General features: G+C 32.8%; 54 protein-coding genes. 25 read left to right on the forward strand and 29 right to left on the reverse strand.

What is annotated here, in order from left to right; genetic code table 11:
* Positions 1–507 precede the first annotated feature (507 nt).
* From SD960_RS22335 to SD960_RS22365, 7 genes are all read left to right on the forward strand, one after another.
* Complete coding sequence (locus SD960_RS22335) at positions 508–741, forward strand: hypothetical protein (protein WP_318806066.1); 234 nt, start codon at positions 508–510, stop codon at positions 739–741.
* A gap of 475 nt (positions 742–1,216) precedes the next feature.
* On the forward strand, positions 1,217–3,061 hold the full coding sequence (locus tag SD960_RS22340; protein ID WP_318806067.1) for an ATP-binding protein: 1,845 nt from the start codon (positions 1,217–1,219) through the stop codon (positions 3,059–3,061).
* A 70-nt stretch (positions 3,062–3,131) separates the two neighbouring features.
* Entirely contained in the window at positions 3,132–3,350 is a 219-nt protein-coding gene (locus tag SD960_RS22345; RefSeq protein WP_318806068.1) for a hypothetical protein, read from the forward strand.
* Between the two features lie 169 nt (positions 3,351–3,519).
* The gene (locus SD960_RS22350) at positions 3,520–4,203 is read left to right on the forward strand and encodes a hypothetical protein (protein WP_318806069.1); all 684 of its coding nucleotides are present in this window, start codon (positions 3,520–3,522) and stop codon (positions 4,201–4,203) included.
* A gap of 56 nt (positions 4,204–4,259) precedes the next feature.
* A complete protein-coding gene (locus tag SD960_RS22355) occupies positions 4,260–5,477 on the forward strand; it encodes a Shedu immune nuclease family protein (protein ID WP_318806070.1) in 1,218 nt (405 codons plus the stop codon).
* Between the two features lie 255 nt (positions 5,478–5,732).
* On the forward strand, positions 5,733–6,296 hold the full coding sequence (locus SD960_RS22360; protein WP_318806071.1) for a Crp/Fnr family transcriptional regulator: 564 nt from the start codon (positions 5,733–5,735) through the stop codon (positions 6,294–6,296).
* Between the two features lie 385 nt (positions 6,297–6,681).
* Positions 6,682–7,071 (forward strand): RidA family protein, encoded by a 390-nt coding sequence (locus tag SD960_RS22365; RefSeq protein WP_318806073.1) that lies wholly within the window; start codon positions 6,682–6,684, stop codon positions 7,069–7,071.
* 320 nt (positions 7,072–7,391) lie between these two features.
* Here SD960_RS22365 and SD960_RS22370 read toward each other — a convergent pair whose 3' ends face one another.
* The 9 genes from SD960_RS22370 to SD960_RS22410 all read right to left on the reverse strand — a co-directional run bounded on the left by SD960_RS22370 (position 7,392) and on the right by SD960_RS22410 (position 19,132).
* Positions 7,392–9,176: an IucA/IucC family siderophore biosynthesis protein gene (locus SD960_RS22370; RefSeq protein WP_318806074.1), complete on the reverse strand. Its 1,785-nt coding sequence runs from the start codon at positions 9,174–9,176 to the stop codon at positions 7,392–7,394.
* 10 nt (positions 9,177–9,186) lie between these two features.
* Complete coding sequence (locus SD960_RS22375) at positions 9,187–9,783, reverse strand: GNAT family N-acetyltransferase (RefSeq protein WP_318806075.1); 597 nt, start codon at positions 9,781–9,783, stop codon at positions 9,187–9,189.
* Positions 9,784–9,793: 10 nt separating this feature from the next.
* Complete coding sequence (locus tag SD960_RS22380) at positions 9,794–12,193, reverse strand: GNAT family N-acetyltransferase (protein WP_318806076.1); 2,400 nt, start codon at positions 12,191–12,193, stop codon at positions 9,794–9,796.
* A gap of 292 nt (positions 12,194–12,485) precedes the next feature.
* Positions 12,486–13,595: a heparan-alpha-glucosaminide N-acetyltransferase domain-containing protein gene (locus SD960_RS22385; protein ID WP_318806077.1), complete on the reverse strand. Its 1,110-nt coding sequence runs from the start codon at positions 13,593–13,595 to the stop codon at positions 12,486–12,488.
* A gap of 2 nt (positions 13,596–13,597) precedes the next feature.
* Positions 13,598–14,929, reverse strand: coding sequence for a lysine N(6)-hydroxylase/L-ornithine N(5)-oxygenase family protein (locus tag SD960_RS22390; RefSeq protein ID WP_318806078.1), 1,332 nt, complete (start codon positions 14,927–14,929; stop codon positions 13,598–13,600).
* A gap of 7 nt (positions 14,930–14,936) precedes the next feature.
* Positions 14,937–16,472 carry an aspartate aminotransferase family protein gene (locus SD960_RS22395; RefSeq protein WP_318806079.1) on the reverse strand — a complete coding sequence of 512 codons (1,536 nt, stop codon included), beginning with the start codon at positions 16,470–16,472 and terminating at the stop codon, positions 14,937–14,939.
* 172 nt (positions 16,473–16,644) lie between these two features.
* The gene (locus SD960_RS22400; protein WP_318806080.1) at positions 16,645–17,268 is read right to left on the reverse strand and encodes a response regulator transcription factor; all 624 of its coding nucleotides are present in this window, start codon (positions 17,266–17,268) and stop codon (positions 16,645–16,647) included.
* A 770-nt stretch (positions 17,269–18,038) separates the two neighbouring features.
* Positions 18,039–18,647 (reverse strand): thioredoxin family protein, encoded by a 609-nt coding sequence (locus SD960_RS22405; RefSeq protein ID WP_318806082.1) that lies wholly within the window; start codon positions 18,645–18,647, stop codon positions 18,039–18,041.
* A gap of 2 nt (positions 18,648–18,649) precedes the next feature.
* On the reverse strand, positions 18,650–19,132 hold the full coding sequence (locus SD960_RS22410) for a TlpA disulfide reductase family protein (protein WP_318806083.1): 483 nt from the start codon (positions 19,130–19,132) through the stop codon (positions 18,650–18,652).
* A gap of 426 nt (positions 19,133–19,558) precedes the next feature.
* Between SD960_RS22410 and SD960_RS22415 the strand changes: the two genes are divergently transcribed.
* Positions 19,559–19,945 carry a DoxX family protein gene (locus tag SD960_RS22415; protein WP_318806084.1) on the forward strand — a complete coding sequence of 129 codons (387 nt, stop codon included), beginning with the start codon at positions 19,559–19,561 and terminating at the stop codon, positions 19,943–19,945.
* A 252-nt stretch (positions 19,946–20,197) separates the two neighbouring features.
* Complete coding sequence (locus SD960_RS22420) at positions 20,198–20,320, forward strand: hypothetical protein (RefSeq protein ID WP_318806085.1); 123 nt, start codon at positions 20,198–20,200, stop codon at positions 20,318–20,320.
* Here SD960_RS22420 and SD960_RS22425 read toward each other — a convergent pair whose 3' ends face one another.
* From SD960_RS22425 to SD960_RS22480, 12 genes are all read right to left on the reverse strand, one after another.
* Positions 20,321–21,088 carry a LytTR family DNA-binding domain-containing protein gene (locus SD960_RS22425; protein WP_318806087.1) on the reverse strand — a complete coding sequence of 256 codons (768 nt, stop codon included), beginning with the start codon at positions 21,086–21,088 and terminating at the stop codon, positions 20,321–20,323.
* Positions 21,069–22,085, reverse strand: coding sequence for a sensor histidine kinase (locus SD960_RS22430; protein WP_318806088.1), 1,017 nt, complete (start codon positions 22,083–22,085; stop codon positions 21,069–21,071). Before SD960_RS22430 ends, SD960_RS22425 begins: the two co-directional genes overlap by 20 nt.
* 224 nt (positions 22,086–22,309) lie before the next feature.
* Positions 22,310–23,065, reverse strand: coding sequence for a DUF1223 domain-containing protein (locus SD960_RS22435; RefSeq protein ID WP_318806089.1), 756 nt, complete (start codon positions 23,063–23,065; stop codon positions 22,310–22,312).
* 104 nt (positions 23,066–23,169) lie between these two features.
* Positions 23,170–23,577 (reverse strand): organic hydroperoxide resistance protein, encoded by a 408-nt coding sequence (locus tag SD960_RS22440; protein ID WP_318806090.1) that lies wholly within the window; start codon positions 23,575–23,577, stop codon positions 23,170–23,172.
* A gap of 142 nt (positions 23,578–23,719) precedes the next feature.
* Positions 23,720–24,709: an alpha/beta hydrolase gene (locus tag SD960_RS22445; protein WP_318806091.1), complete on the reverse strand. Its 990-nt coding sequence runs from the start codon at positions 24,707–24,709 to the stop codon at positions 23,720–23,722.
* 759 nt (positions 24,710–25,468) lie between these two features.
* Positions 25,469–26,554, reverse strand: coding sequence for a nitronate monooxygenase (locus SD960_RS22450; RefSeq protein WP_318806092.1), 1,086 nt, complete (start codon positions 26,552–26,554; stop codon positions 25,469–25,471).
* A 17-nt stretch (positions 26,555–26,571) separates the two neighbouring features.
* Entirely contained in the window at positions 26,572–27,021 is a 450-nt protein-coding gene (locus SD960_RS22455) for a nuclear transport factor 2 family protein (RefSeq protein WP_318806093.1), read from the reverse strand.
* Position 27,022: 1 nt separating this feature from the next.
* Positions 27,023–27,757 (reverse strand): SDR family oxidoreductase, encoded by a 735-nt coding sequence (locus SD960_RS22460; protein ID WP_318806094.1) that lies wholly within the window; start codon positions 27,755–27,757, stop codon positions 27,023–27,025.
* 5 nt (positions 27,758–27,762) lie between these two features.
* The gene (locus tag SD960_RS22465; protein WP_042564553.1) at positions 27,763–27,981 is read right to left on the reverse strand and encodes a tautomerase family protein; all 219 of its coding nucleotides are present in this window, start codon (positions 27,979–27,981) and stop codon (positions 27,763–27,765) included.
* A gap of 4 nt (positions 27,982–27,985) precedes the next feature.
* Positions 27,986–28,540 carry a YceI family protein gene (locus SD960_RS22470; protein WP_318806096.1) on the reverse strand — a complete coding sequence of 185 codons (555 nt, stop codon included), beginning with the start codon at positions 28,538–28,540 and terminating at the stop codon, positions 27,986–27,988.
* Positions 28,541–28,928: 388 nt separating this feature from the next.
* Positions 28,929–29,495 (reverse strand): Crp/Fnr family transcriptional regulator, encoded by a 567-nt coding sequence (locus SD960_RS22475; protein ID WP_318806097.1) that lies wholly within the window; start codon positions 29,493–29,495, stop codon positions 28,929–28,931.
* A 285-nt stretch (positions 29,496–29,780) separates the two neighbouring features.
* On the reverse strand, positions 29,781–30,524 hold the full coding sequence (locus SD960_RS22480; RefSeq protein WP_318806098.1) for an SDR family oxidoreductase: 744 nt from the start codon (positions 30,522–30,524) through the stop codon (positions 29,781–29,783).
* 389 nt (positions 30,525–30,913) lie between these two features.
* On the opposite strand from SD960_RS22480, the gene SD960_RS22485 reads away from it, so the two are divergent.
* From SD960_RS22485 to SD960_RS22510, 6 genes are all read left to right on the forward strand, one after another.
* Complete coding sequence (locus SD960_RS22485) at positions 30,914–31,258, forward strand: helix-turn-helix domain-containing protein (protein WP_318806099.1); 345 nt, start codon at positions 30,914–30,916, stop codon at positions 31,256–31,258.
* A gap of 74 nt (positions 31,259–31,332) precedes the next feature.
* Positions 31,333–31,923, forward strand: coding sequence for a TetR/AcrR family transcriptional regulator (locus tag SD960_RS22490; RefSeq protein ID WP_318806100.1), 591 nt, complete (start codon positions 31,333–31,335; stop codon positions 31,921–31,923).
* Positions 31,924–32,001: 78 nt separating this feature from the next.
* Positions 32,002–32,451 carry a PaaI family thioesterase gene (locus tag SD960_RS22495; protein WP_318806101.1) on the forward strand — a complete coding sequence of 150 codons (450 nt, stop codon included), beginning with the start codon at positions 32,002–32,004 and terminating at the stop codon, positions 32,449–32,451.
* A gap of 378 nt (positions 32,452–32,829) precedes the next feature.
* Positions 32,830–33,417: a TetR/AcrR family transcriptional regulator gene (locus SD960_RS22500; RefSeq protein ID WP_318806103.1), complete on the forward strand. Its 588-nt coding sequence runs from the start codon at positions 32,830–32,832 to the stop codon at positions 33,415–33,417.
* Positions 33,418–33,623: 206 nt separating this feature from the next.
* The gene (locus tag SD960_RS22505; protein ID WP_318806104.1) at positions 33,624–34,436 is read left to right on the forward strand and encodes an SDR family NAD(P)-dependent oxidoreductase; all 813 of its coding nucleotides are present in this window, start codon (positions 33,624–33,626) and stop codon (positions 34,434–34,436) included.
* Positions 34,437–34,702: 266 nt separating this feature from the next.
* Positions 34,703–34,927 carry a hypothetical protein gene (locus tag SD960_RS22510; RefSeq protein WP_318806105.1) on the forward strand — a complete coding sequence of 75 codons (225 nt, stop codon included), beginning with the start codon at positions 34,703–34,705 and terminating at the stop codon, positions 34,925–34,927.
* Positions 34,928–35,080: 153 nt separating this feature from the next.
* Here SD960_RS22510 and SD960_RS22515 read toward each other — a convergent pair whose 3' ends face one another.
* Together SD960_RS22515 and SD960_RS22520 are read right to left on the reverse strand one after the other, a co-directional pair.
* Positions 35,081–35,248, reverse strand: a complete 168-nt coding sequence (locus SD960_RS22515; protein ID WP_158549424.1) for a hypothetical protein — start codon at positions 35,246–35,248, stop codon at positions 35,081–35,083.
* 55 nt (positions 35,249–35,303) lie between these two features.
* Entirely contained in the window at positions 35,304–35,840 is a 537-nt protein-coding gene (locus SD960_RS22520; RefSeq protein ID WP_318806107.1) for a DUF6934 family protein, read from the reverse strand.
* Positions 35,841–36,118: 278 nt separating this feature from the next.
* On the opposite strand from SD960_RS22520, the gene hsdR reads away from it, so the two are divergent.
* The 8 genes from hsdR to SD960_RS22560 all read left to right on the forward strand — a co-directional run bounded on the left by hsdR (position 36,119) and on the right by SD960_RS22560 (position 48,584).
* Positions 36,119–39,337, forward strand: a complete 3,219-nt coding sequence (hsdR, locus tag SD960_RS22525; RefSeq protein ID WP_318806108.1) for a type I restriction-modification system endonuclease — start codon at positions 36,119–36,121, stop codon at positions 39,335–39,337.
* Positions 39,338–39,419: 82 nt separating this feature from the next.
* The gene (locus SD960_RS22530) at positions 39,420–40,880 is read left to right on the forward strand and encodes an N-6 DNA methylase (protein WP_318806109.1); all 1,461 of its coding nucleotides are present in this window, start codon (positions 39,420–39,422) and stop codon (positions 40,878–40,880) included.
* Positions 40,880–42,208, forward strand: a complete 1,329-nt coding sequence (locus SD960_RS22535; protein WP_318806111.1) for a restriction endonuclease subunit S — start codon at positions 40,880–40,882, stop codon at positions 42,206–42,208. The genes SD960_RS22530 and SD960_RS22535 overlap by 1 nt, the downstream gene beginning before the upstream one ends.
* Positions 42,205–43,767 carry an AAA family ATPase gene (locus SD960_RS22540; RefSeq protein ID WP_318806112.1) on the forward strand — a complete coding sequence of 521 codons (1,563 nt, stop codon included), beginning with the start codon at positions 42,205–42,207 and terminating at the stop codon, positions 43,765–43,767. Before SD960_RS22535 ends, SD960_RS22540 begins: the two co-directional genes overlap by 4 nt.
* Entirely contained in the window at positions 43,748–44,551 is an 804-nt protein-coding gene (locus SD960_RS22545; protein ID WP_318806113.1) for a hypothetical protein, read from the forward strand. The genes SD960_RS22540 and SD960_RS22545 overlap by 20 nt, the downstream gene beginning before the upstream one ends.
* 12 nt (positions 44,552–44,563) lie before the next feature.
* Complete coding sequence (locus SD960_RS22550) at positions 44,564–47,020, forward strand: McrB family protein (RefSeq protein ID WP_318806114.1); 2,457 nt, start codon at positions 44,564–44,566, stop codon at positions 47,018–47,020.
* 2 nt (positions 47,021–47,022) lie between these two features.
* Positions 47,023–48,273 (forward strand): 5-methylcytosine restriction system specificity protein McrC, encoded by a 1,251-nt coding sequence (locus SD960_RS22555; RefSeq protein ID WP_318806115.1) that lies wholly within the window; start codon positions 47,023–47,025, stop codon positions 48,271–48,273.
* Positions 48,274–48,320: 47 nt separating this feature from the next.
* A complete protein-coding gene (locus tag SD960_RS22560) occupies positions 48,321–48,584 on the forward strand; it encodes a hypothetical protein (RefSeq protein WP_318806116.1) in 264 nt (87 codons plus the stop codon).
* Positions 48,585–48,642: 58 nt separating this feature from the next.
* On the opposite strand, the gene SD960_RS22565 is transcribed toward SD960_RS22560, so the two are convergent.
* A complete protein-coding gene (locus tag SD960_RS22565; RefSeq protein ID WP_318806117.1) occupies positions 48,643–48,783 on the reverse strand; it encodes a hypothetical protein in 141 nt (46 codons plus the stop codon).
* Positions 48,784–49,064: 281 nt separating this feature from the next.
* Between SD960_RS22565 and SD960_RS22570 the strand changes: the two genes are divergently transcribed.
* Both SD960_RS22570 and SD960_RS22575 read left to right on the forward strand, forming a co-directional pair.
* Positions 49,065–49,481 carry an OsmC family protein gene (locus tag SD960_RS22570; RefSeq protein ID WP_042564539.1) on the forward strand — a complete coding sequence of 139 codons (417 nt, stop codon included), beginning with the start codon at positions 49,065–49,067 and terminating at the stop codon, positions 49,479–49,481.
* Positions 49,482–49,578: 97 nt separating this feature from the next.
* Positions 49,579–50,373, forward strand: coding sequence for an alpha/beta hydrolase (locus SD960_RS22575; RefSeq protein WP_318806118.1), 795 nt, complete (start codon positions 49,579–49,581; stop codon positions 50,371–50,373).
* 384 nt (positions 50,374–50,757) lie between these two features.
* Here the strand turns inward: SD960_RS22575 and SD960_RS22580 are convergent, their stop codons facing one another.
* The 5 genes from SD960_RS22580 to SD960_RS22600 form a co-directional block, all read right to left on the reverse strand.
* Positions 50,758–51,729, reverse strand: a complete 972-nt coding sequence (locus SD960_RS22580; RefSeq protein WP_318806120.1) for a hydrogen peroxide-inducible genes activator — start codon at positions 51,727–51,729, stop codon at positions 50,758–50,760.
* A gap of 198 nt (positions 51,730–51,927) precedes the next feature.
* A complete protein-coding gene (locus tag SD960_RS22585) occupies positions 51,928–52,254 on the reverse strand; it encodes a metalloregulator ArsR/SmtB family transcription factor (RefSeq protein ID WP_318806122.1) in 327 nt (108 codons plus the stop codon).
* Between the two features lies 1 nt (position 52,255).
* Entirely contained in the window at positions 52,256–52,684 is a 429-nt protein-coding gene (locus SD960_RS22590; RefSeq protein WP_318806123.1) for an SRPBCC domain-containing protein, read from the reverse strand.
* Between the two features lie 122 nt (positions 52,685–52,806).
* Positions 52,807–53,532, reverse strand: a complete 726-nt coding sequence (locus SD960_RS22595) for a siderophore-interacting protein (RefSeq protein WP_318806125.1) — start codon at positions 53,530–53,532, stop codon at positions 52,807–52,809.
* A gap of 81 nt (positions 53,533–53,613) precedes the next feature.
* The gene (locus tag SD960_RS22600) at positions 53,614–54,462 is read right to left on the reverse strand and encodes a helix-turn-helix transcriptional regulator (RefSeq protein ID WP_318806127.1); all 849 of its coding nucleotides are present in this window, start codon (positions 54,460–54,462) and stop codon (positions 53,614–53,616) included.
* Positions 54,463–54,756 lie beyond the last annotated feature (294 nt).

Raw genomic sequence — 54,756 nt, forward strand, 5'->3', positions numbered from 1 at the left:
GTGAATGATCACAGTAAGTTTCCTCTCTGTTAAAACAAAGATAAAAAATATTAAAATTAATTAGGTAATTAAGATAGTACCTAGGGCAATCGGTTTCATAAGACGTCTCGGTTTTAAATTTAAAAAAATGCCATTCTGAGACTTCAAAATCAACGTTTTTAACCCCATCTTGTCATTTCGACAGAGGAGAAATCTTCGCAAGTAACTCCGCAACGAGAATCCAATCTTTGTCGAGCTTCTTACGAAGATTTCTCCTTGCGTCGAAATGACAAAAAATAAGAACTTCGGAACTTTGCGAGATTATTTCTTCAACACAAAAAAGAAAGTAAAGTCTTAGTGGTTATAAGCGTATTTCCTATATTTGCGGTTCTTAAACTACGACCTTAAGAACAAAATAGACTTTGCCCTTGTATTATGTGTGCGGTATCGGAAACGACCGCAAACGCTGTCGTAGGCGTAAGAATCACTAACGTACAAGGGTTTTATATTTCTTATAACTACGACATTATGAGTACAAACAACCTCTCCAAAGAAACAGAAACAAGGCTGCTGAATTTCTTCAACAACACAATAGAGCCGGAAACGCTCGCCAAAACAATAAGGCAATTAAATCACATTGTCGCTTTAGGAGTTTTAAGAAAACACGAAACCCTTCAAAACGAAATTATCAATGTAGAAAATGGCTTTTTTTGGCTGAATGAACTAGCCGAAATTTTAAATCCATATCTGGATTTGGAATAGGATTTTATTTTTTATGTGATAGATTAAAACCTCGATTTTTTAGAAGTCGAGGTTTTTTATTGTTTATAATCTTCCGTTTAGGTTATATCATGAAGTTTTTACATTCTTTCGAGAAGTTTTTAGCCGAACAACCTAAAACTTTACGAACACAGACTAAAATTTTAGCTTACCTACCTAATCTTTAAGGTTCACAACCTAAAGTTTTACCCAAAACACCCTAAACGTTTAGCCTTATAACCAAACACTTCATGTTAAAGCCTAAACGTTTATAAAAAACCCGTATAAATACTTGTTGTGTTGGTTTTATTTATAACTACACTTGTTGAGACAAATTTTATTGTGATTATGGTTTTCCGTAAAGTGGGTCATTATTAAATAGTGAACTTTGATTCAATTTAATAATTAACTATAATATATTATTTTTTGAATTTCAATTTTATTAATCTTCGCAATTAACAATTAAACAATTTTATTTATGAAAATCGTAAGCTTCACATTAGAAAATTTCAGAGGATATAAAGAGTCAACAACAATAACTTTTAATGACTTAACTGTTTTAATAGGTAAAAATGATATTGGAAAATCAACTATTTTAGAAGGTTTGGATATTTTTTTTGAAAATAGAAAACTAGATTCTGATGATGTTAATATAGAAGCTAAAAAAAATAAAGAAACTGTGAAACTTACAGCAATTTTTTCAAACCTCCCAGATGAAATTAATCTTGATGCAGGCGCTAAAACAAATTTAAAGGATGAATTTTTATTAAATTCCGAATTTTTACTAGAAATAAAAAAAGACTTTTCAGCTCTCACAAAGCCTAAAACTTTTATTGTATGTAATCATCCAACTAATGAAGATGCAAATGATCTTCATAGCTTAAAAATAAAAGATTTACAAACAAGAATAAAAAAATTAAATATTGATGGAGATTTCAAAGCTAGTATAAAAAATGAAATACGAAAAGCTATCTGGGATAGTTTAGGAGAAACATTATATTTAGATAAAACTGATTTAGAAATTAGTGAAGAAGGTGTTAAGGATATTTGGGATAAAATATCTCCAGAACTTCCTTTATTTGCCCTTTTTCAATCCGATAGAAAAAATGATGATAAAGATAAAGAAATTCAAGATCCATTAAAAATTGCAGCTGAACAGGCTTTTAAAAAACACTTACCAATATTAAATGAGATTAAAAAAGAAGTTGAAAGAGAAGTAGGTGAAATTGCCAATTTAACAATTGAAAAATTGAAAGAAATGAATGAAGAGGTTGCTGATAAACTTTCTTTACAATATCCTTCAGAATTAAAATGGCATAATCTTTTTTCACCAACATTAACAAGTGATGACGTTCCTATGAATAAAAGAGGAAGCGGCGTTAGAAGGCTTTTGTTAATTAATTTTTTTAGAGCGGAAGCAGAAAGAAGAAGGAAAGAGAAAAATACACCAAATGTAATTTATGCAATTGAAGAGCCTGAAACTTCACAACATCCCGATTGGCAACTTAAACTTATTGATGCCTTAAAAGAATTAGCTGAAAATGGCTCTTCACAAATAATAACAACTACTCATAGTCCATCTTTAGGTAGTATTATTCCAGTTGAAAATCTGAGATTTATTCATAAAATTAATGGTAAAAACAAGATTGAAACCGGAAATGAAGATAATCTTGAAACAATTGCAAAAACATTAGGAGTTTTGCCTTCATTAGAAAAAGAACCTGAACATGTGAAAGTCTTTTTATGTTTAGAAGGTCCGACAGATATAGAATTTTTTAACAAAATTGCTCCATTATTTGGTATTGATTTAATTAATGATAATAGAATCGTTGCAATTAGTTTAGGAGGTGGGACATTGGGACACTGGGTCACAAATAATTACTTAAAAAAGCTAAACAAACAAGAAGTACATATTTATGATAGAGATGAGGATTTAAAATATCAAAATTTTGTAGACGAAGTGAATAATAGAGGTTTGGGGCATTATGCAGTTCTTACCCAAAAAAGAGAGATTGAAAACTATTTTCATGAAAGTATTATAATTCCTAGTTTTCAAGCAAATGATGGTTTTCCAATTATCCTTACTATTGATGATCATTCAGATATAACAACAATTATTGCTAAATTGAGACATGGTCAAAGAAGTCCAGGTAAGGTTTGGGAAAATCAAGGCAAAAATTATAGAGATAGATGTACAAGCCATGTAAAAAAACACTTGAATACAATTACTTCTTCACAGATAACAATCGATTTACTTAAACAAAGAAATGCTCATGAAGAAGTTAGTCAATGGTTTGAAGAAATAAAAAAACGATTAAATTAAATTAAATTATAATAACACTATTAATCAGTCTATTACTAAATTTTAAACTTATTAGCTAAAACAAGCATCAATGACTCCAAAACAAGCAACTGAAATTAGAGAGCATTTAATTAACGAACTTAATGTAAATGGTTTTAATCAAATAGTAACAGAAATTAATACTAGACTTGAAGAAAATTATGATGAAAAAGATTTTGAAAAAAACCCAAATTACCTTTGTTTTTTTTCCTTACAGAAAGTATTGAGATTCTTGATTCATTATCCAATAAAAATTTTAACGAAATATTAGAGACTTTTAATAAATATAATAGAGGAGAAAATAGTCTTGAATCAATTGCTGTAGAACTTTTAAACCAAGGTGAATCTATAAAATTTGATTTAAAAGATTTACCTGACTACAGTCAAATAACTGAAACTTTTAGAACTATTCTTGACGAAATTCGTAACGAAAATTAATTATGCTAACACAAGCTGATATAATAAGAATCAAAAATCAAATTGCAGATATTTTATATGCCAACGCAAATATTGCACCTGCAAGAACAAATACCCTTTTACCAATCCATAGTCTACAAGGCAAACTTTATGAAGCACACGTACTTGCTACAGTTTGCAAAAAATTAGCGACAGAAGAAAATTTTAGTATCAAACTTGTTGGAGGATCAAACTTAATTTTAAAACAGAAAGGTGGTGCAATAAATAGACAAGATCCTTACTTTGAAATTTGGGATGGAACAACACTTTTTGGTGAACTGTTTACTGATATTTATTTTAACACTCTAAGTTACGAAATGAAAGGATCACCAATTAGACAAACATATGGAGATTATCATGAACTTGACATTGTATTATTGGAACCTAACAAAAATGGATATCCAAAACATTCAGACATTATTATTGCCATAGAATGTAAAAACACATCAATAAAGAAGAGTATTATCAGGGAATTATTAGGTTTCAGAAGAGAGCTTTCTTTTTATACACAAATGTCCTTTCCGACATTTTTCTCTATATGGCCTGCAAGACAAATAAATTCACAACCAAATTCTATTCATATGTTATATTGCTCAGATATTCGTATAAATAGGTTTACAACTAATTGCTTACAATTTGGAATCATCTTACAACACCATAAGATGTAATAATAAAATTTTGCATACTTATTATTAATAATTTTTGGATAAGAAAATACACATATATGGTAACATTTGAAGTTGTTGAAGATAAAATAATTTTTACATATGATTATAGTGATTATTCTAATTCTGACTGGATTCGCAAAAGTATAAAAGAGACTGGATATATAAATTATAAATCAACATTTCACTTTATTGAAGAGGATTTATATAATGAAGATTTATCAGATGATTTAGAATTAGATCCGATGTCTATTTTTAATATTGAATTTAAACCTGTTTCCTTCATTTTTGCATACATTGATGGAGACTATTTTAAAGTTAAAAAAGGTATATTAAGTGATATTAGAAATATCTATTTTCACAAGGACATAAACCTTAACTTAGATTATTTCGTTGCTGAGACTAAAATATCTTTGTTTAAACAAATAATTTCTTTAATAAAGGAAGATATTTATATTGGAGGTGAGAATATAAATTCAATTCCTTTTAAGACATTTGAAGATCTAATTAAAGAGTTTCCTAATACATATGAAAAAAATCTATATGCAGACGCAAGGATAACATCTACAATAAAGAATTATTTTGAAACTACTATTGATTCTGAAAAAAAATTTCAAAATTATATTAATAAAAAGAAATCAAAAAAAGGAAAAGAATTAAATAGAATATTTCAAGATTATGAATTACTAAAATATAATACAATTCTTGAAAAATTAGAAGAAATGCTTAATAGTGAAAATTCATATAATGAAAACCAATGGCAAATAGAGATTCTTGAAATAATTTTATTACTTTATCCTAAATACATCCTTTCATTTACGGGAGTTTATATAACTATTGATTCAAAAAAAAAGAAATTTCTAGATTTTATGCTTGTAGACAGTAATGGAAATATAGATGTTATTGAAATTAAAAAACCCTTTGAAAATTCAATAATGTCAAATAATTATTATAGAAATAATTATATTCCACATAAAGATTTGACAGGAACAGTCATGCAATTAGAAAAATATATATATCATCTAAATAGATCTGGAGCTGCAGGAGAAAAGAGATTAAATGACAAATATTCTGACAGACTTCCTAAGGAATTAAGCATCAAAATCACTAATCCTAAAGGTTTTATAATTTCGGGAAGAGAAAACAATTTATCCCCTGAACAAAAGTCTGATTTTGAGGTAGTCAAAAGAAAATATAAAAATGTTATCGATATTATTACATATGACGATTTATTACAACGATTAAGATTTACAATTGAACAGATTAAAAAAATTTAAATATTTAGCTATCACAACCTCCAAAAAAACTAAATTAGTTTCCACAATTGAAACATTCAAAACCCGATCTCACGGATATGCCCTTAGATATACACAACGATAGAGCGGATTTGCAATCCATGCCCGCAAAGTAAATCACATTTTCAAAATGCTAAGTTTTCTTATCGCTGCGGGCACGGATTACAAATCCGCGCTATGAAACATAATTTCAAATCTTCCATTTCCCAAAAATTTCAATAACTTTGCCCACAACTTATGCAGGCAATCCTTAGAGAACATATCGAAAAAATAATTCCGCTTACCGATGATGAGTTTGCGTTTGTGGCTTCTCACTTTACTACTAAAAAATTTAAGAAACACCAATTTTTGATTCAGGAAGGCGATCCCGTTAAGTATTCTTATTTTGTAATTTCGGGACTTTTAAAGTTGGTTTATACCGATAATTCGGCCAAACAGCACATTGTTTCATTTGCTATGGAAGATTGGTGGGAAAGCGATTATTATGCCTATTTTACACAAACCGAAGCCACCTTGTCGCTCGAATGTTTAGAAGATACCGAAGTGCTTTGCTGTACACTTGAAGATTATAAAAAGCTTTGCGACGGTTTACAAAAAATGGAACGCTTTTTTCTGGAAAAAGCCACTTCTGGTTTTCTGGGATCACAGCGCCGTATTATTTCCTGGCAGACTTCGAATTCTAAAGAACGCTACGAACAGCTTCTGAAACAATATCCTTTACTTTTTCAACGTGTTCCAAAAAGCCTGATTGCTTCTTACTTGGGCGTTTCCCGTGAGACATTGAGTCGTTTATCTTCCTGATTTTCAGTTTTCAGTTTTCAGTCTCAGTTTCAGTCCCAGTTTCAGTCTCAGTTATAATTGGACTGAAAAATTGGTTTCACGCAGATTTCGCAGATTCCGCAGATTTCATCGATACTTTTCTCTTTTTCTATTTTCTTTTTTCTATACTCTATATTCTAAATTCTATATTCTATATTCTATATTCTATATTCTAAATTCTATACTCTGACTCTCTAAATGTGACAAATCTCACTTCATAATCGTGAGAAATGTCAAGACCTCTTTCCACATGTTATACACAACTTTGCAGTATTAATTTTAAACTGTAATCGTGAAAAAAACATCAAAAATTTTAGCATTACTATTATTAACCGCGACCTCAATATTCGCACAAAAAGCTAAACAAATGGAAAAAAGAATCATCAACCCTTGGCAATGGCAAAAAGAACGCAGTTATAACCAGGCCGTAGAAGTTAAAAATCCGCAAGGAACATTATACGTTTCCGGACAAGCCGCCGTAAATGCCGACGGAACTTCGAGCAATGAAAACATGGAATCGCAAATAAAATTGGCCCTGAATAATCTTGAAACTGTAATCGCCAAAGCCGGATATGAACCAAAAGGAATTGTTCGCCTAACTATTTATACAACTGCTACAGATGAGCTTTGGCCACATTTCAATATCATTCAGGATTGGATTGCAAAACACGGCGTTCAGCAAGCGACGAGTCTAATGGAAGTAAAAAGTCTGTTCGAAACACTTAAAGTAGAATTTGAAGCTACCGTTGTGAAATAATTAAGTGCTGATTTAGAAAGCTTTGTCAAAGTTTTAAACTTTGACAAAGCTGTTTTTAAATTTGTTAAAATTAAGTACAGAAAACGTCTGTTTTTATAAACTGGATGTTATACGTTAAAGTTTTGAAAATTTTCAGTAACTGTAAAACCAACTTAACAATTTGATCGTAAGTAAGGGTAAGACGACGTTTCTGAATGAGATAAATTCAATAACGAGATAAAAGTTCAACATTGTCACGTTTTTTGGAAAGACATTGAAGTTTATCTTATGCCTGGGATTGTCGTCTTAATTTTTATTCGCAAAAAAAATCGACAAATGTTTCAGATAACCGGAACAAACGCCGCCACGGGATTTTTTAATTTCCCAACAAATTGAAGACTGTCAATAGGATCTGCTAAATCAAGCATTTGTTTGTTGTTTCGCAATTGTAGACGGTTTAAACAGCAAGCGTCAAATTCCGGAACAAACAAATTGTATTTTTTGAATTGCTCTTTCAAATATGGCTGATCTTCCTGATATTGCGTGATACAATCTGCTACACAAGACCAAAAATCTTCTTCAGAAAGTGTGTTCGATTCTGCTAAAATGGCAGAAAGAAAACGGAAATAAAACTGAAAAACATCATTAAAAATACATAAGATTTTCAACGGTTCTTTCATATTGATGTGAATGCGCTTTACCTTTTCCGGTAACGGAATTTCTGCATTAAAAACCATTACTTCTTCGGTAATATCTTTCATAATGGCTTTTACAGGAACGTGATTTTCTAAAACCAAAATTAGGTTTTCGCCATGTGGCATAAAAACCATTTCGTGCTGATAAAAACAATGCAGTAATGGCGAAAGATAAGCGTCGAGATAACTTTTAACCCACAATTTGGCGCTAATTCCCGATTCTTTTATCAACTCACTAACAAAAGAATTCCCTGACTGATCTACATGCAAAAGAGCAGCCATTGTCATAATCTTTTGATTTTTAGACAATTTCGGGATCGGACTTTCGCGCCATAATGTGGCCAGCATTTTGTTATGCGGAATACTTCGGCCCAAAGGCTCGTATAAAAAATTGCGATAGCCAAGCGTTGCAACTTCGCCTAATAATGTAAATCCTTTTTGTTGTAGATACGCATCGTTTTCGACCAGATTCCCAACCCATTCGGTTATAGCAGGTGTACTCTCCATATAATACGGCGAAAGTCCGCGCATGAAACCCATATTAATAACAGAAAGCGCTGTTTTTGCATAAAATTTCTCTGGCGAAGAAATATTAAAAAACGTTCTAATCGATTGCTGTGCAGAATATTCGTCTTCTCCATAACTCAGACAAACCAAATGATTTTCGGCAATATCCGACGCAAAAATCAGCGCCAGTTTGTTAAACCATTGCCACGGATGCACTGGAAAGAAATAATAGTCGTCAAGATTCAAATTTTGAGATTTTAGAACATTTTCAAAACGTAAAATAGTTTCAGCATCTAATTCCTGCATTAAAACTTTTTGATAATCTAATTCGTGAATAGCTGTAAAAGTTGCCTTGCTCCTATGCCCTGCCAGCCATAACAATTGTATAGGCGCATTGGCTTCGGGCGAAAAAACTGCAAAATCATCAATATTAAAACCATTTTTACCGCTGTTGGCTACAAAACACGGATGCCCTTCTGTCATGGCATGTTCAATTATTTGGTAATCCAATTCTAATAAATCTTTTGAATTGTATTTTTCGTTCGCAATTTTATAAGCGGTGCTGTACAACGTGCTTGTAATTTCTTCTAAGTACGTTGGTAAAAGGCTTTCGCCGATGCCTAAATGATCTTTAAATTCAATTATAAATTCTAATAAACGCAATGGCGATTCAATTCCGTTTTTTGTCTTTATGATTGATTCAATGGCAATTGACCAATGATTTAAGGCTAAAATTGAAGCTTTAAAAGTATATTCAACTGTTTTATCAGGCGAAGAAATACTATATAATTTTTTTCCTTTAGAAATCGGAACAATCAATAATTCGTGTGCAAATTCACTTAACGTTTTTTTGAGCAAAAGCGCATTGGCTTTGTCCCAATTTTGTTTCGTTAAGTGCTTTATATTCTGGGTTGGTATTTCCATTTTTATATTTTTAAACCAATTGTAATGCCTTGTAATAATCTTCACGGGTGCAAAACTCTAAGTGCGCTTTTTTGTGTGGCAATTCTAAAACTTGTTGAAATACAAATCCTGCTCTTTTGTTCAGTAAATGAATTTTATGATTTCGTGCATCAGGTTCCACCACAATACGCTGGCTTTTTGAATCTGAAAAAATGAAATCAAGAATTACGGTAAAAATATTCCAGGTAAAATTGCGAATAGGTTTTTCTGAAGGCGCAACCAGTATATGCATGCCTTTATCGCCTTTTTGCGATGCATAATATTTGCCTACAACATCATTTTGAGGATCGTAACATTCTAATAAAAAGGCCTCTTTTCCATTAAAAACGCCGATGTAAACCTGCGTTCTTTCCAGAATATTGTAATATGTATTTTTTACTTCTTCGACAGAAAAACCATTCATTTCCCAATACACGGCATAATCGCGATTGACCCAGTTATGAATCAACGGAATATCTTTTTCCATATTAATTGGTCGCAGCTCAAAAACACCTAAACCGGGAATCGTTTTTACAAAAACAACAGCTGTCGCGACATCATTTTCCGGATGCGTTATTATACTATTCATCTTTAAGGTTTTAAGCGATTATTTTTTTATACGGAGCAATCGGGTTTTGCAATTTTCCCTGAAATTGTAACAACGCCACAGGATCGTCAAGATCAATCATGGTTTTGTTGTTATTCAATTGCAAACGGTTCAGGCAAGACAATTGAAATTCATTGGCAAACAAATCGTATTTCTCGAATTTAGCTTCTAAATGTGGGTTTGCTTCCTGATAATCAGAGATGCATTCAGCCACCAATTCCCAATAACGATCTTGTGAATAATGATCACTCGTAACCAAAATCGCAGACATGAAACGGAAGAATCCATCAAAAACATCAATAAAAATCGACAATAGTTTTACGTCTTCGGGAACTTCAGCATAAATTCTGTCTATGTTTTTCGGGATTTCTACGTCTGGATTTAAAATCACGGCTTCTTCGGTAATATCTTTCATGAAAGATCGCACCGGAACGTGATTTTCTAATCCTAAAATCAGGTTTTCGCCGTGTGGCATAAAAACCAAATCGTATTGGTAAAAACAATGTAATAACGGACTCAAATAAACTTTGAAATATTCTGCAAGCCATGAATCTATTGATAATGATGATGCTTTTATAATTTCAGACAATAACGAATTTCCATCTTTATCTAAATGTAAAAATGCTGCCATTGTCATTAATTGCTCGTCGTTTTTCAATTTTGCAACCGGACTTTCTCTCCATAATGAAGCGATCATTTTGTTGTATGGATTGTGTTTTCCGAAACTTTCAAAATACGGGTTGATGTAACTTACAGAAGCCACTTCGCCCAACATTCCAAAACCTACTTTTTGCAGATATTCGTCGCCGCTTAAAAGTTGGTCCAGCCATTCTGCCATTTCCGGAGCAGTTCCCAAATAAAATACCGGTAAACCACGCATAAAACCCATATTCAAGATTGAAAGTGATGTTTTGGTATAGAATTTCTTCGGATTACTTAAATTGAATAATGTCCTAATAGATTGCTGTGCCTGATATAAATCGGGTCCGTAACCCACACAAATCAATTTTCCTTTGGCAATTTCGGGAGAAAATAAATTGGCCAGTTTATTGAACCATTGCCACGGATGCACAGGAATAAAGAAATAATCATTCGGATTTTGTCCTTTTTCCTTAATTGTAGTATTGAATTTTGAAATCGTTTCGGCACCTAATTCCTGCTGAATCAAAGTATCATAGTCCAGTTTTTTTGTTCCTGCATAAACGGTTCTGTCGCGATGTCCGGCCAACCATAAAATTTTGAATGGGTTTCCGGCTTCGGGAGCATAGGCTTTATAATCCATGCTGTTGTAGCCAATTCTTCCATTATTGGCCACAAATCCCGGATGCCCTTCCATCATGGCTTGCTCAATGGTTTGAAAATCAGAATTGGCCAATGATTTTGAAGTTGAATTTTCTTTTAATAATTTATAACAGCTTCCGTAAAGTGTACTGATAATTTCTTCTATATACGACGGCAATAACTGCTCTGAAATTCCTAAACTGTTTCTGAATTCCTGAATAAAATCAACGGCATCTAAAGCTTCCTTTTTTTCATTTTTGTATTTTAAAATAGAATTCACTTCTATATTTAAATGATTCATGGCAAGCTCTTGCGCCTTAAACGTATATTTCACCGAATTATCATCAGAAACCAATGAATATTTGTTTGTATTTTCTACACCAAATTCTAAAACGGGTTCGATTAAAAGCTCGTGCGAAAATTCACAAATGGCTTTTTTAATCAATAAACGATTGGCTTTTTCCCAAACTTCGGGCTGTATGTGTGTAATGGCTTTTTCGGGAAATTCTAATTGATTTTCGGTATTCATTTCGGTATAATTAAGGTTAAATGAATCTATTTTTTTGATGAATTGTTCTCGTGTACAAAAAGAAAGCAAAGCGGTTTTATGTGGTAAATTGACAACATGCGCATCTTCAAAACCTACGCGGTGACAGATGTCGAACATTTTTTTGTTTCTGATATCCGGTTCAACCACAATACGTTGAATCGTCAAATCCCTGAAAACAAATTTCATAATGCTCGAAAAAATATGCCAGGTAAATTGATGTACCGGTTTTGTTGACGGTGCCACAATTACGTGCATACCGCAATCATATTCCTGAACGGCATAATAATTTCTGATTATATCTTGTTTTGGATTGTAACGTTCCAGTAAAAAAGAAACTTCGCCATTTACCAATCCGATAAAAACATCAGATTCTTTGGTGATTTTTTCATATTCTAATTGAACTTCTTCTAAATTTTTCCCCTGCATACCCCAATATTGGGCATAATCACGATTGACCCAATCATGAATTATTCTGGCATCAGTTTCTAATTGCAACGGACGAAAATCGATCGTGCCGAAATCAGGAATTGTGGTGGTATAAATAGGATTATATGTACTCATTTTTTATACTATTTTAATTAAATATTTTATTTCATTTGTAGATAAAATAATGTTGCTGTGTTGAAAATATAGCCACAGATTAAAGGATTTAAAAAAAAATCTGCTGCATCTGCAAAATCTGCGTGAAAAAAAATTTAAACATTCTTGGCAGAAATACTTTGCGTAGACGCACTGCTGTGTGCCTCTACGATAAAACCTTGTGGATATATTAAAAATTTATGTAAAAAAATCTTCATTTATAAACCAACTTTGAATTGATTTTTAATTTTTAATTCTCAATTTTTAATTCTTTTCAACTGTTTACAAGAACTTCGTTATGCTTCTTTATTTTTGCGCGTAATTGTGCTTTAATTTCGTTATAAGCAAGCTGAACGCTGAGACTTGTGCCAATCACAACAGGAAATAATCCTAAAACAATCCATTGATCGTGTTGCCAGAAACCGAAAACATACATGCCCCAATTGATCAAAACCCATTGAAATACATACAAACTCGTAACATGTTTACTGCAGAAAGTCAACAAATTAAACACGGGATTATTTTCTTTAAACAGACTTACAATTACATTGATCAGCCAATACAAAACAAGGTTTAATCCTAGTATTAAAATGCTTCCGCCAGGTCCTAAATGATAATAATCTCCAAAATGATATTCAGGATTTGAGAAGTTTAAAAGTCCTCCAACAGCCATAAAACCAAGTCCAACTAAGAGCATTCTCTTGAAAAATAGCTCTTGATTTTCGTTTAATTCTTTGTACCATCTTCCCATAAACATTCCCACTAAAATAAATGCACTCCATGGAAAAACAGGGAAATAAACATTAAACTGATTGCTAAAAAACAAATCGCAGATATAATCTAAACCTGTAATACCGATTCTAAATCCGCTTAATTCTTTTGAAACAGAAATGATTAATAAGGCGACTGCAAGTGGCACGTATTTACTTTTACTAAAATGATTGATCAATCCCATGATAAACAAAGTGATTCCGGCCAATTGCAAGATATCGCCCAAAAGCAAAAAGAAAATTCCCGTTTCTAAAGTCCCTGATTTTAAGCCGTAAGCCGAAACAAAAGCTTCTGGAAGTCCGCCAAAAATGAATTCGGGAACCAGAAATTTCAAAAAATTCATTCCGTAACCAACTGCCAGAATGTATAAGGCTCTTTTGCAAACGGCCAGAAAACTTTGTCGTCTTGATAACACAAAAGAAATTCCCATGCTCACCAAAAACATTGTAGTTCCGCGGCCTAACCATAAAATAATTTCTCCTAAAACGGTATTTGTCTGGGTTGCAATTGTACCGTAAATTAGCATCGTATGCACCATCATCATTAAGATCACACTTGTTCCTCTGGCAAAATCAATTGCCAAAACTCTCTTTTTTTTCTGAATTGTTTCCATAACTAAGCGATTGTTTCAAATACCGGATTCTCAATAACTTCTGCCACCGGAACACCAAATTCCTGAAAAGCAATTTTAGTTTCGATTGCGTAATGCTCTATTCCTGTAATTTCTTTGATGATGTAGGAGTTTCTGTAACATGCCATTCCTAAATCGGGCGTAACAAAACCGTGCGTGTGCAATTCGGCATTCTGGACAAAAACCTCACTGGCGTTAGTGTCAATACTGTAGTTTCTGTTGGCGGCAAAACGTCCTTTTTCGTCCCATCGAATTCTATTGGCAATTCCCTCTAAAAACTGAGGCAATTTATAACCGTAGCCTGTTGCCAAAACCAGTGCAGCTGTTTTATGGCGGTATCTTTTATCTTGCTCGACCTGATGTAGTTCCAATTCAAAAAACTGCTTATTTTCATCAAAAGAAGCTTTTGTACAAGCGGCATTTGTTCTAAGGTTTACATCAATTTCTGTAATTACTTTTTTGTTGTAAATGGTATCAAAAATTGTTGCAATCAGGTCTTTATTGATTCCTTTGTATAATAATTTTTGATTTTTTAGCAAATGATCTCTTTTGTCTGAAGGAAGATTGTAGAAATAATCTACATATTCCGGAGACGTCATTTCGAGCGTTAACTTGCTGTAATCCATAGGGAAAAATCGCGATGATCTCGTAATCCAGTTCAACTGATATCCGTAAACATCAATTTCCTGCAAAAGATCATTAAAAACTTCAGCAGCACTTTGTCCGCTTCCTAAAACCGTAATTGATTTTTGTTTTTGAAGCTCGGCTTTATTCTGAATATAAGTTGAGGAATGAATTGCTTTTCCTTTTAAATTTTGGCAGGATTTCGGAATATGTGGTGCAGTTCCGGTGCCTAAAACAATTTTTTTTGTTTTGTAAATTGTCTCAATATTTGTTTTAACAGAAAGCGTTTTTACGATATAAAGCTCCTGATTTTCATCGTATTCGATTGCGGTAACTTCGGTATTAAAAAATACGTTTGGCAATTTTCTAATCGCCCACTGGCAATATTGATTGTATTCGTTTCTTAGCAATAAAAAGTTTTCACGAATGTAAAACGAATACATTTTTCCTTGTTCTTTGATGTAATTTAAAAAACTAAACGGACTCGTTGGATCTGCCAAAGTCACTAAATCGGCCATAAACGGAATTTGCAATGTCGTGTCCTGCAACAACATTCCGGGATGCCAGTTGAACGATTCGTTTTTATCAAAAAATAAACCGTCGAGATTTTCGATTGGTGCTGTCAAACAGGCCAAACCAAGATTAAAAGGCCCTACTCCAACAGCTATGAAATCGTATGTTTTATTTGTCATTATTATTTTAGTTTTTTAATGAATATTGGTTTCCGTGGTGTACAATCAAATCGATCACTTCCTCAATATCCTGAGGCGTTGTTAACGGATTTAAAAGAGTGAATTTCAGAAAAACTTCATTGTAGACTTTTGTACTTGTAATGATGGCTTTTCCTTCGTTGAAAATAGCTTTACGGATGTAACTGTTTACCCCGCAATAAGATGTTTCTGTTCCGTTTTCAAATGGCGTGTAGCGAAATACAACAGCACTTATTTCGGGTTTGTGAATGATTTCAAAATCATCTCTGTGTCTTAGTAAATTGGCTGTAAACTGTGCGTTTTCAATCGCTTTATCCATATAAGAACTCAAACCTTTTGTGCCGATCATACGTAAAGTAAACCACAATTTTAAGGCATCAAAACGGCGTGTTGTCTGGATTGATTTTTTTACCATATTTGGAATTCCTTCGTCTTCCTGTTCTTTAGAATTCAGATAATCAGCATGGTATTTTATATAATCCACAAATGATTTGTCTCTCATAAAAAATCCGCTTGAACTCACGGGTTGATAAAAAGTTTTGTGGTAATCTATTGTTGCTGAATCTGATAATTCGATTCCGTCCAATTTATATTTATGAATATCGCTGATTAATAATCCACCGCCATAAGCTGCATCAACGTGAAACCAAATGTCGTTTTCATTGGCTACTGCAGCAATTTCTGCTAACGGATCTATCGAACCAAAATCAGTTGTTCCGGCCGTTCCTACAATAGCGATCGGAATATTCCCTAAATCTTTTTGCTGCTGAATTACTTTCCTTAAAGCATTGGTATTCATCCTGAAATCAGGATCTACTGCAACCGGAATTACAGCATTTTGTCCTAAACCAAGCAAACTCAGGTTCTTTTTCAAACTAAAATGACTCACTTCTGAACATAAAACCCTGAATTTTGAAGCTTCAGGTGGCAATCCATCCATTTTTGGATCAATTCCGTAATGTTTTTTGATGTAATGATCCCTGGCCAAAAGTAAACCCATCATGTTCGACTGCGTTCCTCCGCTTGTAAAAATTCCGTCGGCATTTTTTGGATAACCTAACTTTTCAAGTGTCCATTCAACCAGTTTCAATTCGATAAAAGTTGCGCCTGTACTTTGATCCCAGGTATCCATTGAAGAATTTAACGAAGATATAAAAGCCTCTGCCACAAGTGTTGGAGTAAGAATTGGGCAATTAAGGTGCGCAATGTACTTGGGATTATGAAAATGAATACAATCGTCGAGATAAATATCTTTTAATTCGTCTAAAACATAATCCAGACTTTTGCCTTTTTTGTTTTCTTCAAGATAAATATTGTCAATTTTTCTTTTGATGATAGAAATACTTGTGCCGGTAAATGGAGTATTTCTCTCTTTTAAGTGATTTCCAATTGTTTTAATGGCCTTTTTCATGCTTTTTCTATAAATCCCGATCGATTTATTATTGTTCGAAAAAACATGTTTTACATGCACATTATCAATTACAATTTCTTGTGGTAATGTTATTACTTTTTCTTGCGCTTCCATTTGCGATATTTATTTAGATTGATTCTAAAGAATAATTTTAGCAAATGTATATTTGTGAGAAAATTAAATCAATACCACAAAAAAGCGAAAATTGTTTCTACATGTGAGGTAGACAAAATACCTCACATATAGTAGGAAATAAAATATAAAATAGTTTTAAATTATACGAAAATTAGGCTATTTTTTTCTCTAAAGCATAAAGAATCAGTTCAGAAGTTGTATGACGGCCTGTCTTTTTCATAATGTTTTTACGATGCGTACGAAAGGTATGAATGCTGATAAAAAGATCCGAAGCGATATTTTTACCGTTATTTCCCTGCGCAATCTGTTTCAGTATTTCGAACTCTCTTATCGTCAGTTTCTCATCATCTGCAGATGGCAAAACCAAAACATCCATAAGCGCATTTAAGGTTTTGGGACATAAATAACGCTCCCCGTTTTGAATTTTATATAAGGCATCAAAAATGGTTTGTTCCTCACAATCTTTTGATATAAAGCCATTTATATTATCTTTTAAAAAACTGTCTATGGTTTGTTTGTTTTTAAAGTAAGACAGAATAATTATTTTACATTTCGGAAAATTGGTTTTGATAATCTTCAAATCATCATCGTAAAACAAAAAGATATTATTGGGGTCGATAATCAGGCAATCGATATCATTTTTTTCCAAACTCTTAAACAATTCTTCTCTTGAATTGACCACTTTTAAGTTGGGTGTTTTTACCCTCTTTTTTAGTGTGTGCCTCAATCCAATGATGTGTAGGTTTTCAGAATCGGCGATCAGGAAATTTTTCATTATTATTTAGATTAATTCTAAACAAAATTAATAATTAAATTGATTTATAGAATAACTTATAATGAAAAAATAGTTATTTTCTTATAATCAAAGTGACCAATAGTGAAATGATGTCAATGAAATGGGGAATGTAAATGTGGGTTGTCTTAAAATTAAACAATATTTTTGCTAGCTAAATCTTACAAATAAATTATACTCAAAAAGTTTGTCATTTCGAGGAACGAGAAATCTTCGCGAGAAGCTCGACAAAGATTGGTGACTTTGATTGGCGACTTTGATTGTGGAGTTACTCGCGGAGATTTCTCCTGCGTCGAAATGACAAGATTGCGGTAAAGCCGGGTTTGATTATGCATGCCAACCTTTGTCAAAGTTTTAAACTTTGACAAAGGTTCACCCCAAAATTATCAGCCATTTTTGTCATTTTGACGCAGGAGAAATCTTTGCGAGAAGCTCGACAAAGATTGGCGATTTTGATTGCGGAGTTTCGTGTGTGATTTCTCCTCTGTCGAAATGACAAACTGCACGAAAATATCCTTATGAAAATGATTTCCCTAGCCCCGATAGAAGTGGAAATCCTTTTATTTTTTTTCTTTAAAAAAATAAAAGATTGGAACGGATAGCGGGATTAGCTCCTGAAAAAAAATAGTTTTACCATAATGGATTCTCATTGAGGAGTTATTTGCAGAGATTTTTCCTGAGTCGAAATGACAAAAAACGAGAAAGCCCTTTTATAAAAAAGGGCTTTCTCATTTTCAAAACAATAAAAAAAATTATGCTTTCGCTTTTCTTTTCACCGTACAGCCAATTTCTTTAGTTTCGGTTATAGTAGGTTTTTGATTGTTTTTTAATGATGCAATTACATCTTCAACATATTTTGTTTTTTCGTCTTTGGTTCCTTCAGGATCGTTATCAATAGCGCCTGTATATTCTACAACTGTTCCTTTTGCGGTTTTTGAAACTACAAAAAGATGCGGCGTATGTTTTGCACCATATTGATCTGTAACGATTTGTCCTTTATCAAATAAATAAGGGAAAGAATATTTTTTTTCTTTTGCCAAATCCTGCATTTTATCAAAAGTATCTGCTTTTGAAGCTTCCGGATCATTGGGGTTTATGGCGATTACAGGATATCCTTGTGACTTGAATTTTGTATCTAAATCAATGATTCTTTGCTCGTAGGCTTTCGCATACGGACATGTATTGCAGGTAAATACGACAATAAATCCTTTTGCATTTGGGTAACTTTCAAAAGAAACTTCTTTATTGTCTACATTTTTCAGTTTAAAATCCGGTGCTGGCTGTCCGGCTTTAAGAGTGGGAGCTTGTGCCTGAGCAATAAAGGCACTAAAAATTAAAGTAAGTGTGATAAACTTTTTCATAATTATAGTTTTTTATATTCGGTTAGTAATTGTTCGTAGGTAAATTCGTTTTCTGCAAATTTTCTTTTATCGCCTTTTATGAATAATGTTGCGGGAATACTGCCTGACCACGAAGGATCAACATGATCGATATATTCCTGCGGATTGCTTTCGTTTAATAAAAATACCTGATTTTTTAGATTTTTTCTTTTTACAAAAGGTACAACTGCCGAGGTGAGTTTCGATTTAAAATCAACACTTATTAATAATACAGCCAATTTTTCTGTTTTATGTTCTGCACTAAGTTTTTCAAAATGAGGTAATTCTTTAATGCATGGCGCGCACCAGGTTGCCCAAAAATTAACAACATAAGTCGTGTCTTTTCCGACTTTGATTCTTTCCTGAAGCTGGTCTATTGTAATCAATTTTACTTGCTGACTGTATGATTTTAAGGAGAATGTCAGCAACAGAATAACAATAATTGTAAAAGCTTTGATTTCTTTCATACAAATGGTATTTGGCTTTTATTGGTTCAATGTTCATTACAAATATAAAACTAATCAATTTTTAAAAAATGTTAATTCTTGTTAATAAAGCCCGTTGAATGTAATTATTATTTTTAACACATAGAAACATAGCATCATCCAATTTAAAAAAGTTTTACTTGCATTAACAAACATAGCTATGTTTGAGAAACAAGTTTCTTTTTGATTTCCTTTTTCAAAATCATAAAATCTATGTTTCTATGTGTTTAATTAATTTTTTATGCATTACTCCCATCAGGATAAAAAAGATCTTCTTTATAAATTTCTAATCAGATTTCGTATTGCCTATTTCACCTTTTAATTTGTCCAGTTCAGCAAAATAGCACTATTTATTTTCCTGCTTTCCGCGCAATTTTGTCTCATCAAATAATTAAAAATATAAAAATCATGAACACAAAAACAACAAAAATTATTTATTGGACAGGCGTAGTATTAACTTCTTTATGGTTTGGCGCAAGCGGATTTTTCGAACTTACAACCAACAAAATTGTTTGGGAAATTACACAGCAATTGGGTTATCCGGCACATTTTATTTACATTCTGGGTGTTTTCAAAATCTCCGGAGTTATTACTTTATTGATTCCGAATAAATTACTTCGATTGAAAGAATGGGTATTTGCGGGAATCTTTTTTGACATCATTTTTGCTTTCTTTTCGAAATTGGCGGTATTTGGTTTTGGTGCCACAACTGATGCAATTATTGCTTTTGTAATGGTAAGTGTAACTTATGCGATGTTTAGAAAATTGTATGTTGCGAATTATGATGCTGTATAAGTAAACTCATTGCGTAATTATTTAAACACATAGAAACATAGATTTCGTTTGCTTTAAAAAGGCGTTTCACTTAGTCTAAATGCACATAGCTCTTAGTCATACTTAGTTTTCACGCAGATTCTGCAGATTTGAGCAGATTTAAATAATAATTATCTGCTAAAATCAGCTTAAATCTTTTTAAAATCTGCGTGAAATAAAATTTTGCTACTTAATCACTTATTAGAATTTTAATAAATCTTAAATCAAAAAATCATGAAAAAATCAATCTTAATTGCCTTTGCCATTGTTCTTTCTGTCTTGTTCGTTCTGAGCTGTTTTATGTTTCAGGAAAATGATGAAATCGCAGTAAAAAACGCCATTGAAAAACTAAAATAATTATCTGTTTTCAAGCCAGCTCAAAAAGGCTGTTGCTTTTTCTTTTCCTACCAATAATTTTTCTTCGGTAGGAATTGTTAATTTGATAATCAACTTACGCGAAAAATAATGCTCTGCTTCTCTGATAGCCGAAAAATTAATCAAATATTGTCTGTTGATTCTAAAAAACTGAGTTGCCGACAATAGTTTATGAACCTCATCTAAGGATTGTGTAATTTGATATTCTGTTTTATCAAATGTCAATATAGTTGGGGTTTCATTTTTGATATAAAACAACGCAATATTCTCTGTAAGAACAGTTTGGTATTTATTATTTTTAAAAACCAAAAAACTGCTTTTGCCTTTATTTTCGCCAGTTCTGGTCAATAAATAATCAAAATCGGGCATGGCTTTTTTATTTCTTTGGAAAAAATTCTTCAACTCTCCCGCTTTTTTAATGGCCTGCGCAATGCTTTCTCTCGAAAAAGGTTTTAGTACATAATCAATTCCGTTTGACTTAAAAGCTTCAATTGCGTAATCATCAAAAGCGGTACAAAAAATTACGGGCGACAGCACCTCAACATTTTTAAATATTTCAAAACACAAACCATCTGCGAGCTGAATATCCATAAAAATAAGATCGGGCTGGTCGTTTTCCTGAAGATAACTCACCGCTCCGTCAATACTTTGTATGTATGATAAAATCTGGGCATCTGGCCTGATGCTCAATATAAGCTGACCCAATGCTTTGGCTGTTTTTACTTCATCTTCAATTATTACGATAGTCATAAATCATGGGTATTTTTACTTTAAAAGTAGTTTCGGTTTTGTCAATTTCTATTTCTTTGTGAATCAAATGCATAAAACGCTGGTTGATATTATCCAAACCGACGCCGGTGGATAATGCACCTCTTTTGAGCTGAATCTGATTTTCGATGACCAGAAAATCACCTTCTGTATATAATTTAATTTTCAAAGGTTTATCTAATGAAACAACATTATGTTTAATGCAGTTTTCTATTAATAATTGCAGGGTAAAGGGTGGAATTGCAGAGTCGTATTGTTTTGGATCGATTTCGTTTAGCATTACAAATCCGTCTTCAAAACGGGCTTTTAGCAGATAAACATAGGAGTCTAAAATTTGAAGTTCTTCGCGAAGTGAGATTAAATCCATTTTTCTGCTTTCGAGCGTAAAACGATAAAAATCAGATAATTTGAGAATAAAATCAGAACTCTGTGGATCCTGAATATCTACCATCGATTTTAAGGTATTGAGGCTGTTAAACAAAAAATGCGGATTTACCTGTTGTTTTAGCAATTCGTATTGTGCGCCTAAATTGACGGCCTGAGTGCGCTCTAACTCTACTGCAATTTGTTGTGTCTGATAATTTTGAAACAGCAAATGCAGAAACATATAAACAATCAGGTTGATTAAAACGCCTCTTAATTCGAACATAATTGGCGCGTCCATTTTTGATACCTGAAACAATTCCTGATGTGCAATTACTAAAATAACCATAACCAGGATTCCCATTAAGACACTCAAAAGAAGTTTCCAGTTGAATAAACTTTTATGGGTACGCTGCGAAGTGAATTTTGGGAGGCTGTAGATATTGTAATACCAGATAAATATCGAAAACATCAAGGTTATTGATGAGTTTATTATGATGTCTGAAGGGGTTGAGAAAGCATCAAATAATTTGGGTATTGAAGCAAGAATTGCCAGTGCAACGGAGCTTCCCCATATAACACGGCGCGATACCTGAAAGCGTTTTACTTTTTCCATTTGTTTGTTTTTTTATCTTGCTTTGTCAAAGATAGAATATTGAGTTTTAAACGCAAAGTTAGAAGGTTACACAAAGTGCTGTAAGCTGTTTATATTAATCGCGCAAAGGCGCAAAGGCGCAAAGAAAAAATCAAAAGAGACTTAAAAAACTTTGCGCCTTTGCGCCTTTGCGCGAAATAAACTAGCGCACCTTGCGTAACCTTCTAACTTTGCGGTTAAAAAAATCATATCGATTGAAAATCAGCTTTGTTTGCACCTAAAATACTTCCGGTTTTGAGATCCTGAACAAAACCAATTACTTCAAAATCTTTTGTGTTGAAATTTTTAGGCAAATGAATTACGGCAGTTCCTTTTTTGTCTTTGGCAATTTCTATTGGATTTAACTGATGCACAATTTGATAATGCGATAAAACGCGATGTGCATTCTCTCCTCTTTTCACATTGCTTTTGGCTGATTTTTGAACTATGGCAAGCAATAATTTACTGTTTTTGGTGTTTCCTTCAATACTATAATTTATTGCAAGATTATTATTGGTTTGATTTGCCTGTAAGGATAAAGCAACATTTGCAGGTTTTAAAAGTGCTGTTTTTACAGCGTTTCTAACAATCGTTTCCTGCGAACCTACATAATCTGTTTTTCCGTTGATGATTAATTGTGGTGTATAAATAGGCTCTTTTCCCAGAAATTGGGCATAATCATATTGTCGTTTAGTGTTATTAGCATTGCTAAAAATATCTTTCCAGCCTTGTTTGTCCCAATAATCTACGTGATAGGATAAAACATATACGTTTTTATCCTGATATTCGTTTTGAATTTTTCCCATCAATTCATCAGCGGGAGGACAACTCGAACATCCTTCAGAAGTAAATAATTCTAAAAGGGCAAAACCTTTCTTGTTTGTATTATTTTGTGCAAAAGAGGTTATTCCTGCCAAGAGAAATAATGCACTTAAAATGGGTATTAATTTTATTTTTTTCATGATGTGTGATTTAAATTTTAGATTGCAGACTTTAGATTTTAGATTTTAAAATCATCAAACCTACAAGGTTTTGGAAACCTTGCAGGATGATAGAAGAGCGTTAATTACAGAATATTAATTTCAACTTCAATATTCCCTCTTGTTGCTTTAGAATAAGGACAAGTTTGATGCGCCATTTCTGTGATTTTTTTGGCTGTTTCAGCTTCAATTCCCGGAAGACTTACATATAAGCGAGCCTGTAGTGAATACTCGCCGTCGGCATTACATAAATCTACTTCGGCATCTACAGCGGTTTCTGCAGGAAGTTTGATATTTAATTTTCCGGCTGCGATTCCCATTGCGCCAATAAAACAAGCAGACCAACCCGCAGCAAATAGCTGTTCGGGATTTGTTCCCGGACGTGAAGATCCCGGAGAACTTAATTTAATGTTTAATTGATCATCAGAACTTCGTGATGCTCCTTCTCTTCCTCCTGTTGTGTGTGTTTTTCCTGTGTATAAGACGTTTTTCATGACTTTTTAAATTTTAGATTGTTTGAATTTTAGACTTTAGATTTTAGATTATTTTTACTTTTAAAGACAATCCATAAAACCTTTGCGCTCTTTGCGGTAAAATTTTAAGATTGGAATTTGGGATTTAAAAAATTGGAATTTATTATTTAGCCACATCAATTATCGCCTGCGCAAATGACTTTGGATCTTCTTGTGGCACATTGTGTCCGATGCCTTTTAGGATTCTGTGTTCGTATTTACCGGTGAATTTATTGGCGTAGGCTTTTCCATCCGCGAAAGCGCCGTCAAAATCGCTTCCTATTGTAATTGTTGGAACTGTAATTGCCGGTCTTTCGGCCAAACGTTTTTCTAACGCATCGTATTTTGATTCTCCCGCTTCAAGCGATTGTCTCCATCTGTAATTGTGAATTACAATTGCCACATGATCCGGATTGTTAAACGATTCTGCTGTTTGATCGTAAGTGGCTTTATCGAAATTCCATAATGGCGATGCAATTTTCCAGATTAGTTTATTGAATTCATAAGTGTTTTGGCTGTAGCCGATTTTTCCTCTTTCGGTGGCAAAATAATATTGATACCACCATCCTAATTCTGCTTGTGGATTTAATGGTTTTAAGTTGGCTTCCAAATTTACAACCAGATAACCGCTTACAGAAACCAATCCGTTTAAACGTTCCGGCCAAAGTGCTGCCATGACAACCGCCGTTCTTGCTCCCCAGTCAAATCCGCCTATGGTGGCTTTTTTAATTTTTAAGGCATCCATTAAAGCAATAATGTCACTTGCCAAAGCGGCTTGCTGACCGTTTCTAAAAGTAGCATCCGAAAGAAAACGAGTTGTTCCAAAACCTCTTAAATAAGGTGTAATTACTCTATAACCTTTTGCGACTAAAACAGGAACTACTTCATTATAACTATGAATATCATAAGGCCAGCCGTGAAGCAGGATTACTACATTTCCGTTTGCAGGTCCGGCCTCTGTATAACCCACATTTAAAAGTCCGGCGTTGATTTGTTTTAATGTTCCCAAAGGATTTTCTGACTGAGCAGAGATTTGATTTGCTGTAAAGAAAAGTAAAGCAATTAAAATTATTTTAGAAAGTAGTAAAGCTGATTTTTGATATATTGTTTTCATACTATTTGATATTTAATATTTTCATTATTAGTTAATTTCTTCGTCAAAAGTATTGCGGTTACAAGCGATTTAAAATCAGTAAATAGCTTAAACGGACGAATTTGATGCTGAACCGGACATTGCGAAAGTTGAAGTTTTTGCGGTCATTGTAAACCCGACAGTTTTTAAAAACCTGTTGGGTTTGATGCGCTTGACAAACTTTTTGCATAATTACATGTAATCCCTACGGGACAATTTTGAGGACGGTTATTTTTTTTTCTACCAATATGTAACCTCTACGAGGTATTACAATAAGTGCTCTGTTAGTACTTAAATATTGGTTGAATTTTGCGCAATTACAATGTAGTCCCTATGGGACAATTTTGCGCCCGGTTATTCTTTTTTCTACCAATATTTAACCTCTACGAGGTATTACAATAAGTACTCTGTTAGTACTTAAATATTGGTTGAATTTTGCGCAATTACAATGTAGTCCCTACGGGACAATTTTGAGGGCGGTTATTTTTTTTCTACCAATATGTAACCTCTACGAGGTATTACAATAAGTGCTCTGTTAGTACTTAAATATTGGTAGAAATATGAATTTTTACAAATCTTTGGCGAGTTGCTTCTTGAGACTCTTCGTTAGAATGACAAAAATGTGGTTATTTCGTGTTCTAAACCCGACAGGTTTTTAAAACCTGTCGTTTTTTTGGTGCTAACTTGCAAGAATAAAAAAGACCACCTTCTGGCAGTCCCTTCTTAATCAGATTCCGTTAATTAAACTTTGAGCTCATTGAAATAACTTGTTGTTTCTTCGATCAGCGAATGCATTAAATCTTTTGCTTTTTTATGTTTTAAAATGGGAGCGATTTGTCCGCCCCAAAATAAAATCATATCCCATTTTTGCTGATCGAGCGCTGCTTTTCGCAATGGCGAAATTAAAGTGGTTTGTAGCGGAAATGGCAGAATATTTTCTTCGTTACCAATTAGGTCTTTTGCAATTTTGCTAGTTATGCCACGTCCGAGTCTGCCGGTATAGGCACGCGATAATGTGGTGTTTTTTGATGCTTCGGAAAATAGCATTTCTCTGTGAATCGGTAATGCATTCGATTCATCGGTAGCAAGAAATGCGGTTCCTATTTGGGCTGCGTCTGCACCTAATGCCAAAGCTGCTGCAACACCTTTTCCGTTTGCGATTCCGCCGGCGGCGATAATGGGTGTTTTTATTTTTTCTTTCATTAATTGCACTAAAACAAAAGTTCCGGTTAAGGATGATTCGGCAGAAGCCAAGAAAGAAGGTCTGTGCCCGCCAGCTTCAAAACCCGAAGCAATAATCATATCAACTCCTGCAGCTTCCAGAAATATAGCTTCATCCAGAGTTGTTGCGGCACCAACTGTAACAATTCCCTTTTTGCGGCATTCTTCTAAAACATCGGCCGAAGGAACACCAAACATAAAGCTGAATACTTTGGGGCGAATGTCTAAAATAACGTCTAATTGATTTTCGAATCTGGATTGAAACGGCGCCGGTTTTTCCGGTAACGGAATTCCAAGTTCATCAAAATAAGGTTGATATTGTTTGATGACTTTAGCAAATTTATCATCTGTTAAACCACCTTGCGGAATATCGTGATCTGAAACCCAAAGATTGATATTATACGGTTTATTGGTTGCCGCTTTTATTTGTTTATCAACTTCAAAAATCTCCTGTGGACTCATGGTATAAGCGCCATATCCGCCCAATCCGCCAGCGTTTGATACCGCTGCCGTCAATTCGACCGAAGATAAATTTCCACCAAACGGTCCCTGCATAATTGGATAATCAATACCCAATAATTCTGTTATTCTTGTATGATTCCACATTGCTTTTTCGTTTAAAATTATTGACTTAAGTCAGTCAGCATTTTATTGACAATAAGCCATTTTCCGTTAATCTTATGGAAAGATAAAAAATCCCGATAATTAAAATCGTACATTTTTAGATTAATTTCGGCTATTGCAATTGAATTTACAACCCGAATATCCAAGATTTCTCCTTTATAAGGCTTTCCGGAATCCTTCGGACTTTGTCTGTTTTTTACGCCGTCAAGATATAAATCTACGGTCTTGAAATAAGGCTGACCTTTTACATCTCCGTAAACCAATGTTCCGGGATAAAAAATACTTCCTAAAATCCTTATATCTCCTTCATAAATGCCTTTAAAATAATTATTTTCTATCGCATTTTTAATTGCTGCAACATCTTCCTGATTTTCCATTGTAATCTTATTTTGTGCTTTTATGCCCTGTAAATTCCAGAGCATAAAAGCGATTAATAAAAAAGTTTTCATTTTAGTTTAAATTGTGTCCGGCGCCTTTTCCACCATCAACATTAATGATCGATCCGGTAATAAAGCTGCTTTTGGCAACGGTGTATACCATTTCGGCAACGTCATCAATTTCCCCTACTCTGTTTAGCAAATGTAAACCTGCGTTCTGATCGGCTTTGTCGCCGTGCATTGGTGTTCGGATAACGCCAGGCGCCACTGTATTGACACGAATATTTTGTTTTCCGAATTCGGCTGCTAACTGAATTGTTAAAGCATGAATTGCACCTTTACTTGCTACGGGAGCGCTGGCCGGCCATCCGCCTAATCCGTGGTTTACCAACGGAGTTCCGATATTGATTACAACACCGTCTTTTTGTTTTAGCATTTGTGCAATGGCAGATTGTGTTGTAAAATAAGTTCCTTTTAAATTTGTGGTTAGAAATTTATCCAAATACGCTTCATCAACTTCAAGAAATGGTTTGCTGTCGAAGATTCCGGCATTGTTGACCAATACATCTACAGAACCAAATTTTTCAAGGGCAATTTTTACCAATTGTTCTCCAGTTTGTTTTTTGCTCACATCTCCGGCAAACATGGCCAGATTATCACCTCCACCAAATTCGTTGTAAGCGCTTTCTAATGCACTTGGCGTTACAGAATTGATGACAACATTATCGCCTCTGTCCAAAAAATATTTAGCGATTCCTTTTCCTATACCAGAAGCTGCTCCGGTAACGATTATAGTTTGTTTTTTCATGATCTTTATTTTTTATCGGCTGTAATGCCTTTTTCTCTTAATACTGATACTTGTTCGCCTGCGTAACCCCAATCGTCCAGTTCGATTTCCTGAATCACCACATGTGTTAAATGCGGATCTTTGTTCAATACATCGGTAATCAGATTGGTGATTCCGCTAATTAATTCCTGTTTTTGCTCGCGGGTTACACCTTCGCGGGTCAATTCTATTTTTACGTATGGCATGGCTTTAGTTGTTAGATTGTTCTGAAAGAGCGGCTTCGGCAGTAATATTAAAATCTAAGTCAAAGTCGTTGTAGATTAATGTGTCTCCCAAATCTGTAAAGAAATTTCCAGAACGGAATCTGATATCGTATTTGGTACGGTCAATTACCAGTTTCCCTGAAAGTTTAATTTGATTTTGGTTATTCTCTACAGATACCTCAAAACCAACAACATGAGAAATGTCTTTTATGATCAGATTTCCTTCGAGATAATAAGTGTTGTTTGAAATTTCTTTTACAGAAAGAATATCAAAAGATGCAGTTGGAAATTTTTCGATAGAGAAAAAATCATCCGAAGCCAGATGTCCTGCAAATTGAGCATTTGTGTCTGGATCTGTAACGTCCAGAATTTTTATTGTAGATGTATTGATGGTAATATTTCCACCATTAATTTTTCCGTTATTCACGATAAAATTACCTTCTTTGATACCAATTGTACCATTATGTGCGCCGGTTACTTTTCTTCCGGTCCAATCGATTTGGCTGTTTGCGCTTACGATTATAAAATTTGTTGTTTCCATTGTTATGTGTATTTAAAAGTACAGTACAAAGGAACGGCGGTTAATAAAATTGGTTACGTGATGTAGATCACATTCGGATTTTGGGGTGAAATATGTGGAGTTTGTTTCACGCAGATTTTGAAGATTTAGCGGATTTTTTATTTGCTGTTTTTGTTTTTAATCTCGCAAAGACGCTAAGGTGCAAAGTTTTTTGTTTCACGCAGATTTTGCCGATTAAGCGTTTTTTGTCATCCTGACGCAGGAACGATTACACTAGAAGCTCCATACGCTATATCGTCAATCTTTGTAGAGTTACGAGTGTGATCCTTCATCCGTCAGGATGACAAACTGGATGCAAATCTGCGTGAGAAAAAATCATTTTAATCTGTGAAATCTGTGGCTAAAAAAATCAGGAATTATTAAGCCGGCTTAAAGTTTCTCTCGAAACACCAAGGTAAGCAGCAATTAAATGTTTGGGAACTAAATTATAAAGCTGAGGATATAATGCCAAAAGTTCTTCGTAACGTGTTTTGACATTGTTATTCATAAAAGATAAAAGGCGTTTTTGAGAAGCAACATACCCTTTGTTGGTTCGCCAACGGAAAAAGTGTTCGATTTGATGAAATTCGGCACAAAGTTTTTCGCGGTCGGCATTGGAAAGACATAGCAATTCAACATCAGAAATGCAGTGAATATTTATGGTTGCTTTTGTTTGATTGTATAAAGCAGCGTAATCCGATGTCCACCAGGTTGGCATTGCAAACTGCAGTATATACATTTTGATTTCGTCATTAATAAAAAACGCCTTCAAGCAACCTGAAATTACAAAATACTCACAATCAACTTTATCTCCCGCACTAATAATAGTTTGTCCCTTTTTAAAAGACTGTGGTTTAAAATGCGAAAAGAAATAATCGAACTGTTCATCTGTTAATGAAACGGTTTTGGTGATGTGGTCTTTTAGGAGTTGTTTCATGGAAAAAGGTACAAAGGTTCAGAGGAACAAAGGTACAAAGGTTTTTTTGAGGAAGGTTCAAAGAGACAGAGGTTCATAGGAACAAAGGTTTGAATTTAATTATTTCTTATGAAAATAAGTGCCCTAGCCCTGATGGGAGGGAAAATCCTTTTGTGCCGGGGTTCGGCACAAAAGATTTGGAAGGACAGCAGGAATAGCTTCAAATGAAAATCAAATTCCAAATTTTTTAAATTCCAAAAAGCAAAACCTATGAACCTTTGTCGCTATGAACTTCTGAGCCTTAAATTAAGCTAATACCATCCCCCCATCCATAATAAAATCGGCGCCGGTGATGAATTTTGAGGCGTCGCTGCTTAGGTGCGAAACCATTTTGGCGACATCTTCTGAGGTTCCCATTTGTTTTAGGGGAATCGTGTCTACAATAGCACTCATTAAAGTAGTAACTGCTGCTTCGTCTAATCCCATTTTTTTCATTATTTCAGTTTCTGTCGGACCTGGACTAACGGAGTTTACTCTGATTTTTCTTGGAGCCAATTCTAAAGCTGCAATTTTCACTACAGAATTCAGAGCCGCTTTACTTGAAGAATAAACTGAAGTTCCCGCATAACTCATACTTGCTGTATTTGAAGAAAGAAATACAACCGATGCCCCATCCTTCATAATAGGAATAAATCTGCTCAGGGTAAAATACGCGCCTTTAAAATTAATGTCCATAACACTGTCAAATAATTCCTCTGTAGCTTCTTCAATAGTTCCTTTGGTCGTAATTCCGGCATTGATAAATAAAATATCAACCTGCCCAAAATCTTGTTTTACTTTTGCAACTAAATTTTCGGTATCTCCAACATTCGACTGATCGGCAACAATAGCTGTTACGCCTAATTCTAAAGCTGCAGTTTCGATAGCTTCTTTTCTTCTTCCGGTAATGATAACCGTTGCGCCTTGTTCTTTTAATTGTTTTGCTGTTGCGTAACCTATTCCGCTATTTCCGCCTGTAATTACGGCAACTTTATTTTTTAAATTGTCCATTTTTAATGTTTTTAAATTAACGGGACAAAGTTAGATCTGAAAACCTATTGCTTTTTTAGTGGTATCATGGAGTATACTGGAATTGTTTTTTACCATATAAGTTATATAAGTTCATTTAAATAGTTTGGTGAATTTTAAAAGTGATATAAGTTTAAACTGTTGTGCATAGTTATTTTTAACACATAGAAACATAGAATTATTGAACTCAAAAAAAGGCGTTTCACTTGTATTAACAAACATAGCTATACTTGATATAACTGATGAATTTTAATATTGAAATAAATTTAAAAGGTTTTATTTAGTTCTTGCTCTTATATTTACTTATATCACTTATATGGTGAAAAAATAAATTAAAATGTTTTTATACCTTAGTCTGAAAAATAAACAGCATGGCTAGAAATCAGAAAGAAGAGTTTCAGGCACTTCAGGATACTATATATGTTTTGGGTGGAAAATGGAAACTGCCCATCATCAATTCTATCTGTAATGGGAATACGCGATTTACAGAAATCCTGCAAAGCATTCCGGGGATTACGTCGCGCATGCTTTCGAAAGAACTGAAAGATATGGAATTGAATAATCTCGTAAAAAGAACCGAAGATCGCGATGCAAAGATTCCTATACTTTATGAATCAACCGAATACTGTCAATCTTTTGGCCCGATTATAACGGAAATGATTAATTGGGGAATTTCGCATCGGGAACATATTAAAAATCAAAGAGAAAGAGTTTAAAATCTATTTCTTTTAAAAACGGCTTTAAAATTATACCGATTGGTATATATTTGTATTCTCAAAATAATACAATTATGAGTAAAGCCGAAAGAACAAAACAATTTATTATTGAAAAAACTGCACCAATTTTTAACACAAAAGGATATAGCGGTACTTCTATGAGCGATATTACAGATGCTACAGGACTTACAAAAGGCAGTATTTACGGTAATTTTGAAAATAAGGATGAAGTGGCAATTGCTGCTTTTAAATACAATATCAAAAAGCTTCAGGACACTTTTGCCGCTGAAATTGACAAGCAAAACACTTTCAAAGACAAACTTTTAGTTTATCCGCGTTTGTATTCGAATTATCATGATTTAAAAGTTACCAGTGGCGGCTGCCCGATTTTGAATACTGCTACCGAGGCTGATGATACGCACCCGATTCTTAAAAAAAATGTGGAAAGAGTTCTTCTTTGGTGGAAAGAAAAACTCATATACTTTATTGAGCAAGGCATTCTTGCCGGCGAATTTAAAGCCAAAGAAATTAATCCGGAACAAATTGCCTTAGCATTTATCGCCATTATCGAGGGCGCCATTATGATTGCAAAAGTAACCGGGAATTTTAACAATCTACCAACAATTATGATTTCACTAAATAAGATAATTAACGACTTGGAATAGTTAAGTTAAGCGTTTGAAGTTAAGCGTCAAACCATAACTCTTAACTCATAACCCATAACTCAAAAAAAAAAAAAAAAAATGGAAAGAAAAACAAGATTACAAGTATTACAAGATCACTTGGACAGAGAATTTACAGCTTCACCGTCGCCTTTTATGCTTTGGATGAAACCTATAGTAGTGGTTGCCGAAGAAGGAACCGTAACTTTTAAATATGTGGTGAGAGAAGAAATGTCGAACCCAATAAAATCATTACACGGAGGTGTAACAGCTGCGATTGCAGATGATTGTATTGGTGCGACTTTATTTTCTTTGGATGAAGAAAACTTCTACACGACTATAAACTTAAACGTAGATTATTTTGCTCCGGCTCATGTGGGCGATACGATTTTGGCCAAAACATTAATCATAAAAAAAGGCCGACAATTTGTAAACGTACAATGCGAAATCTGGAACGAAGCACAAACCCGATTAATTGCCCGCGCCTACTCTAATTTATTCAAAACCAATGTCGTTAAAAAGACGCTTTAATAGATTGCGTTGAATTATGGAACGCGGATGACACGGATTTATACGGATTTACGCAGTTTAATTATTACAATCTGTGATAAAGCTAAACTTTTTCAGAAAAAATCAGCGGTTGAATAGACGTTGAATTATGGAATGCAGATGAGACTGATTTGAACAGATTTTATAATTTAGATCTGTATAATTTATGGATAAAATTTAATACCTCCTCAAAAAAAATCAGCGTAAATCCGTCTAAATCCGTGTCATCCGCGTTCCCTTTCACAAAGCGAAAATCCTCCTACATCCGTGTCATCCGCGTTCCAACTCACAAATAAATCATAATAAATTTGTTTTTATGACCAATCGGTCATATATTTGCAGTGTTAAAATGATTGAACCATGTCAAAAGGAGAAGAAACCAGACAATTTATCATAGAAAAAGCCGCCCCTATTTTTAATGTAAAAGGGATTGCAGCAACAGCTATGAGCGATATTATGGAGGCTACCAAACTCTCAAAGGGAAGCATGTATGTTCATTTTGAAAACAAAGAAGTTTTGGCCTGTGCCGCAGTTGATCATAATATGAAGGTTTTGGGAGATAAAATCCTGGCCGCGATCAGCAAAGCTAAAACGGCAAAAGAAGAATTATTCATTTATATTGATTTTTTTGATAACCCACTAAATCCACCAATTACGGGTGGTTGTCCGCTATTGAATTTTGGAATGGAAGCTGATGACACCAACCCAATTGTAAAAGAAAAAGTAAACGGGGGAATTAAATTTACTCAGCAAATATTAGAAAATAGCATCAATAAAGGAATTGCCAACGGCGAGTTTAAACCATATTGGAATGCCGCAGACTTTGCAACAATAATTTTTGCCATGCTCGAAGGTGGAAACCTAATTTCTAGAACGTCCGGAAGCAACGATAAAATGAAAGTGATTATCAGAACACTAAAGGAAATGATTGAAGAAAAAAGTAATTAACTTTTTTTTTATCAAAAAAATGACCGAACGGTCAATTATAAATATTTTTTGCCACAGATTAAAGGATTAAAAAGATTATTCAGAGAATATTAGAATACATATAAAACAGCCCAATTAAGAATCATTAAAATCTTTTAATCTGTGGCAAAAAAGAAACAATTAAACAACATTTACAATTTACCATTAACAATTAATAATTAGAAAACATGTCAAAAACAATTTTACTTTCAGGAGCATCAAAAGGATTTGGAAAAGCCTGGACAGAAGCATTTTTAGAAAAAGGATATCAGGTAGCTGCAACAGCCAGAAATATTGATACATTAAACGATTTAAAAGCAAAATATGGCGATGCCATTTTACCGCTTAAATTAGATGTAAACAATCGCGAAGAATCGATTGCAGTAGTAGAAAAAGTAAAACAGCATTTCGGAAAAATTGATATCCTGATTAACAATGCAGGTTATGCTTTAAACGGTGCTGTAGAAGAAGCAAGCGAAAAAGAAGCAAGAGCACAATTTGAAACTAATTTCTTCGGAACTCTTTGGTTAACACAAGCAGTTTTACCGATTATGAGAAACCAAAAAAGCGGACATATTATTCAGGTTTCTTCTATTTTAGGAATCGCAGCTTTACCAAATTTAGGTCTTTACAACGCTTCTAAATTTGCCGTTGAAGGTCTTACTGAAACTTTGGCTCACGAGGTAAAACAATTCGGAATCAATGTTACTTTGGTAGAACCAAACGGTTACTTTACTGATATTTGGGGTAACGGATTCAACAGCGAAATCATTGATGATTATGAAGGAATGAGAAAAGCCATTGCAGAAGGACATGACCCTGATACTTTCGGTAGAACTGAATTTACTGTACCTGCCATCCTTAAATTGGTTGATGCTGAAAACCCACCTTTACGTTTATTTTTAGGAAAAGTGGCGCTGCCATTGGCCAAACAAGTTTATGCACAAAAACTCGCAACCTGGGAAGAATGGGCTGATGTTTCTGTTGCTGCGCACGGATAATTTATATTTCTGATTTTTTTTTAAGTTTGAAAAACAAGATTGTTTCTTCTTTTTGGGGAAATGGTCTTGTTTTTTTATGGGCTACATTTTGAAGTAAATACTTTTCAATCGAATTTAATATCTTAAAATCTATAGTAGAAACTTAAATTTAGTAATATTTATCGATAAATCACTAACAACATGTGAATTACATAACTATTCCGGGTTTATATATAAGTCTAAAGGCAACTACTGCTGTACTTTTGACCTATCTAAAACAAACGATCATGGAAAAGTCAATAAAAAACAACGAAATTCATAAAGTAAATTCATTACACAGCGAGATTTGTGTAGCTTATGATAATGATTTTACCTATCGAAAAGCCTATAAAGGAGATTGGGGACATTGGGATGATTTGCCTGAAACTTCCTCATCAAACCTAAGTTGTGCTGAAAACGACGGAAATTCTAATGGACAAAACGAAAGTCCAAGTGAAGACACCTACCTATAGTAACCAAGAAACAAAGCTTAATTTTCTTTGAGACTTCGCGACTTCGCGCGATTAAATATAAATAGCTTTGTAAACTAGGTTAAATAAAATAAAAACGAGACTATCTCTGAAAAGAAATAATCTCGTTTTTTTATTTTTATAAGAAACAGAAATCTAAATCGGTAATGATTTTAAATTCTGTAACGTTTTTTTAGCCAGTTCAATTTTATCTGTAAACAAATCTCTCCCTTTTATCTCGTCTGCTACTTTCGAAATCTTTTTCTTGGTGGCAGTTGACATAGAAATGATTTTTGTGACTTTATCGACTTTTTTATTTTCCATCACTCTACTATTTAATTGATTATTAATACAAACGTCAATTATTATACAAAATTATCTAATTTTTTTTATAAACCAGTACCGCGATGTAATTATTTTGCGGAACATACTCTACAAAAGCCTCTTTTTGTTCGTCATATCCAAAAAACAGATACTCTTTTGATAGTACTTTAAAGTGTTTATTGACAAAATACGTATAGATTCTTATTCTTCGGTTTCTGTTTTTGCAAGCTTCATTGCAGTTTTTAAAACACGAAATTCGGCATTCTTCTTCAAACAAGTCTGAACTGTCACTGCCCTGCACATAAATAGGAAATCCCGGATTGTCCTGAAAAAACTTTGGTACTGTATTTAAAACCGTATTAAACACCGTTCGCATATCGCCGTTATTACTGCTTTGGCTATCAGAAATACTTTTGGTTTCAAAATCATAATCGCCAAAACCCAGATTATACATAATCAAACCCGTTTGCGTTTTAAACCCCGAATACTGAACGGCTTTAATGAGCTTTTTTTCGCCTTTACTCTCAAAAAGATATTGAACAATAGTACTTTCTATTGATAAATTGGTTTCGTAAATATCGATGTTGTTCAAGTGTTTTTTTATGCTAAAATATTAAAATTTTCTTACAGTTTTGTTTGTGGCTAATTAAATAATGCTGCTCATAGATTGTAATTTTGATAAAAAACCGTATAAATACTCGTTGTCTCTTTTTTAATTTTCATTATTCTTGTTAGAAATAAATTTTACGAATATCGTTTTCCGTACCTTAATTTTAAAGCTTTTCAGTATGTTTGTATATTCCTAGTATTTATATCTTTCTAAGTAATAAAATCAATACCTAACTGAATCCAAAAACTAGATAAACATAGATGACATCAAAATTTTCATTTTTACAAAGTAACTATCCTGAACTATTCACAATTAGTGAATTATCAGAAAAGTTATACTATGTTGATCCAAATTCATCTTTAGCCAAATCGCGTTTGTTTTCGGAAAAAATGGCAATTCTAATTTGGCAATTTGAAGATTTAGGTTTCTTTGATGGAAATCAGGTAGAACGTATTAATCAATTATTTTATGGCAATTATATTCCAGAAGTAATAAAAGATTTACTACATGCTATTAGAAAATCAGGAAATAGAGCAACTCATGATGGAAATAGTTCAGATAGAGAAGCTTTATTTGTTCTGGAAAAATGTTATCAAATATCTCGATGGTTTTATGAAACTTATGAAAATACTTTTTTAGAAACAGATGATTATATAATTCCTGAAAATGATCATGAAAAAACAATTGAAACACTTAATAGTGAATTAAGTAAACTTTCAAAAGAAGTTACTAATTATCAATCTAAAATTGAATCCTTAAATGCTTCAACAAATATTATATCAAAGCGAAAACAAAAATCAGATAAAAACGCTAATAATATAAATCTTGATGAAGCAGATACCAGATTATTATTAATTGATAAACAATTATCTAGTGCTGGCTGGGAATGTGATTCTATTACAATTAATTATAAAAACAACAAAACACTTCCTGAAAAAGGTAAAAATAAAGCCATTGCAGAATGGCCTTGTAATGGCAAATGGGCAGATTATGCTCTTTTTGTTGGAACAGAATTGTATGGAATTGTCGAAGCTAAAAAATACTCAACCGATATTTCAACTGATTTGCATCAATCAAAAGTATATGCAGAATGTTTAGATATTTCTTCAAACTTCAAAACATTAGGAGAATGGAATTCATTTAAAGTTCCGTTTTTATTTTCTACAAATGGAAGAACTTATATTGAGCAACTAAAGACCAGAAGTGGAATTTGGTTTTTAGATGCAAGAAAGGAACGTAATAGAGCATATCCTTTAAGAGGATGGTTTTCACCAGAAGGAATTGTTGAGCAATTTTCACGCGATGTCGAAAAAGCAAACATTCGATTAGAGGAAAGTGATTATGATTATTTACAAAATCCTAATGGATTAGGATTACGCTATTATCAAATTGATGCAATAAAAGCGGTTGAAGATAAGATTATTAATAATCCTGACGATAAGCGCTCGCTGTTAGTAATGGCAACTGGAACTGGTAAAACGAGAACAACTATAGGCTTTGTTTACAGAATGATTAAATCCGATCGTTTTAAGCGAATTCTATTTTTAACTGATCGTAGATTATTAGCTCTTCAGGCTTTAGGTAACTTTAAGGATAATAAAGTCGAAGATATTAATACTTTTTCCAATATCTACAAAATGGAGGAAATGAAAAATGTTATTCCTGAAGCTGATACCCGTTTGCATTTTGCTACCGTTCAAAGTATGGTAAAGCGACTTTTTTACTCTGACAATGAGATTTTACCAATAGATACTTATGACTGTATTATTATTGATGAAGCTCACCGAGGGTATAACTTAGACAAAGAAATCAATGAAGAAGATTTAATCTTTAAAGATGAAAATGATTATGTTGGACAGTATAAAAGAGTAATCGAATATTTTAATGCTTACATTGTGGGTTTAACAGCAACACCTGCGCTACATACAACCGAAATTTTTGGAAAACCAGTACATAATTATTCTTATCGCGAAGCAGTAATTGACGGATTTCTAACAGATCATGAACCACCATATATTATTAAAACAAAATTAAGTGAAGAAGGAATATTATGGGAAAAAGGAGAAAAACCTAAAATATTAAATTCCGAAACTAACGAAATAGAAGAGCTAGCAGAGTTAGAGGATGAATTACACATAGAAATTGAGCAATTCAATAAATTAGTAATTACTGAATCCTTTAATCGTGCCGTAATTAAAGATTTAGTCCAAAGATTAGATCCTGAGGGTGATGAAAAAACATTAATTTTTGCTGTTCGTGATAGCCATGCCGATTTAATTATACAATTACTTTTTGAAGAATTTGAGGCTATAGGTGTTGAAGTTCCTCAAGATTCAATACAAAAGCTTACAGGTAAAGTTTACGAAGTAGAAAACTTAACAAAACGTTTTAAAAATGAAAAATTTCCAAACATTGTAGTTACTGTAGATTTATTGACTACTGGAATTGATGTTCCTCAAATAGTAAATTTAGTATTTATTCGTAGAGTACGTTCTCGTATTCTTTTTGAACAAATGTTAGGCAGAGCAACAAGATTATGTCCTGAGATTGACAAACAATTTTTTAAAATTTATGATGCTGTTAGAGTTTATGAAGCCTTAGAAGATTATACTCAAATGAAAACAGTTTCAAATCCTTCTATATCCTTTCAAAAATTGATTGAAGAATTAGAATATATTGATACTCCTGAACGTGCTAAAAAACAATTGGAACAAATTGTAGCTAAGTTACAACGCAAAAAGAAACAAATTAATCAAGGCCAACTTGAGCACTTCATGTATTTAGCAAAAGGTGATTCACCTGAAAAATTTATTCAAAATCTACTAGAAATTGATAACAATAATATTAAAAAAGTATTAGTCAATTATGCCAGCCTTTGGAATTTTCTGGATAAAAAAATATACCAACCTAAAATGCAATTAGTTTCAGAACATTTAGATGAAGTTACCGGAATAGAACGGGGTTATGGAAAAGTTCAAAAACCTGAAGACTATATTCAAGGATTCAAAAAATTTATAGAAGAGAACCAAAATCAAATATTAGCTTTAAAAACTATTTGTACAAAACCAGAAGAACTTGATAGAAAATCCTTAAAAGAACTAAAATTATTGTTGGATCAAAAAGGTTATAATGAAATTGCTCTTTCTACAGCATGGAGAACTGTAAAAAATGAAGATTTAGCAGCAGATATTATATCTTTCATTAGAACTTTGGCATTAGATACAGATTTAATCAGTCATGAAGACCGTATCAAAAATGCCATTAATAAAATAAAAAAAAGTCGTACTTGGAACGCTATTCAAGAAAAATGGCTAAATCGTTTTGAAAAACAATTACTAGTAGAAACTGTACTTACCAAAGAAGATTTAGATACAAAACCTTTTAGTAATGAAGGAGGTTTTACACGATTGAACATAATATTTGAAAATGATTTAGAAAATCTCTTAGTTATTTTAAATGAAAATTTATATACTGCCTAAAACAAGTTATTCTCTTTCTAATAGAAAAAAACAAAAATACCATAATAAATAATATGAGGAATCTCCTCGAAATAAATAAACAATGAGCGCACAAGAAATAGCCAATAAACTCTGGAATCTTTGTAATGTATTACGTGATGATGGTGTAACCTATCACGAATATTTAAATGAGTTGACCTATATTCTTTTTTTAAAATTAAGTGAAGTAAAAGGTTTTGATGATAAAATTCCAGAAGAATATAAATGGCAATATTTTGTAAAAGAACATGATAACAACGAAGCTTTTGGTCGCTACCGTGAATTTTTAGCAACAGTAAGTAATAAAACCGAAAGTCAAAGTATAAAAGAAATTTACAGCAATGCATCTACAAGTTTACGTAAACCTGTAAACTTTCGTTCTCTTATCACTGCCATCGACAAGTTAGATTGGTATGAAGAAGATGATCGCGATGTCATGGGAGACATTTACGAAAGTTTATTAGAGAAAAATGCAGGTGAAAAGAAAAGCGGTGCCGGACAATACTTCACTCCTCGCCCATTGATTAATACAATGGTAGATTTAATGGTGCCTAAATTAGGAGAACGATGGACTGATCCTGCTGCAGGAACTTTTGGTTTTATGATTTCTGCTGATCACTATTTACGAAGTAAAACCGATAGTTATTTTCATTTATCAGAAAAGGACAGACTTTTTCAAACAACTAAAGCTTTTTCTGGTGTAGAATTAGTTCCTGATGCGCATAGATTGGCTTTGATGAATGCTCGCTTGCACGGAATGGAAAGTACCATACATCTAGCTGATACATTAACTGAATTTGGTAAAGGCTTAAAAGATTTTGACGGCGTTTTGGCTAATCCTCCATTTGGAACCAAACAAGGTGGTGAACGCCCAACACGTGACGATTTTACGTTCCCGACCAGCAACAAACAATTAAACTTTTTGCAGCACATTTACCGTAGCTTAAAGAAAGACGGTAAAGCAAGAGCAGCAGTAGTCTTACCTGATAACGTTTTATTTGAAGACGGTGACGGGCAAAAAATTCGTCGCGATTTGATGGATAAATGTAATTTGCATACAATTTTGCGTTTGCCAACTGGTATTTTTTATGCGGCTGGTGTAAAAACCAACGTCTTATTTTTTACCAGAGAAAAAACCGAAACCAACAACACTAAAAATGTTTGGTTTTATGATATGCGTACCAATGCACCAAGCTACGGAAAGCGTACCCCATTTAGTGAAAAAGCTTTTGAGGATTTTGTGTATGCTTACACTGGTGGAATACCATTTAATAAAGTAGAAAAAGAGTATGATGGTTTAGTTTCCGATGCAAAACGGAAAACTATTAAAGATGAACGCTGGAATTGTATCTCGCGCGCAGAAATAGAAAAAAAGAAATACAGTTTAGATTTAGGTATAATTGCTAATAGCTCTTTGACTAATTCTAACGATTTAGACGAACCTATTGATATTGCTAAAGCAGCATTATTAGAATTGCAAAGTATCACAGAGCAATTGAATGCTATGATTAAAGAATTGAAGTAATGGAAAAGCAATTGCCAAAAAATTGGACTATAGTTCAATTGGAAAAACTTGGAGAAGAAAAATATTATGCGATAGGTGATGGAGATCATGGACAGATAAAACCTTCCGACTATAAAGATTCGGGAATTCCATATATTAGAGTTAGCGATTTAGATTGGGGTTTTTTCAAAGAGGAAAAATTAGTATACATTTCTGAGGAAGTTCACAACAAAAATCTTAAAAGTGAATTATTACCTGGAGATATTCTTATAGCAAAAACAGGTGCTACAATAGGAAAGTGTTGTATAGTTCCTAGTCATATAAAGAAAGCTAATACAACATCATCTGTTGGTAAAGTTTCTATAAATAAAAATTTAACTTCTAGTAAATGGATATTATATTATTTTCTGTCTCCTGATTTTTTTAAATTAATGTGGAGCCATAGCCATAGAACTGCCCAGCCTGGCTTCAATATTATTGATATAAAAAACTTTCCCGTTCCTCTTCCTCCATTATCAGAACAAAACAGAATTGTAGCTAAGTTAGACTCCTTATTTTCCCAACTGGAATTAATAAAAACCAGTATGAAAGCTATTCCTATATTGCTTAAGAATTTCCGTCACCAAGTGCTTGATAAAGAATTTAATCAAAACTTCAAAAAAAGTGAATTAAAAGATTTATGTCTTAAAATTCAAGATGGTGCGCATCATTCCCCAAAAATCACATATGAAAGTCAATTAGAAAATACATTTCCATATATTACATCTAAAAACATTCGCAATAATTATATGAAATTAGACAACGTTAGATATGTTGATTTTGAATTTCATAATTCTATTTATCCCAGATGTACTCCTGAATTAGGAGATGTATTATTAACAAAAGACGGTGCTAATACTGGTAATATTACATTAAATGAGTTGAATGAACCTTTTAGTTTATTATCTAGCGTTTGTTTAATTAAGACATATAAAGAAAAATTATTGCCGGAATATTTGAAATACTACTTTCAATCTAATGTTGGTTTTAGTGAACTAATTGGAGAAATGACTGGAACCGCAATAAAAAGAATAGTACTAAAAAAAATCAAAGCAACTCAAATTCCAGTTCCTTCTTTAGAAAAGCAAAGAGAAATTGTTAACAGAGCTGAAAGTTTATTTGCCAAAGCAGATGCTATCGAACAAAAATACAAATCATTAAAACAAAAAATAGATACTTTACCACAAGCTTTGTTGCATAAGGCATTTAAAGGAGAGTTGACGGAACGGTTGGATAGTGACGGAAATGCTACTGAACTATTAAATGAAATTAAAAAGTTAAAATTGGAAGTTAAAAAGAAATCGAAATGAAGATCAAAAAACTTTGGGTTTCAAAATATAAAAACTTAGAAAATCAATGGTTCAATTTTAAAGATGGGCCATTAATTAGTCTTTTAGTTGGTCAAAATGGATTAGGGAAATCAAATCTTTTAGAAGTAATAACTTCAATTATGAGGCAAATAGATCTTGCTGAGAATGAGGAACAATTAACTATAAAAACAGATAGATATTTCTTTGATTTCGAAATAACATATATAAGTGAAGGCAATGAAATAGAATTAATTGCTAAAAATGAATCATTAACAATTCATATAACTGAACCAGAAAAAGCCAAAGCAAATATATCTTTTAATACATTTAAAATAAATAAATCGAAGGGATACTTTCCTGAAAATATAATTGTATACTATTCAGGAGAGAATAAACGTATAAAAAAACTTTTTGAACGACATAAGGAAAAAAGAGATTACAATTTAAAAAGAATTCCTAAATTAAGTGAATCTCCAGTTCTAGGAAGGCTTTTTTACGTTGAAGAAAACTATGGGGAAATTCTATTTTTTGTGTTATGGATTATTAAAGAATTACCTGATTACAAAAATCATATCGGGGAACTTTTTTCTGAATTTTCTGGAATAGAAAAAGAAAGCTCTGTTTATATAACACTTTGTAATCCCACTTTTTATACTTACAAAAAACAGAGTGGAGTTGAAGATTTAGAGTCTAATGGATACAACTATGAGCCTCTTTGGAACTTAAATGGAGAAGTAGAACAATTTGTAAGAATTCTGTATGATAACCAAATTGTAAAAGCAGCACCTACGATGTATCGTGATCCTGATGAAGTAAAAGAAAAAAAAATAGATGAATTTATCATATTTGACAAGCTCGATTTTGATGAATTAGCAGTGACTTTACTTGAAAATTTTGGATCTGTTTTAAAAATATTTGATGTACTGGAAGCAGCGCATAGTATAGGCATTATTTATAAAATCGGATCATCACTCAATAAAAATGGATCTTCCATTCAACATGATTTTTCTGAATTAAGTGAAGGTGAGCAACAGTTGCTTACTGTGATGGGATTATTACTAATCACAGGAAGATCAAATACTCTTTATTTATTAGATGAACCAGATACACATCTAAACCCTCAATGGCAAAGGGATTATGCTTATTTATTAAAAAAATTTGATGTTCCAAATGAAAACAGTCAAATAATAGTTTCGACTCACAGTCCACTAATTGTTCAATCTGCTGAAGAGTCTGATTTATTTCTGTTTAAGAAAAAAAATGGTTCAGTTGTCGTTGATAAAAACGAACATAAAATTCACAATTGGAGGCTTGATCAGGTTTTAGTTAGTGAATATTTTGGCTTAGATAGTGCAAGACCAAGATCTTTGGACAATTATATGAAATTGAAAGAAGAAATTCTAAATAAGTATCCTTTTGAAAAAGAAGATGAAATTAGATTAGCCGAATTTGAAAATGATTTTGGTGTCCTTCCAACTGGCGAGACAAAAACTGAAATAAAAGTAATGCAGTTAATGAATCATTTTATTAAAAATCAAGATGATACAAATAAAAAGTAAAAAAAGAGGTGTTTGTCCAGCAGTTTTGAATAATACTGGTGGGAATAAAATAACTATTGAAACAGATTCAAACAACACATTATATGATTCTTTTACGGCAGATTATAATGATAGGATTAGAAAATGGGATATTAAAACAGAGATTTATGGTCATTCTAACATAAAGAATCGGCTTCGCTCCAGTCAGTATGGTAAGTGCGCTTTTTGCGAAAGTAACGTTTCTTCAATTTCTCATGGTGATATTGAACATTTTCGCCCAAAAAAATATTGGATTCAAAATGATAAAAAAGGAGAGCAAGGCCCTGGCTATTATTGGTTAGCATACGATTTTACTAACTTACTTTTTTCATGCCAAATTTGCAATCAGCGACAGAAAAAAAATTACTTTCCTATCAGAAGACCTGAATTTAGAGCACATAATCATCATTATGCAACTTATCTAATTAAAGAAAAGCCTTTTTTTGTTAATCCCATAGAGGAAAACCCAAAATACTTAATTGGATTCAAAGAAGCGGAGGCAATAGGTAAGGACAAAAATCATAGAGGAAAAAAAACAATAAAGGCATTGGGTCTTAATAGAAGGGGTGAAAAAGGAATAAGCGATCTATATGAAATGAGACTCCAACATTATCAAAACACAAAAAATTCATATTGGATGTCAAATCAAATCGCCTCTAGCACGTTACCTCAAAATATGATTGACGAAGCAATGAATTTCATGACTGAATTAAGAAGCTATAAAAGCCAGTTTTCAGCAATGATAAATGAGAATTTCCCTGTTTAATAAAATAAAAAAATGAATATATTTTTCGGTAAAATTTCACAAAAGTTTGATATCGTACAGTTAAAAGAAGGGTATTATACTGCACCAAAAGAATCGTCATGGTTTGGAGAACTTCAACTTGGCGATTATGTGTATATGATTGGTGGCGATAAAGTACAATTTTGGCAAGCCAAAGAATGGGGAATTAAAAATGATAAGGAATCTTTGATTTTTGATGTTATAAATCCTGATTTAGGAATTAATGTTTCTCAATTAATTACACTAAAATTTTTAAAGTTAACGAAAGCTTTAGCCGTTCTAACTTCTAGATCAGCCCGAAGTAAAGCTTTTTTTAAATTGGAGATGTTAAAAGATATTCCTTTAAGAGATTTATCTAATTCTCAAATTTATAAAAATCCTGAATTATTCAGAACAATCAGAATTATCAAAAAAGAAGATGTTATCGAAAATTCGGAAGATATTCAATTAATTTATGAGGATAATAAACTTCATCTTTTCGATAATAATTTTATTGCAAATTCAATAAAAAAAGAATTTATTGACAACTTAGATAAAAAAGGAAAAGGCGCAAGAATGAAAGATAATGTATTAGAATATTTCTCTAATGCAGTAAATAATTTGCCAGCCACAATTACCTACAAACAAATAGGATTAAGAAGTTTTTACGATGCTTTTTTTTGCGAATATAAAAATAGCGAAAAGTATTTTCTTGTTGGCGCTTTTTTGGACACAGAAAATCCACAAGACCAAACAGAACGGTTTGTAAAAGAAAGCATTTGGTCTAACGGATATTCTGACAAATTCAACAATGAAGTTAATGCTGTCCCAGTTGGAAGCAGCATTGCTATTAAATTAGCATTTGTTCGTGAAAAGACAAAAGCTGTTATGTTAATTAAAGCAAGAGGAATCATAATAAAAAACTTCAAGGATGGTCAGAATTTAGAAGTTCAGTGGGAGGAAGATTTTAATCCTTTTGAAGTTAATTTTGGAGGATATATGCAAACTATCAAAGAGGTTACAAAAAAAGATAACATACAAGCAATATGGAGTGATGAACAACCTAAAAAAGAAGACAATTCAATAGAAAATAAAAACTTACCTAACAAAATGATTGGCATTCCAAAAAACCAAATTCTTTATGGTCCTCCAGGAACTGGAAAAACGTTTGAATTGCAGCAAATCATTGAAAAGTGGAATTTGAATGAAACATTTAAAACTAGTAAAGATTATACTTCTTTTGTAAAAAATTATACATGGTGGGAAGTTATTGCATTAGTTTTATATGATAAAGAAAACATTACAGTTCCTGAAATAGCAACAAATCCATTAATCATTTCGAAGTTAGGTTCAAGTAATGTTAAACGCTTAAACACAAGATTATGGAGTAGCTTACAAAATCATACTGTTGATAATTGCGAAAATGTAAAACTTGCAAAAAGAATTGGTGAAAAAGTATTCTACAAAGAACTTAATTCTCTATGGCGACTAGATAACAGGAAGCTTTTTGAAGAAATTTATACTCCATTAATTGATGCTTATAATAATTTTAAAAATGATGATCAAATAAAAAGTAAAGATTACACCTTTACGACATGTCATCAAAGTTTATCTTATGAAGATTTTATTGAAGGTATAAAACCTGTTTTAACTAATGATAGTAATGAAAATGATGAAGAAAAGGAGAAATCTGTTTCATACGAAGTTAGAAAGGGCATATTTTATAATGCTTGCGAAAAAGCCGTGCAAAAAGCTGGTTTTATAAACCTAAAAGACTGTCTTGATAAAACCAAAGAAGATAGAAAAAAAGGATTTGATAAGGCCATTTCTGAAAATCACATCCATGTACTCTTTTTAGATGAAATAAATAGATGTAATGTTTCTGGAATTTTTGGCGAACTGATTACTCTAATTGAAGAAGATAAAAGATTAGGCAATAAAAATGAAATTAGTGATTTAATTTTACCATATAGCCAAGATGAATTTGGAGTACCGCCAAATCTATATATAATTGGAACCATGAATACTGCTGATAGAAGTGTAGAAGCTTTAGATACAGCTTTAAGAAGACGTTTTTGTTTTGTAGAAATGATGCCTAATCCAGAGATACTTGAAAATGAGAACTTTCATGATCGAGTTTTAATAATGGAAAAGATTAATCAACGTGTTGAGTTATTGTTAGATCGCAATTACACTTTAGGTCATTCTTATTTTATAAAACAAAATTTTGAAAATTCTTTTAAAAATGAGATTATTCCTCTACTACAAGAGTATTTCTATAATGATTGCGGCAAAATAGGTTTGGTCTTAGGAAAAGGATTTGTACGAGAAAAAGAAATTTCAAAAAACAAGGATATATCAATATTTGCAGATTTTGAGACTAAAAATGATATTGACATAATTAAATCATACGAATTAATTCCTTTCAACGAAATTGATTTTAAATCTGCTATAGAAACTTTATTAATTTAAACATGTCAAAAGAAAACACTATCCAAGTTTTTGAACATGGCTTTCTTCCAATTAAAGGTAAGTTTGAGCCACGACATTTTGTGGCTCTTTCTAAACTTAATGCACTGCATAATTATCAGTATTTTGATTTAAAATACAATGGTGTAGTGTTTAAACAATTCGTTGGTGTTATTCAGGTTGATGGTTTAACAATTGAGATCTTGCCTAAAATTGATAATGATGGAAAGAGTACTAATGTGTGGCAAAAAGCCTTAATTGAAATGCTTCGTGTCACTAAGAAGTTAAAAGTCCAAAAGTTAGATAACGCAGATGTGAATAGACAAAATATTCATCTATTAGATATTTATTTTGAGTGGTTTTTAAATGAAGTTCAATTATTAATTCATCAGGGATTAATAAAACAATATTACAAGGAAACTGGTGACGTAAAAGCATTAAAAGGAAAACTGGAATTTGCTGGACATATTAGCAGAAATTTAGTTCATAAAGAGCGATTTTTTACCACTCATCAAGTTTACGACAAAGATCATCTTGTTCATCAGATAATTTCTAAAGCTTTAAATATTGTAGAAAAATGTACCAAAGGCAATTATTTATATTCTAAATGTAAAACGGTACAACTAGATTTTCCAGAAGTAAAAAACATTTCAGTTACTGAAGCTACGTTTTCTAAAATTCAGAAGACCAGAAAAAACGCTCCTTATGAAACTGCATTGGCAATTTCAAAATTCATTATTTTAAATTTTGCTCCAAATATTTCAAGTGGTTCAGAAAATATGTTGGCATTATTATTTGATATGAATAATTTATGGGAGGAGTATATTTTAGCCAGACTAAAACAATCAGATAGAGAAGTAACTGTTTATGGCCAACAATCGACACATTTTTGGAATGGCATTTCAATACGACCTGATATTGTCATAGAAAAAGATGAGATGAAATTCATTATTGATACAAAATGGAAAAACATTTCATACAGCAAACCTTCAACACATGATTTACGCCAAATGTATGTGTATAATGATTATTGGAAATCTGATAAAGCAATGCTTTTGTATCCATCAAATACTACAGATTTTAGTCCATTTATAAAATTTCAAAACCATCATGTTCACGAATATATGTTTGAAAATGACAAAAAACTTAAACAACATGGATGCTGCTTAGGAAAAGGTTCTATTTTCAAATTAGGTAAAGATTCTCTAAATGATAAAATTGGTGATGAAATTATAGATTGTTTTTTAATCAAATAGCATTGAAATTATTGTTTTTAGCAACAGATTAATTAAATCCAACTTTCATGCATCACATTGAATTATTAGGAACCAACAATAGCAATTTTAGAATCAAATTTATAAGTATTCTAAAACATACAAGTATTTTTGATACAAAAACATTATCCTCTTTTTATGACGATTTACTTAATTCCAAAAAAGTAATCATTGAATTTAAAGAATTCGATTTAAATGCTTTAAATGATATTGTAATGGAACTTGCAGAATTAGAGATAAGAATTGGAGGGGCTTCATTTCATGAAGACGATGATTACAGCTTTGATGAATAATCTAATAAAAAAAAAGAAACAGCACTAAACTGTCTCTTTTTTTCTTTAATTAAACTTCCTACTCATTTTTCTTATGATCATGTTCTCTTAAAGGTGGATAATCTTCCTTTTTTTCCGGCGTAACACGTCTTCTTTCATCTAATGTCCCATCTTCCTTTTTTGGTTTTGGCCCTGGCTTAATAGCTTCAATTGTTTTCATAATATTCTTTTAAATTATTACTTTAAGATTCAGTGACAATCACTTCTCTTAAAAACAAATAACATCAATAAATCAAGAGTTTATTTATGGAAAACCATAATTGAAAAATATTATCAAAGACTTTCATTCAACCTTCCCAATCAAACCAACTATTATAAATAAATTTAATAATCCCAAAAAATTATTAATTTGATTTATAAATACCTTCCCCATACCTTTGCTTCATCAAAATCAAATAACTGATTTGAAATAATTAAAAACAACTTTAAAAAATAGAAATCATGAAATTTACAAGAAGAGCAAACGCAAACTGGAAAGGTACAGGAATGGAAGGAAAAGGAACCATTAGTACACAAAGTACAACGCTTAACGAAGCACAATTATCTTTTAAAACTCGTTTTGAGCAAGGTGTAGGAACAAATCCTGAAGAATTAATCGCAGCGGCACATTCTGGCTGTTTTACCATGCAATTGAGCTTTTTACTTTCTGAAGCCGGTTTTGTTCCGGAAGATTTAGATACTGTAGCAAAGGTTACTTTCGAAGACGGAACTATTACTTTAATTCAATTAGAATTGACCGGAAAAGTACCTGGAATTTCTGCAGAAGATTTTCAGCAAACGGCTCAAAAAGCAAAAGAAATTTGTCCAATCTCAAAATTGTTGAATACTGAAATTACTTTATCGGTTACGTTAAATTAAATTTCAAAAATCAATATCAATTTCAATATCAATATCAATATCAAAAATCAATAATAATTTCAGACAATCTAAAATCTGAATTCTAAAATCTAAAATTATGAAAACACTATATAGAAAAGAACAATTGAATCGTTATTTCTTGTTCGCCGCTTTGATCTTAAGTTTATTATTTACTGCTGTAAATGTTAATGCGCAGGCTAAAACTGTCGCTCCAAAAATTAAAAATGTAGTATTGGTTCACGGTGCTTTTGCAGACGGTTCTGGATACAGAGCGCTTTACGAAGTTTTGACTAAAAAAGGATACAATGTTACTATCGTTCAAAATCCGTTAAGCTCTCTTGAAGATGATGTTGCTGCAACAAATCTGGCTCTTGACAAACAAGACGGACCAACAGTTTTGGTTGGACATTCATGGGGCGGAACTGTAATTACTGAAGCCGGAAATCACTCAAAAGTAGCGGCATTGGTTTACATAGCAGCTTTACAGCCTGATAACGGAGAAACTACTGTACAATGGCTTCAAACTGCGCCTCCGGCTCCTGAAAATGGTGTATTGCCTGTAGACGAAAAAGGAATTGTATATTACGATAAAGCCAAATACCACGCGGGTTTTGCTGCAGATATCAGCAAAGAACAAGCTGAATTTATGTACGCTTCGCAAGGCGCTTTTCACGCAAAAGGTTTCCTTACACCAGTTACAAAAGCAGCCTGGAGAGACAAACCTTCTTACGGAATCGTAGCTACTGAAGACAAAAGTATCAATCCTGATATCGAACGCGCGATGTACAAACGTTCTAACACAAAAATTACAGAGATAAAAGGAAGCCACGTGGTTTTTATGTCTCAGCCGGTAAAAGTGGCGAATGTGATTATTGAGGCTTCTAATAATTAAATTTTAAATTCCAATTTTTATCCCGAAGCTTCGGAACCAAATTCCAAAACTGGAACTTAAAAAAATCGATTATAAAATTTCGAATTGACATGATCTTGTCATTTCGACGAAGGAGAAATCTTCGCAAGTAACTCTACAAAGATTGGCGACTTTCTTTATAGAGTTACTTGCGGAGATTCTTCGTTCCTCAGAATGACAAAATTGTGTATAGTTTTCTTTTGACTACAAAGACTGGCGATTTTGATTGCAGAGTTTCTAGTGTGATTTCTCCTTCGTCGAAATGACAAATCGAGACTAAAAACATAAATTCTAATATTTAAAATTCCAAACTCCAATCGCAACAGATTTGGAATTTGGAATTTTTTTTTTGGAATTTCTTTTTGTTTACATAAACTTGCTGACTTCTTTCACAAAATAAGGCGAATCATTCCAGCGGATTTTTCGATAAGCGAAGTCTTTTTTGAGGGAATCCGGGAGGCAATTCCAGATGGCTTCGTTCATTTTTTCGAGTAATAATTTCTTTGAAAATGAATCTGAAACTACTAAACTGATTTCCCTAACCGGAATGGGTTCTTTAAAGGGTTTAAAAAGTCCGCTTGCGGCTTCATTCAAAACAGAAAGCTGTGGAATTATTGCAAAACCCAATTGTGCGCGAACGAGGTTTTTTAAGGTTTCGATTGAACTGATATCATACGTAAACTGCTCTTTTATTTTGTCTGAATTTTTTAATCCACAGATGTCTAAAAGCTGTGCGTTATAGCAAAATTCATGATGAAGCAACAGCAATTCAGTTTTATCTCCGGGCTGTAATTCATAAAAATCATTTTTTGCCATTGGATGCTGTTCATTCAAATACGCTACAAAAGGCTCTTTAAAAATAGGATGTTCTATTAAATTCGCATTTCCCGTTGGCGTTGCCATAATCGCAACATCAATCGCACCGGTTTCTAAATCCTTCATCAATTGTCCCGTATTCGATTCCCGAATGATGAAACGTACATTTGGTGTTGCTTCTCTCATCGCATTGATAAATAATGGAATCAGATAGGGCGATAAAGTCGAAATAATACCAAGCTTCAACTCCCCTTCCAACAAGTTTTTTTCATTTACCACAAAATCCCGAATTTCATCGGCTTCACGGAGAATTTTTTTGGCTTTGTTGATAATTTCGGTTCCGAGTACTGTTGGCGTTAGCGGTACTTTATTGCGATCAAAAATCTTGATTCCGATTTCTTCTTCCAGATTTTTTAACTGAATCGTAAGTCCGGGTTGGGTTACCATACAAACTTCGGCGGCTCTTGCAAAATGGCGTTCTTCGTCTAAGGCTACGATATATTTTAATTGCTGAATAGTCATTGCTTATAATTTTATTTTATAAAGATAGGAAAATATCAATTTAAATTATAAACTATGAGATTTTACCACAAAGTCCGCTAAGTTTTTTTAATCTGGTACGAAAATATGCTCGCAAAGTCGCAAGATCGCAAAGAAAATAAACTTTGCGACCTTGCGACTTTGCCGAGATTAATAAAGCAGCCTTTCGGTTAAACCTCTTTAATTCGGCAATTTAGTATCATCCATCAGCGATTCTAACTTTTTCAGTTTAGAATTCCAGAATTGATCAAAGTATGAAATCCAGGTTTTTAATTCTTCAAAACCGTCTTTTTTCAGACTGCAATAACGTTCACGCCCACTGTCTTCTATCGCAATAAAACCCGCATTATTCAGGATTTTAATGTGTTTTGAAACTGCGGGACGGCTCATATCAAAATGATCGGCAAGCGAGTTGATTGTCAGGCGGTCTTCGCAAAGCAAAAGCAACATTTTTCTTCTGCTTGGATCTCCAATAACCTGAAATGCATCAAGAGTTGGTACAGCCATTTTATGCGTTTATTAAGTTGGCAATTTTCTCGAATTTTTCCAACCAACCATGATTGAAACCATCGAAAAAACCAAGATTCTCTTCTTTGGCAAAACCATTATGTTCCAGGAAAACATTTGTGCCTTCTGCCGTTGGTTCCAGTTTCCAGATTACAACAGAATCCAGTGTAATCTTCCCTTCTCCCGGGCCTGCTTTCCAGGAATACGAAAGCTTTTTAAAAGGCTCCATTTCCAATAAAGTACAGTAAAAAATACCGTCAAAATTTAAACTCTCAATCGGATTGATTCTGAACTGAAAATCAGTTCCTACAACGGGTTGAAAGTTATTTTTCATTAACCAAAGTTCCATTAAATCGGAATTGGTTAAATATTGCCAAACCTTTTCAGGAGAATGGGCAAAGAAATACTGATGTTTGATGCTTCTTTCCATAATGAGTAACTTTTAAGTTACACAAATATATAGGTAACTTTTGAGTTACGCAATTTATTTTAAAAAAAATATTGAAATACAAAGCTTTGTCAAAGTTTTAAACTTTGACAAAGCTATCCAAATTAAAGTCCAATCTTCCCCTCTGCCCAATACGGCTGGGTGCAAATATTTTTGTTCAAGACTCCTTTTTCTTTCAAAGCCTTTCTAAAAGCCTGAATTGATTTTGCATTTCCCAATAAATAAAATTGTCCGTTTTGCCACAAATTCCAAATTTCAGGATCTAATTTATGGAGAGATTGTATGGCAAATTCTGCTTTATTGATCGATTTAGGAACTACATCTACAATAAGTCCTAATTTTGCAGGCACTTCTATAGATGCACTATCTAATTCTAATATGCCCAGATAATTATTTTCGGTTCGATTAATTTCATCTTTCATACTTTTAAAAACGCTGATACAGGTTTCATCGCCAAAAAAGAAATGATATTTTGCTGCTGCATCATACACGTTAAAACCTCTGGGCAAGCCAACCGTTATAATATCATTTGGTTTCAGGTTTTTAATGCATTCACTTCCGGGGCCGTTGTTGTGAATGTGAAAAATTACTTCGAATGTTCCAGTTTGGCTGTTCCATTTACTGGGCGTGTAATTGCGATAATTCGTTTCATCAATCCTGATGACGATTGCTTGTCCTAATTTGAATTTAACATGAGGAAAAACACCTTTAAATGTTATTTTTTTTATATTCGAACTTAGCATTTCTGTCCCTGTAACGCTTACTTTGCAGATTTTATTACTAAAGGCCAATTCCATAAAATCACCAATAATTTTGGGCATAGAATTCATATTGTGTTGGTTTTAAATTTCAATTCAAAATTGAAACTAAAACCCTAAAAAAGCATTGAATAACAAATGGAGATGATTGGACTATTCACGGAATTTTTTTCGAAAGGCAAGCGGTGTTTCTTTGGTTACTTTTTTGAATAATCTCGAAAAATAAGTATGATCCTCAAATCCCAAAGCAAATGCAATTTCTTTTACTTCATTATCGGTGTAATAAAGCAGTCTTTGCGCCTCTGTAATCATGGCGTTTTGAAGCCAATACGTAACCGATTTGCCGGTCGAAGCGTTTACACAATCATTTAAATGTGACGTAGTAATATTTAATTTTTTAGCAAAATAAGACGGACTTTCTAAAAAACTGTGTTGGGAAAGCAGTTTCTTGAAATTGGCATAAATCATTGCTGATTGGTTTTTTAATTCCTTTACCTGAGTTTTTGAGCCGAAATATAGTGTCGCCAAATTATAAACCAAGGCGTTAAAAAGACCGTTAATAATCTGTGTTCTATTTGGATTAGTACCTTTAAACGAACGGTGCAATAAATAAATCGTATCTAAAAGTTCTTCCTGATATGCCGGATCAATTGTAGTAAGCTGCTCTGAAATTTTTAAATTTTGAAAAATCTCAATGCAGTTATTGGGAATAAGAAATGGTGCTACGCCAATATAATATCCAGCTGCATCTGGTGAACCATCTTGTCCATGATGAATTTGAAGCGGTTTAATCATCATGACATCATTAGGATTTATTTCAATATCAATCATATCACATTTCAGCACAGCCTGCCCTTTTGCAAGTACAAAAAATATAAAAAAATCATCTCGATGCGCCTCTAATTTGTCATCAAAATTGGCCAAGTCTTCAGCACGATGATAAGCGATAAAAATACCGCCAACGGCTTCGGGACTTTGATTGTATATTGGGATTTTTTTCAAGGAATAACGTTGGGATTACTTTAAAATATTTTACAAATATCAATAAAAAAGCGATCTGTTCGAGATCGCTTTTTTGATTTTTTTTTCTCATTTTATGTCATTTCGACGGAGGAGAAATCTTCGCAAGTAACTCCGCAAACAAGAGTTCAGCCTTTGTCGAGCTTCTTGCGAAGATTTCTCCTCCGTCCTTTAGATTTGTTTTTTGAAATTTGATTAGATTTATGATTGAGAAAGGAAGCCAAGGTAAACTATTCGTTCGTCCGAGTTCATGACTCATATTTCGATTAAGACTTT

Source organism: Flavobacterium sp. MMLR14_040 (assembly GCF_033657265.1).
GTDB lineage: Bacteria > Bacteroidota > Bacteroidia > Flavobacteriales > Flavobacteriaceae > Flavobacterium.

Excerpts from the sequence above, each read along its gene's own strand:
- SD960_RS22585 (WP_318806122.1), bottom strand. The coding sequence starts at position 52,254 with ATGGCTGTACCAACTCTTGATGCATTTCAGGTTATTGGAGATCCAAGC.
- hsdR (WP_318806108.1), top strand. The coding sequence starts at position 36,119 with ATGACATCAAAATTTTCATTTTTACAAAGTAACTATCCTGAACTATTC.
- SD960_RS22535 (WP_318806111.1), top strand. The coding sequence starts at position 40,880 with ATGGAAAAGCAATTGCCAAAAAATTGGACTATAGTTCAATTGGAAAAA.
- SD960_RS22430 (WP_318806088.1), bottom strand. The coding sequence starts at position 22,085 with ATGGAAAAAGTAAAACGCTTTCAGGTATCGCGCCGTGTTATATGGGGA.
- SD960_RS22350 (WP_318806069.1), top strand. The coding sequence starts at position 3,520 with ATGCTAACACAAGCTGATATAATAAGAATCAAAAATCAAATTGCAGAT.
- SD960_RS22455 (WP_318806093.1), bottom strand. The coding sequence starts at position 27,021 with ATGAAAACTTTTTTATTAATCGCTTTTATGCTCTGGAATTTACAGGGC.
- SD960_RS22475 (WP_318806097.1), bottom strand. The coding sequence starts at position 29,495 with ATGAAACAACTCCTAAAAGACCACATCACCAAAACCGTTTCATTAACA.
- SD960_RS22435 (WP_318806089.1), bottom strand. The coding sequence starts at position 23,065 with ATGAAAAAAATAAAATTAATACCCATTTTAAGTGCATTATTTCTCTTG.
- SD960_RS22460 (WP_318806094.1), bottom strand. The coding sequence starts at position 27,757 with ATGAAAAAACAAACTATAATCGTTACCGGAGCAGCTTCTGGTATAGGA.
- SD960_RS22575 (WP_318806118.1), top strand. The coding sequence starts at position 49,579 with ATGAAAACACTATATAGAAAAGAACAATTGAATCGTTATTTCTTGTTC.
- SD960_RS22480 (WP_318806098.1), bottom strand. The coding sequence starts at position 30,524 with ATGGACAATTTAAAAAATAAAGTTGCCGTAATTACAGGCGGAAATAGC.
- SD960_RS22465 (WP_042564553.1), bottom strand. The coding sequence starts at position 27,981 with ATGCCATACGTAAAAATAGAATTGACCCGCGAAGGTGTAACCCGCGAG.
- SD960_RS22450 (WP_318806092.1), bottom strand. The coding sequence starts at position 26,554 with ATGTGGAATCATACAAGAATAACAGAATTATTGGGTATTGATTATCCA.
- SD960_RS22405 (WP_318806082.1), bottom strand. The coding sequence starts at position 18,647 with ATGAAAAAGTTTATCACACTTACTTTAATTTTTAGTGCCTTTATTGCT.
- SD960_RS22355 (WP_318806070.1), top strand. The coding sequence starts at position 4,260 with ATGGTAACATTTGAAGTTGTTGAAGATAAAATAATTTTTACATATGAT.
- SD960_RS22500 (WP_318806103.1), top strand. The coding sequence starts at position 32,830 with ATGTCAAAAGGAGAAGAAACCAGACAATTTATCATAGAAAAAGCCGCC.
- SD960_RS22390 (WP_318806078.1), bottom strand. The coding sequence starts at position 14,929 with ATGACAAATAAAACATACGATTTCATAGCTGTTGGAGTAGGGCCTTTT.
- SD960_RS22360 (WP_318806071.1), top strand. The coding sequence starts at position 5,733 with ATGCAGGCAATCCTTAGAGAACATATCGAAAAAATAATTCCGCTTACC.
- SD960_RS22370 (WP_318806074.1), bottom strand. The coding sequence starts at position 9,176 with ATGGAAATACCAACCCAGAATATAAAGCACTTAACGAAACAAAATTGG.
- SD960_RS22440 (WP_318806090.1), bottom strand. The coding sequence starts at position 23,577 with ATGAAAAACGTCTTATACACAGGAAAAACACACACAACAGGAGGAAGA.
- SD960_RS22490 (WP_318806100.1), top strand. The coding sequence starts at position 31,333 with ATGAGTAAAGCCGAAAGAACAAAACAATTTATTATTGAAAAAACTGCA.
- SD960_RS22415 (WP_318806084.1), top strand. The coding sequence starts at position 19,559 with ATGAACACAAAAACAACAAAAATTATTTATTGGACAGGCGTAGTATTA.
- SD960_RS22530 (WP_318806109.1), top strand. The coding sequence starts at position 39,420 with ATGAGCGCACAAGAAATAGCCAATAAACTCTGGAATCTTTGTAATGTA.
- SD960_RS22580 (WP_318806120.1), bottom strand. The coding sequence starts at position 51,729 with ATGACTATTCAGCAATTAAAATATATCGTAGCCTTAGACGAAGAACGC.
- SD960_RS22395 (WP_318806079.1), bottom strand. The coding sequence starts at position 16,472 with ATGGAAGCGCAAGAAAAAGTAATAACATTACCACAAGAAATTGTAATT.
- SD960_RS22510 (WP_318806105.1), top strand. The coding sequence starts at position 34,703 with ATGGAAAAGTCAATAAAAAACAACGAAATTCATAAAGTAAATTCATTA.
- SD960_RS22505 (WP_318806104.1), top strand. The coding sequence starts at position 33,624 with ATGTCAAAAACAATTTTACTTTCAGGAGCATCAAAAGGATTTGGAAAA.
- SD960_RS22515 (WP_158549424.1), bottom strand. The coding sequence starts at position 35,248 with ATGGAAAATAAAAAAGTCGATAAAGTCACAAAAATCATTTCTATGTCA.
- SD960_RS22550 (WP_318806114.1), top strand. The coding sequence starts at position 44,564 with ATGAATATATTTTTCGGTAAAATTTCACAAAAGTTTGATATCGTACAG.
- SD960_RS22540 (WP_318806112.1), top strand. The coding sequence starts at position 42,205 with ATGAAGATCAAAAAACTTTGGGTTTCAAAATATAAAAACTTAGAAAAT.
- SD960_RS22560 (WP_318806116.1), top strand. The coding sequence starts at position 48,321 with ATGCATCACATTGAATTATTAGGAACCAACAATAGCAATTTTAGAATC.
- SD960_RS22335 (WP_318806066.1), top strand. The coding sequence starts at position 508 with ATGAGTACAAACAACCTCTCCAAAGAAACAGAAACAAGGCTGCTGAAT.
- SD960_RS22485 (WP_318806099.1), top strand. The coding sequence starts at position 30,914 with ATGGCTAGAAATCAGAAAGAAGAGTTTCAGGCACTTCAGGATACTATA.
- SD960_RS22420 (WP_318806085.1), top strand. The coding sequence starts at position 20,198 with ATGAAAAAATCAATCTTAATTGCCTTTGCCATTGTTCTTTCTGTCTTG.
- SD960_RS22565 (WP_318806117.1), bottom strand. The coding sequence starts at position 48,783 with ATGAAAACAATTGAAGCTATTAAGCCAGGGCCAAAACCAAAAAAGGAA.
- SD960_RS22445 (WP_318806091.1), bottom strand. The coding sequence starts at position 24,709 with ATGAAAACAATATATCAAAAATCAGCTTTACTACTTTCTAAAATAATT.
- SD960_RS22375 (WP_318806075.1), bottom strand. The coding sequence starts at position 9,783 with ATGAATAGTATAATAACGCATCCGGAAAATGATGTCGCGACAGCTGTT.
- SD960_RS22545 (WP_318806113.1), top strand. The coding sequence starts at position 43,748 with ATGATACAAATAAAAAGTAAAAAAAGAGGTGTTTGTCCAGCAGTTTTG.
- SD960_RS22400 (WP_318806080.1), bottom strand. The coding sequence starts at position 17,268 with ATGAAAAATTTCCTGATCGCCGATTCTGAAAACCTACACATCATTGGA.
- SD960_RS22590 (WP_318806123.1), bottom strand. The coding sequence starts at position 52,684 with ATGGAAAGAAGCATCAAACATCAGTATTTCTTTGCCCATTCTCCTGAA.
- SD960_RS22385 (WP_318806077.1), bottom strand. The coding sequence starts at position 13,595 with ATGGAAACAATTCAGAAAAAAAAGAGAGTTTTGGCAATTGATTTTGCC.
- SD960_RS22345 (WP_318806068.1), top strand. The coding sequence starts at position 3,132 with ATGACTCCAAAACAAGCAACTGAAATTAGAGAGCATTTAATTAACGAA.
- SD960_RS22425 (WP_318806087.1), bottom strand. The coding sequence starts at position 21,088 with ATGACTATCGTAATAATTGAAGATGAAGTAAAAACAGCCAAAGCATTG.
- SD960_RS22410 (WP_318806083.1), bottom strand. The coding sequence starts at position 19,132 with ATGAAAGAAATCAAAGCTTTTACAATTATTGTTATTCTGTTGCTGACA.
- SD960_RS22570 (WP_042564539.1), top strand. The coding sequence starts at position 49,065 with ATGAAATTTACAAGAAGAGCAAACGCAAACTGGAAAGGTACAGGAATG.
- SD960_RS22365 (WP_318806073.1), top strand. The coding sequence starts at position 6,682 with ATGGAAAAAAGAATCATCAACCCTTGGCAATGGCAAAAAGAACGCAGT.
- SD960_RS22340 (WP_318806067.1), top strand. The coding sequence starts at position 1,217 with ATGAAAATCGTAAGCTTCACATTAGAAAATTTCAGAGGATATAAAGAG.
- SD960_RS22380 (WP_318806076.1), bottom strand. The coding sequence starts at position 12,193 with ATGAGTACATATAATCCTATTTATACCACCACAATTCCTGATTTCGGC.
- SD960_RS22555 (WP_318806115.1), top strand. The coding sequence starts at position 47,023 with ATGTCAAAAGAAAACACTATCCAAGTTTTTGAACATGGCTTTCTTCCA.
- SD960_RS22470 (WP_318806096.1), bottom strand. The coding sequence starts at position 28,540 with ATGGAAACAACAAATTTTATAATCGTAAGCGCAAACAGCCAAATCGAT.
- SD960_RS22495 (WP_318806101.1), top strand. The coding sequence starts at position 32,002 with ATGGAAAGAAAAACAAGATTACAAGTATTACAAGATCACTTGGACAGA.
- SD960_RS22595 (WP_318806125.1), bottom strand. The coding sequence starts at position 53,532 with ATGAATTCTATGCCCAAAATTATTGGTGATTTTATGGAATTGGCCTTT.